Source organism: Kitasatospora sp. NPDC058162, from assembly GCF_042884005.1.
Classification (GTDB): domain Bacteria; phylum Actinomycetota; class Actinomycetes; order Streptomycetales; family Streptomycetaceae; genus Kitasatospora.
The window spans coordinates 468430-521162 of record NZ_JBHVUS010000003.1; the positions used below are offsets into that span (position 1 = coordinate 468430).

Below are 52733 nucleotides of genomic sequence, written 5' to 3' on the forward strand. Positions count from 1 at the left end.
GGCGCTCGACACGCCCTGCGCAACACGCGGTGGCGGACCCCCGCGTAGCGTGATCGCCCGGGCCCGGTAGATTCTGACCCATGAGCCTCAATTCCCGTGTCATCGCCGCCCTCGGCGCCGTCGTCGTGGTCGGCGCCGCCACGGTGGGCACCTCCGTCGCGATCGCCGCCGGACAGACCGAGCACATCAGCCACCAGGCCACCCTGACGGTCGGCAGGACCTCGATCGCAGCGGACCCGTTCTGCTGGAACAACGGCAGCCCGCTGACCGACGACCAGCAGGACCAGTGCAAGACCAATGCCACCAAGGCCCTGAAGGAGGGCAAGCTGCCCTCCTCCGACGTGGTGCCGAGCGACCGGATCGGCGTCGGCGTCAGCCCGAACGTGGCCAAGACCGGCTGGTGGGCCTCCTCCAACGGCGGCTCGACCACCCAGGGCGGGCAGACCAGCCTGTTCTCGTACGCCCAGGGCCCGACCTTCTCCGGCCTCAAGGCGGCCAGCACGGTGCTGAACTCCAGCGGCCACACCCTGATCACGGTCGTCGAGATCGACAAGAAGGCCGAGGCCCCGGTCGCGGTCTGGTACTTCCAGCTGAACGGCAAGAACGCCCAGAACGCCCAGGACTCCCAGGACGCCGGCAGCAACGGCTGACGCTCCCGCGATGACCGCGCACGTCGCCGACGCGCACCCCGGACAGCCGGGCCCCGAACGGGCCCGGCTGCTCGTGGTCGTCGCGGTGCCGGCCGAGGCCGAGGCGGTGCTGCGCGGGCTGCCCGGCGGGGCCGGTGAGGTACCGCTGCCCGGCGGCACCCTGCACCGCTGCGCGGGCGCACCCGTGGACGTACTGGCCGCCGGAGTCGGACCGGCCGCCGCCGCGGCCGGCGCCTCCGCCGCGCTGGCCGCGGGCAGCTACTCGCGCGCTCGCCTCCGGGGCGCTCCTGGCCCGGCACCGACGGTCGGCGGGCACAGCGCCACCTCCTTCGTCGGCGGCTCGGCCCTTCTCCCTTTCGGTACCGGCGCGCCCCTTCGGCTCGGCGCGAATGCGTACGGCCTGGTCGCCTCGGCCGGGATCGCCGGCGGCTTCGCCCCGCACGCGCCGGTCGGCGCCACCGTGCTGGCCGCGGCGATCGTGGCCGCCGACCTCGGCGCCGAGACCCCCGAGGGCTTCGCCGACGTCACCGAGCTGGGCTTCGGCACCGCCCGGCACACCCCTCCCCCGGCCGTCGTCGCCCTGGCCGAGCGGGCCCTGGCGGCCCGGACCGTCCACGCCGTGACCGGCCCGGTGCTGACCGTCTCCACCGTCACCGGCAGCGCCGAGCGGGCCGCCGCGCTGGCGGCGCGCCACCCGGGCGCCGCGGCCGAGGCGATGGAGGGCTTCGGCGTGGCCGAGGCCGCCGCGCGCTTCGGCGTGCCGGCCTTCGAGCTGCGCACCGTGTCCAACCCGGTGGGCCCGCGCGACCGGGCCGCCTGGCGGATCGGCGAGGCGCTGGCCGCCCTGGAGCGAGCCTTCGCCGCCCTGCCCGTCCGAGAACTGATCGAGGAGGCCGGCCGTGGCTGAACGGCTGAGCATCGCGTACTCGCCCTGCCCCAACGACACCTTCGTGTTCCACGCCTGGGCGCACGGCGAGGTCCCCGGGGCGGACGCCCCCGAGGTGACCTTCGCCGACATCGACATCACCAACGGCCTGGCCGAGCGCGGCGAGCTGGACGTGCTGAAGATCAGCTACGGCGCGCTGCCCTGGGTCCTGGAGGAGTACGCCCTGCTGCCCTGCGGCGGGGCGCTGGGGCGCGGCTGCGGCCCGCTGGTGCTCACCCTGCCGGGTGTCGCCTCGCCCGCGGACCTGGCCGGGAAGACCGTCGCGGTGCCGTCCGAGCGCTCCACCGCGTACCTGCTGTTCCGGCTCTGGGCGGCGCGGGCGGTGCCGGGCGGCTTCGGCGAGATCGTCGTCCTGCCGTTCCACGAGATCATGCCCGCCGTCCGGGACGGCCGGGTGGACGCCGGCCTGGTGATCCACGAGGCCCGCTTCACGTACCAGCAGTACGGCCTGCACAGCCTGGCCGACATGGGCGAGGCCTGGGAGGCGGAGACCGGCCTGCCGATCCCGCTGGGCGCGATCGTGGCCCGGCGCTCGCTGGGCGCCGAGCGGCTGCGCGAGCTCGCCGCGACGATCCGCGCCTCCGTCCGGCAGGCCTGGGCGGATCCGGCGGCCAGCCGGGAGTACGTGCTGGCGCACGCCCAGGAGATGGATCCGGCCGTGGCCGACCAGCACATCGGGCTGTACGTCAACGAGTTCACCGCCGACCTCGGCGAGGAGGGCTACCAAGCCGTCCGCGCGCTGCTCACCCGGGCCGCCGCGGAGGGGCTGGTGCCCCCGCTCGACCCGGGTGCGCTCGCGTTCTGACGCTCACGTGCTCTGACGCTCACGTGCTCCGACGCTCACGTGCTCCGACGCTCGCGTGCTGAGCCCGGTGCGGGCCTACACGTCGAACTGATCCGCCACCGCGCGCAGCAGGCCGGCCAGCTTCTGGCCGGTCGGCTTGGCCGGGTAGCGCCCGCGCTGGAGGCCGGGCAGCACCGCGTCCAGCGTGGTGATCAGGTCCTGGACGATCGGCGCCATGTCGTCGGCGCTCCGGCGCTGGGCGGCGGCCACCGACGGCAGCGCGTCCAGCAGCTGCACGGCCATCGCCTGGTCCCCGCGGTGGCCGGCGACCACGCCGAACTCGACCCGCTGGCCTGGCTTCAGCACGGTGACACCGGCGGGCAGCGCCTTGGTGTGGACGAAGACGTCGTCACCGTCGTCGCGCGACAGGAAGCCGAAGCCCTTCGTCTCGTTGAACCACTTGACCTGGCCGGTGGGCATCTCGAACAGTCCTCGAATGGGTGTGAGGGATCCCGGCCCTGGCCGGGGATCACTGGGTGGGGTGGGAAGAACGCGGCCGACCTCGGCTCGACGCCCGTGGGCGCTCACGGCCGGCGCGTTGTCAGGAGCAGACTAACGGTCCGTCACTGCCTCATCAGCGGTCCGCGATGGATCCGCGTTCCGAGGGCCGGTCGGGCCGGCGGGAGCGCGGCGATCTCGCGGTCACGGACGACCCGGTACTGGCGCGGCCGGGGCGCGGTTCGGCGCAGTCCATCGGCTCTCACCCCCGGGTCTGAGGACACGGGACGCACCTGTAGCGCCCCTCGGCACCCCGTGCATACCCTCGCCCAGCAGGGATCAAAACGCATCGCGGCCGGGAAACTGCGCAACGTGACCGACCCGCTCCGGTGGGCCGCCGCGCGGGCGGCTCTGCCAGACTGGGGCGCGGACCGGGCCCCGGACGGGCGGCCCGGCACAGCGCGGAGGAGTGAGCGGACGTGAGCAGCCAGAGCGCCGACCCCGGCGACGGGTACGTCAAGGCCGGGACGGTCGTCTTCGGCATCGGCGCGCTCGCCACCCTGATCACCTTCGTGCCGCTGTTCCTGCACCTGACGCCGCTGCCGACGGCCATGTACTGGCTGAGCATGCTGATGCCGGCCGGCTTCCTGTCCGCGCTGACCGGGCTGTTCCTGAACGCCCGGGCCCAGCGCGCCCGGGTGGAGCCCCGGCAGTCCTAGTTCGCGCCGAGGTGCCGGTCGAGCCACTCCGGGAAGCCGGTGAGGTCGGCCAGCACCACGTCGGCCCCGGCCTCGCGCAGCTCGTCCGCGCCGTACGGGCCGGTGGCCACGGCGACCGCGAGGGCGTCCGCGTGCCGGGCGCCCACGATGTCGCCGAGGTGGTCGCCGACGTAGATGCTCGCGCCGTGCGCGCGCAGCGCCTCGCCCTTGGTCTCCGCCCAGAGGTCGCCGATCACGATGTCGGCCGTCAGCCCGGCGTGCTCCAGGTGGAGGTGCGCGTTCGGCTCGTACTTGCCGGTGATCACGGCGACCCGGCCGCCGTGGGCCCGGACCGCCTCGACGGCGGCGTGCGCGCCGGGCAGCGGCACGGTCGGGGCGAAGGCGTGGTCGCGGTAGAGCTCGCGGTAGCGGGTCACGGCCCGCTCCGTCTCGTCCTCCGGGAACCAGTTGCGGATCTCGTCCAGCAGCGGCGGGCCGAGCCGGGTGACCACCAGGTCGGCGTCGATCGGCGTGCCGGTCTCGGCGGAGAGCGCCCGGTAGGTGGCGTGGATGCCGGGCCTGGTGTCCAGCAGCGTCATGTCGAGGTCGAAGCCGACGGTGAGCGGGGCGGGTGCGGTCGCTGGGGTCGCTGGCATGGGGCCAGGCTACCCAACGGGTCCAGGCCCGGACGAGGCGATTTGCCCCGGCTCCGAGGCGGAACTTAGGTTTACCTGAGTTTTCTGCGGAGAGGGCTCATGACCGACACCACCGCACCACCGGGCAAGCGGCGGACACCCCGTCACCGAATACTGTGGCTCGCCGCCGCGCTGGCCGTGCTGGCCGTCGCGGTGCTGCTGAGCCTGGCGGTCGGCAGCCGTACCGTGCCGCTGTCGGGGACCGTCGACGCGCTGCTGCACGGCGGCGACTCCGCCGACGCCGTGGTGATCCGCGAGCTGCGGGTGCCCCGGACGGTGGTCGGGCTGGCGGTGGGCGCCGCGCTCGGGCTGGCCGGGGCCGTGATGCAGGGGCTGACCCGCAATCCGATCGCCGACCCGGGGATCCTCGGGGTCTCGCAGGGTGCGGCGGCGGGCGTCGTGGTCGCCATCTCCGGCTTCGGGGTCTCCACCCTCACCGGGTACGTCTGGTTCGGCTTCGCGGGCGCCGTGGTCGCCACCGTGCTGGTGTACGGCCTGGCCGGGCGCGGCCGGGGCGGGGCCACGCCGATCAAGCTGGCGCTGGCCGGCTCGGCGATGTCCGCCTTCATCGCCTCGCTGAACACCCTGGTGCTGACCACCGACGCGGCCACCATGGACCAGTTCCGGTTCTGGCACGTCGGCTCGCTCTCCGGCCGGACGGCGGACGTGGCCTGGCAGCTGCTGCCGTTCCTGGCCGTCGGCACCCTGCTGGTGGTGGCGGTGGCGCGCGGCCTGGACGCGCTGGCGCTCGGCGAGGACACCGCGAAGGGGCTGGGCGCGAGGACCGGCGCCGTCCGGGCGGTCGGCGCGCTCGGCGCCACCGTGCTGACCGGCTCGGCGGTCGCGGCGGCCGGCCCGATCGCCTTCATCGGCCTCGCCGTACCGCACGCCGCCCGCGCGGTGGCCGGCGCCGACCACCGCTGGATCCTGGCCTTCTCGGCCGTCCTCGGCCCGGCCCTGCTGCTGCTCGCGGACACCCTGGGGCGGGTGCTGTTCCCGCCGTCGGAAGTCCCGGCGGGTGTGATGACCGCGTTGGTGGGGGTGCCGGTGCTGGTGGCGCTGGTGCGGCGGCGGAAGGTGGTGGCGACGTGAGCGAGCGGAGCGAGAGAACCATTGAGAGGCGCGCGTTGGGGCATGCCCCTGCCGAGCGCAGCGAGGTGGGCGCATGACCACGGTCTCGCTGCGCGGGTACTCGGTGGTGCGGGCCGGGCGGGCCTCGTTCCTGCTGCACCGGCGTTCGGCGCTGGCCGCCGCCGGGCTGGCGGTCGCGCTGGCGGCGACGGTGGTGGCCTCGCTCTGCCTGGGCGAGTCGACGGTCTCGCCGGCCGAGGTCGTCAAGGTGGTGCTGGGGCAGCCGAGTCCGGACGAGCTGGTGGTCGGGGAGTTCCGGCTGCCGCGGGTGGTGGTGGGGCTGCTGGTCGGGGCGGCGCTCGGGCTGGCCGGGGCGCTGGTCCAGACGGTGGCCCGCAACCCGCTGGCCAGCCCGGACGTGGTGGGCGTGACCTGGGGCGCGACCGTCACCGTGGTCGGGCTGATGGCGTACGGGGTGGTCGGCTCCACCGGGCAGGCGCCGTACGCGGCGGTCGGCGGCGGGTTGGCGGCCGGGCTGCTGGTGTACGCGCTGGCCTGGCGACGGGGGCTGCACGCCCAGCGGTTCGTGCTGATCGGGATCGGGATCAGCGTGGCGCTGTCCTCGCTGACCTCCGTCTTCCTGACCAAGGGCGACGGCTTCCAGGCGCAGGCCGCGAAGGTGTGGATGACGGGCAGCCTGAACGGCACCGGCTTCGACCAGGCCGACCGGCTGGCCTGGGTGCTGCTGGCGGCCCTGCCGGTGGCACTGTGGGCGGCCCGGGCGCAGCGGTCGATCTCCTTCGACGACGCGACGGCCGTGGGCCTCGGCCTGCGGCTGGACCGGATCCGGCTGGGCATGGCGCTGCTGGGCATCGTGCTGGCCTCCTGTGCGGCGGGCGCCGCCGGGCCGGTGGACTTCGTGGCGTTGATGGCCCCGCAGATCGCGCTGCGGCTGGCCCGGTCGGCGCAGGTGCCGTTGCTGTGCTCGGCGCTGACCGGGGCGGTGGTGGTGGTCCTGGCGGACCTGGTCGCCCGGCGCCTGCTCGCCCCGACCGAGCTGCCGGTGGGCGTGGTGACCGGCATGGTCGGCGCGCCGTACCTGATGTGGCTGTTGATCCGATCCCGCCGTGGAGGTTCCCGATGACCGCGAGCACGCAGCGTACGACGGCGGGCCCGCACCGCTTGGAGGCCCGCGGCCTCACCCTGGCCTACGAGGCGCGCACGGTCGTCGAGGGCCTGGACGTCGGCATCCCGGACGGGCGGGTGACGGTGATCGTCGGCCCGAACGCCTGCGGCAAGTCGACGCTGCTGCGGGCACTGGGCCGGCTGCTGAAGCCGGTGCGCGGCGCGGTGCTGCTCGACGGGCTGGAGCTGGCGCGGATGCCGACCAAGCGGGTCGCCCAGCGGCTCGGCCTGCTGCCGCAGTCGCCGACCGCGCCCGAGGGCATCTCGGTGGCGGACCTGGTCTCGCGCGGCCGCCAGCCGCACCAGAGCTGGTGGCAGCAGTGGTCGGCGGAGGACGAGGCGGCGGTCGCCGAGGCGCTGGAGCGCACCTCGACGGCGGAGCTGGCCGAGCGCAGCATGGACGAGCTGTCGGGCGGGCAGCGCCAGCGGGCCTGGATCGCGATGGCGCTCGCCCAGGGCACCGACGTCCTGCTGCTGGACGAGCCGACCACCTACCTGGACATCGCGCACCAGGTGGAGGTGCTGGACCTGGTGCGCCGGCTGAACGTCGAACGCGGGCGGACGGTCGTCGCCGTGCTGCACGACCTCAACCAGGCCGCCCGGTACGCGGACCACCTGGTGGCGATGCGGGACGGCCGGGTGGTCGCCGAGGGCCCGCCGGGCGAGGTGGTGACGGCGGAGCTGGTGCGGGAGGTGTTCGGGCTGGACTCGGTGGTGGTTCCCGATCCGGTGACGGGCACTCCGCTGGTCGTCCCGGGGGCTCCCTGGGCGGCGACGGTCGAAACGGCCGGGACCGAAACGACCGGGGCCGTGGACGTTTAACGGCCTTTTAGGCCCTAACTCGGACATAATCGACGGGCCCACCGCAGCCTCCCCCGCCCGAGGACCAGCCGATGCCCCGGATCTCCCGCCGTACGTTCCTCGCCGGGCTCGGCGGACTCGGCGGGGCCGCCGCGCTCGCGGCGTGCAGCGGCTCGGGGGGCCCGCAGCCGCCCGCCGCGGACTTCGAGGCGAGCGGCTCGCCCTCCCCCACCCCGCTGCCGCCGGTGACGGTGAACGCCGCGAACGGGCCGGTGCAGGTGCCGGGCGAGCCGCTGCGGGTGGTCGTCCTGGACACCGACGTGCTCGACTCCGCGCTGACCCTGGGCATCGACCCGGTCGGCGCCGCGCTCCCGGCCGCCGACACCCGCTTCCCCGACTACTGGCCGGTCTCCCGCACGGCGGGCGTCCGGCTGGTCGGCCCGGCCGGCGCGCCCGACCTCGCGGCCGTCCGGGCTCTGCAGCCGGACCTGATCCTCTCCAACCAGGCCCGCGACGGCGACCGGTACGAGCAGCTGCGGGCGATCGCCCCGACCGTGCTCACCCAGACCACCGGGGCGCCGTGGAAGGCGAACTTCCAGCTGCACGCCCAGGCGTTGAGCCGGGTGGCGGCCGCGGCGGCCTTCGTCGCCTCGTACCAGAAGCACGCCGGACAGGTGGGCGAGGCGCTGGCGGCGGCGAAGCTGACGGGGCGCAAGGTGAGCCTGGTGCGGTTCACCGAGGGCGGCGGGATCCGGCTGTTCGGGCGGCCGAGCTTCCCCGGGACGGTGCTCGCCGACGCCGGGGTGGGGCGGCCGGACGCGCAGAACGTCGACCAGTCGGACTTCGAGATCCCGCTGGACCAGATCGGCAAGGCCGACGGCGACCTGCTGCTCTACGCGACCTACGGCGACCCGGAGAAGTCGGGCGCCGAGGCGGCGATGGCGAGCCAGGGCTGGCAGGGCCTCGGGGCGGTCAAGGCGCACCGGGCGTTCCCGGTGGACGACCAGCTGTGGTTCCAGGGGATCGGGTACACCGGCGCCAACGCCATGCTGGACGAACTCCAGCGCCTCCTGGGGGCGTAGGCGAACGGCTGTGGGCAGGAGACCCGCCGGTCCGCCACAATGGGCCGCCACTTTCGCACTCACTCCGGGGGATACACCATGTCAACTGCCGTAGCTCCGACCGCTCCAGCCCGCAAGGGCAAGGCCGCCGCGCTCGGCTGGCTGATCAGCATCGCCTTCAACGTGGTCGCGCCGATCATGATCTACAACCAGCTGCACGACCACGGCTACAGCGAGTCCACCGCCATCCTGCTCTCCGGCCTCGGACCGGTGCTCGACACCGTGATCTACCTCGCCTGGCACCGCCGGATCGACGAATTCGCCGTCGTCTCACTGGTCTTCGTCGCGCTGACCCTGATCGTCTCGCTGGTCGGCCCGACCGACCCGAAGATGCTGCTGGCCAAGGACTCCTTCGTCTCGGGCCTGCTCGGCGTGCTCTACCTCGGCTCTCTGGCCGCGCCGAAGCCGATCATGTTCTACTTCGGCCGCAAGTTCGCCACCGACGGCACCCCCGAGATGGTCTCCTGGTGGAACTCGATGTGGGAGTACCCCGGCTTCCGGCTGGTGCAGCGCAACCTGACCATCGTGTGGGGCATCGCGTTCATCCTGGAGGCCGCGCTGCGGATCGTGTTCGTCTACACGCTCTCGCACGGCACGGTGGTCACGATCAACAGCATCCTCCCGTACGCGGTGCTCGGCGGCCTGGTGTTCTGGACGATGACCTACGCCAAGCGGGCCAGCGCCCGCGGCCGGGCCGCCGCCGAGGCGGCTGCGGCTGCCGCCGCCTGATCTAGCGTGAACTCGCGTAGCGGGCCGGGGAGATGCCGACCGCTGCGGTGAAGTCCCTGGTGAGGTGGGCCTGGTCGGCGTAGCCGAGTTCGACGGCGAGCGCGGCCAGGTCCAACTCCCCGTCCGTCGCCGCGCGTTCGGCGGCCTCGTGGAGCCGGGCGCGGCGCAGCACCCACTTCGGGGAGGCGCCGACGTACTCGGCGAACAGCCGCTGGAGGCGGCGGACGGTCAGGCCCAGTTCGCGGGCCAGGTCGTCCACCCGGCACAGGTCCGGGGAGCCGGTGATCCGGGCCACCATCGCGGCGACCTCCTCGGCGACCGGGTCGGGCGCGGGCAGGCGGGGCAGCAGGAAGGCGTCGGCCCGCTCGGCGCTCGGCCCGTCCAGCACCTGGGCGTTGGCCTCGTCCACCGCGGGCCCGAAGTAGTCGGCGGCGGGGACGGACCGGTCGGCCAGTCCGCCCACCGGGTGCCCCGCGAAGGGCCGGAAGGCGCCGGGCCGGAACTTCACGCCCAGCACGTGGCCGGTGTTTTCGAGACGGCGGACGAAGAGCGAGCGGTCCACCCCGTAGACGCGGGCCTGCGGGGCCTCGAAGACCAGGTGGACGTTCGGGTGGGCGAGCACCTTCTGCTCGTACGGCGGGTGGCCGGCCAGGTCCCAGCGGACCGTCCAGTAGTACTCGACGAAGCGCGCCACGGCGGGCGCGGGCGCCAGCCGTTCGACGCTGATCAGCTCGGCGGCCCGGGCCGGGTGGAGCACGCCGCGGCCGAGGTCGGGAGGGTCCGGAGCGTCCATGACGGCCAGGCTAGGGCCTGGCCGTCGGTGGCGCCGCCCACGGGACTGCCTGGGAAGGGTCTCAGCAGAGGATCGCCACGGAGAACGGGCGGTCGTTGTCCACCCCCGGCGGCGTCGCCGCGCGGACGAACAGGGTGCCGGAGTTCACCAGGCCCAGCAGGATGGACGAGTTCCCGGGGCCCGGGTCGTTGCCGCCCTGGGTGTTGAGGGTGCCGGTCAGGGCACAGTTGGTGGCGTCGAAGTTGGTGAAGAGGTTGTACCGCCCGCCACCGAAGTGGTTGACGCTAGTGATGCTGCCGTCACCGGCCAGCTGCCTCCCGTTGGCGTCGAACTTGCCCCAGTGCGTGGTGGCCGCCGAGAGCCGGGGCTCCGGCTTGGGTTCGGCCGAGGCCGAGGAGGCGGCGAAGGCGCCACCGGCCACGAGCGGGAGAAGAGCGGCGCTCACGATCAGCTTCTTGGACCTGGTCATGTCTCTCCGATCGGGTTCGACGGCCGGGGCCGACTTGCCGTCCGCTCCCGGTTCGTGCCCGTCCTTCCTAGCCGAACGGCCGACCCGCCGGGGGACTTGTCGGGGACAGTTCACCCGTGTGTGTGACGGCGCGCTGTCGCATTTCTTCAAGACCGGGCGGCGCCCCCCGGCGCACGATCGGGACATGAACGCTCACCCCCTGCACCCCCTCCTGGCCCGCGCCGCCACTGCCGCTGCCGCCGTCGCCGCCGGCGTCCCGGCCGAGGTGTCGCCGGACGCGCCGACCCCCTGCGGGGAGTTCGACACCCGGGCGCTGATCAACCACTGGGTGCTGTACACCTCGCACGGCCTGGAGCACCGGGCCCGGCGCCTCGAACTGCCCGCGGAGCTGGTCGAGCGGGACTTCGCGGCGGACGCGGACTGGCGGGCGGAGTACGCGGCCCAGCTGGAGCGGGCGGTCGCGGCCTGGGGCGAGCCGGCGGCCTGGGAGGGGGACGTCGACCTCGGCGGGTCGCCGTTCCCGGCGGTGGGGATCGCGCGGATGCTGATCCTGGAACTGCTGTTGCACGGCTGGGACGTGGCGCGTGCGGTCGGCGGGAGCATCGAGGTGGACGAGGAACTCGCGCTGCTGGTGGGCGAGATCGTGGCGGAGAACGCCGAACTGTTCCGGCAGTACGGCGGGTTCGCGGAGCCAGTGGCGCTGCCGGAGGGCGCCTCGGCGTGGGAGCGTGCCTTGGCGGCCTCCGGGCGTGACCCGCGCTGGAAGGCCTGACCGCTCAGTCCATCAGGTCGGGCGAGAAGTAGTCCCGCAGGCGGGCGATCCTGCCGTCGCGGACGCGGACGATCTGCACGAGGGACACCGCCCGGTCCTCCTCGCCGTCGTCCCCGTCGAAGACCGTGTCGATCTCGGCGATGAACACGTCGGGGTCGGCGGTGGTGTGCAGCACGTAGGCGGACCTCTCGACGTTCGGCGCGCGGCCGTCGCCCGTCGCCTGGCGCTCGTAGTACGCCGCCATCGCGGCCCGGATCTCCGCACGGCCCTCCAGCCGCCGGGGGAAGGCGGCGCCGGCGGGCATCAGCGGCGCCTCGAAGACACCGTCCTCGGTGAAGCACTCGGCGAGGGCGTCGGCGTTTCGGGTCATGGCCCCGGCGTGGACGTAGCTCTGGAAGATCTCCTGCGGCGTGCGGGACACGGCGGCCTCCTCGGGCTGGGGTTCGAGGGCCACTCCATCACATCGCCGCTTCCGGACAGCCCCTAATCCGTGAGGGGAGTCAGGAAGATCCAGACGTGGCCGAACGGGTCCCGCAGCATGGACTGCCGGGCGCCGTACGGCATGTCGGCCGGGGGTACGAGGAGTTCGGCGCCGGCGGCCACGGCCTCGGCGGTCAGGCCGTCCACGTCCGGCACGTAGACGTGCAGGGCCACGGACGGGCCGGCCCCGACGGGCGGCGCAAAGGGGGCGCCGGCGTCACCGAGCATGAGCGTCGCGCCGTGGACGCTGATCTCGGCGTGCGCGATCCGCCCGTCACCGTCGGCGAGCCGCATGAGCTCCGTCGCCCCGAACGCGGCGCCGTAGAACGCGATCGCCTCGGCGGCTCCGTCGACCATGATGTGCAGAATGACCGCGTGCTTGTGGTGCTCCGGGATCTCCATGCCCGCCACGGTAGGGACGGAGCCGGTCGGCGGGCATCGTACGGAGGCCCGGGACGGGACCCGGCCAGGGGCGTAGGTCCCGCGACGGTCCGCGCCTACGCCGATCGACCGGCGCGCGCCCTAACCGCCCATTGCCGTACGGAGCTTGTCGCGGAGGAGGCGGACGGCCGGGGAGTGCTGGTCGGGGCGGGCGACCAGGCCGAGGCGGGCGTTCGTACCGGCGTCGGTCAGCGGGACGGCCCGCAGGCCGGCGCCCTCGACGGAGGAGGGGCTGAGCACGGCCACCCCGGCGCCGCGCTCGGCCAGGCGGAGCACGGCCGTCGGGGAACTGGCCTCGATGTCCACGCGCGGCTCCAGGCCCAGTTGGGCGCAGGAGCGGTCGTAGGCGGCGCGCAGGCCGGTGCCCGGGGAGAGGCAGAGGATCTTCTCCCCGCGCAGGTCGGCGAGTTGCAGCCCGGCCCGGTCGAGCGGGTGCCCGGCCGGGACGACGGCGGCGATCGGGTCGTCCACCACCACGCCGACCTCCAGCCCGGGGGCCACCTCGCCCGCGTAGCCGATCAGGGCCAGGTCGAGGGCGCCCGCCAGGACCTGGGACTGGAGTAGGTCGGAGTGCCCTTCGTGCAGGCTCAGTTCGATGCCGGGGTGAGTGCGGCCGAGGTCGGCGATGGTGTCCAGGAAGGGCGGGATCGAGCAGCCCATGATCATGCCGAGCCGGACCCGGCCGCGTACGGCGTCGGCGAACTCGGCTGCCGTGTGCTGGATGGCGTCGAGGGTGGCGAGGGCGTTCTTGGCGAGCGGGAGGATGGCCTCGCCGGCCGGGGTGAGGTGGACGCGGCGGCCGGCGCGGTCCAGTAGTTGCTGGCCCAATTCCTTTTCCAGCTTGGCCACTTGGGTGCTGACGCCGGACTGGCTGACGTGCAGGCGGGCGGCGGCAGCCGTGAAGGAGCCCTCGTCGACGACGGCGGCGAAGTAGCGCAGCTGGTGCATCTCCATAACTGATGATGATAGCGGGTATCTGATCTATCTGTTGGACGGATGGATGAGGCGGCGGAAGGATGGAGCCATGACGACGACGAAGAGTGCACGCGAGCTGGCCGAGACCTACTTCACTGCCTGGGAGGCGGGCGACTTCGACACCCTCCGGGGCCTGCTGGCCGAGGACGTCGACTTCGTCGGGCCGCTCGGCACCGCCTCGGGGATCGACCAGGCACTGGGCGGGCTGCGGGGGCTCGGGCAGGTGCTGGAGAAGATCGACGTGAAGGTGCGGGTGGCGGAGGGTGATGAGGTCATCACCTGGTTCGAGCTGCGAACGGCCATTGCGCCGCCGGCGCCGACGGCGAACTGGATGCACGTGGAGAACGGGAGGATCGCGCGGATCCGGGTGACCTTCGACCCGCGCGAACTGCTGGCGGGATTCGAAAAGAAGGCCTGAGCAGGGCGGGCAGAACAGCAGGGGGCCGTGATCGCCGGGGGGCGGTGGCGGCCCTCTTCGGCTGTTCGCGCTCAGGCGTCCTCGTCGGGCGGGGTCGCACGGAGGGCGGTGACGACCCCCAGGGCGACCGTGGCGATCGCCAGGGCGAGGAGCGTCGCGAAGGCGACGGCGATCAGGAATCGCACGGGCGCTCGCGGTCTCGGTCGCGGTCGGCGTCGAGGAGGAGGGTGAGGAGGTTCAACAAGGTCGAGGCCGGGGCCGTGTTGAAGCGGACCAGGACCCGGCCGTCGAGGGTCTTGTCGGTGGAGGCCGAGGGGAAGATCAGGCCGAACTTCCGGCCGCGCTCATGGAGTTCGGCGAGCAGGGTAAGGATGTGGTCCTCGGTGTAGGCCCGGATCCGGGGGTCGGTGGGCAGCATGGGGCGGCGGCGGGTCGACATCAGGCGGCGTCCCGGTCGCACTCGAACCAGACGGCCTTGCCGCGCTTCTGCGGCTCGACGCCCCAGCGGCTGGTGAGGCCCTCCACCAACTGGAGGCCCCGGCCGGATTCGGCGAGGAGGGAGGGGGTGCAGGGATGGGGGATCACCGGGCTCTCGTCGAAGACGGAGACCCGGAGGGTGATGGGGGAGATCGCGAGGATCTGGAGCACGGGGGCGGGGGTGTTGCCGTGCCGCCAGGCGTTCACGAGCAGCTCGCCGAGGGCGAGTTCGGCGTCGAAGATGGGCGAGGGCGCCCAGCCGAGTCGGAGCATGGCGTCCTGGAGGGACTGCCGGCCGAGGGCGAGCGAGGGCGTGTTGAGGTGACGCATGGGAGTTCTCCCGGGCGTGGTTGAGATGGGGGAATCCGGCGGACACACGTCGCCGTGAGCCAGGCCAGGCAGATGGGCATGGCTGCTCTGCGGCGCTTGCTGGCAAGCGTTACTGACGATCCGTCGGATCGAGGTGAGAACGACGATAGCCCACCCTGCCTGCGTTTTGAGGTCTGCGCCTCAAAATTCCCTCTATCGTGGAGACCGGCCCAGATGGACCTTCGCGCTCCCAGCGCGGCACACTGGGCCCAGCACCGGTAGAGAGGACACCATGCCCCTTCGCTCGAATCCGACTCTCCGCCAACGCCGAATCGGCACTGAGCTGCGGAGAATGCGGGAGCAGGCCGGTCTCGGTGGCAGCCAACTCGCTCGCACTCTCGGCATCAGCCCCGGGCAGATGACGCAGATGGAGAAGGCGAAGATCGGTGTCAGCCCCGAGCGCCTGCGGACCGTCGCCTCGGCCTGCAAGTGCGCCAACCAGCTACTGATCAACGCCCTTGTCGACATGGCTTCGGAGCGAGAGAAGGGCTGGTGGGAGAAGTATCGCGGCACGCTCACCATCGACTTCCTTGAGGTCGCCGAGCTTGAAAGCCGAGCCGCCCGACTGACCATCTGTACGACGACCTTCGTGCCTGGTCTGCTACAGACCGACGACTACGCCTCGGCTGTGTTCGCTCGGATCTTTCCTCCGCTGCCGTCACAAGAGATCGACACCAGGACAGCCTTTCGACTCAAGCGGCAAGAAGTCGTGAGCTCCAGTGCGATTCCCGTCCAAGTCTTCGTCCATGAGGCAGCACTGAGGATGCAGTTCGGCGGTCCCAAAGTCCTCGCAGACCAGCTCGAATCGCTCATCAACGTATCGGAGCAACCAGGCATCTCAGTCCGCGTTGTGCCATTCGCCGTCGACACCTTCCCAGGCTTCGGCGAGAACCTCACCTTCGCCGAAGGGCCCGTTCCCGAGCTGGACACCATCCAGATGGACGTGGCTCAAGGTGCACTCTTCTTCGATTCCCCAGCGGACCTGGCCAAGCACCGGGCGATCTTCTCCGCCCTGGACTCCACGGCACTCTCCGAAGAAGGATCACGTGATTTCGTTCGATCCGTCATGAAGGATGTAATGCCGTATGGGTAAGTCAGAGTGGCAGAAGTCCAGCTACAGCGCCGCGAACAACGAGTGCGTGGAGGTGCGTGCGACCAACACGGCCGTCGAACTCCGCGAGTCCGACGAGGGCCACCTCATCCTCCGCACCACCCCCGCCGCTCTCTCCTCCCTCCTCCACGGCGTCAAGGCCGGCGAGTTCGACCACCACGCCTAACCGTCCCAATCCCTCGGCCCAGGAAGTCGACCCCGTCGACTTCCTGGGCCGTTCGAAAGCGCTTCGACGGTGCTTCGAAAGAGGTTCGACAGTCCGCAGGTGAAAGACCTGTGTCCCCCTGCGCGGAGCCTTGCTGCGGCCAGGTCCCACCATTACTACTGTCGTCAGCCGCAAGCGCTTCGACGCTTCGCACTTGCGTGAGCCCGGACCCGCGAGATCCCCCACCGAACCGGGGTCCGGAACCACCCCCACAGCCGTCCTTGGAGGGACGCATGAGATGGCACAGTCACACCCGTAACTCCAGCACCAGCAACCCTGCCCGGCTCGGCCGCCTGGCCGTGACCGGCGCCGTGATCGCCGGGTTCCTGAGCCTCGCGTCCCCCGCCCACGCCCAGGTGTCCTCCACCTGCGACAAGGGGGGCCAGTACACCCAGGGCAGCTGGACGGTCTACAACAACATCTGGGGCCAGAACGCCGGTTGGCAGTGCCAGACCGTCAACAGCATCAAGTCCTGGTACGTCGACGCCGACCACTCCGGCGGCGGGGTCAAGTCCTACCCGAACACCTCGGTCCGCCCCCAGACTCCGCTGTCGCAGTTGAACTCGGCGGGCTTCTGGTACAACACGTCGTCGGCGTCCGTCGTCGGCGGTGACTGGTGGGACTGGACGAGCGACTTCTGGTCGACCGGCAGCCAGGACGAGATCATGGTCTTCACCAGTTGGTCCGGGACGGCAGCCGGCGGCTGGGGACGGCAGATCGCGTCCAACGTGACCATCGGCGGCATCCTGTACTCGCAGGTCTGGCAGGCGAATCCCGGCTGGAACGTCCTGCAGCTCATCCCCGCCCAGCAGACCAGCACCGGCACCATCGACGCCGCGGCGGTCTGGCGCTGGGCCGCGTCGTGGAACCTCCTGCGCAACACCACCTTCGACACGATGCAGTTCGGCATCGAGATCACCTCGACCAGCGGCGTGCAGAAGCGGTACTCGCTGAACGCCTACAGCGCCTGGTGGAGCAACACCTCCGGCGGCGGATCCAGCATCTAGCCGCAAGCCGCGCGACACGGGGCAAGCCCCAGGCCGGCGGCCTGGGGCTTGCCTTTCACACTCCCGCTTCCCGCTGCGGGTGGCTACTTGAGCGGCGTGCCGCCCGAGTTGCGGTACGCGGTCGTCTTGTTGATCAGGTTTCCGCCGTCGGTCTCGGCCGTGGTCTGTTCCTGCTGCCCCGGGCCGAACATCAGACCCGCGATGTGCGCGTTGGCCACCTGGTCCATGTGCGCGAAGAACCAGTCGACCTTGTCGTCCTTGTAGTGGTTGAGGGTGTTGTTCTGCGCCATGTTGCCCACGGGGATCTGCCACAGGACCACCGGCTTGCCCACGGACTCGGCCATCGTCTTGTAGAACGCCATTTGGGCGGCGGCCGTCTGGTCGGTCCAGAACTTGTCGAGGCCGCCATGGGCGGGCTGCGCGTACCAGCCCGCGTCGCGGTCCGACACGTCGGTGGCCAGGAAGTCGGCGTTCTGTGCGCCGAGGTGGGCGTAGTCCTTGACGCACTGCGGGGTGTTCTGCTGCCAGTCGAAGCAGGACAGGTGCATTCCCACGGCGGTGTTCGGCGCGTACTTGTGCGCCATCGAGATCAGGCACTGGGCCAGGCCGGCGGCGCTGTTCTCCTGCGATCCGCAGTCCGTCGGGTTCGCGGCCTTGACCTGCGCAGCGACCTGGTGCGGGTCGCCGAGCGACCGGACGTAGCCCCAGAAGTCGGGTTCGAGGTCGATCATGTCGTGCGAGGTGCCGATCTTCTGGAGGAAGAAGCGGTAGTCGTTCAGGTACCGGGTGAGCAGGTCGGCCCTGTTGATGGCCTGGACCTCGCCCGGACCGTCGCCCTGGCCCGCCGCGTCACCGAGGTCGCGCAGCGAGTACCAGGTCCAGAGGAACTTCTGCGGGCGCGGCTTGCCCTGGTAGGTCTCCTGGGCCGCCTTGGCGTCCCGGTAGGTCACGTACGTGCCGGGCGCCGTGGTGCTGCCAGTCCAGCAGCCCCACCAGCCCGACCAGCCGTCCTGGCAGCGGGCCGCCGTGTAGTAGTCCGACGAGGGCGCGGGCTGGCTGTGCACGTAGGCGTACTGCGCGTCGAACGGCGCGGCGCTCGCCGAGGCGTCGGACATCGAGCCGCCGACGAGCACCGTGCTGCTGCCCATGAAGCTCTTCGCCGCGTTGCCGCCACCGCCGCCGGAGGCCGGGGACGCAGGCGGCGCCGACGCCGGGCGGGTAGCGCTGGGAGCCTGGCTCGTCGCCGGCACACCGCCGCCCGGCTTGGCGGGCGCGCTGGTCGCGGCGGGCACGGTGGTCGCGGCGGGCGTCGTGGACGGCGCGGTGCCGGCGCCGGAGCTCCCCGCGCTCCCGGTGCCGCCGACGCTACCGGCCGGGACGAGCTGCCACTGCTGCTGGGGGCCGTTCCAGTCGTGGTACTGGGCGACGTGGATCCCGTCGGCCTTGGCGCCGCCCGGGACCTCGACGGCCTTGCCGCTGAAACGGTTGATCAGACGCACGTAGCCGTCCGAGGAGTTCTCCATGTGGAACTGCTGGTTGGCGCCGTTCAGGTCGCTCCACTGCACCAGCTCGGAGCCCTCGGTCCTCGACCAGTTGTAGTCGTCCAGCACCTTGCCGGAGTTCCGGTTCTGCAGCCGGTAGTTGCCGTCACCCGCGTCGATGAACTTCCACTGCTGGTTGGTCCCGCCGTTGCGGGTCCACTGCGCCAGCGGAGCACCGTCGTTCGCGGCGTAGGCGGGGGCGTCCAGCGCCTCTCCGGTGCTGCGGTTGACCAGCAGGTACCAGGAGTTCGTGTCCACGGTTCCCGCCGAGGCCGTGTTGACCACGACCACGGAGCCGCCGACGACCGCCAGGCTCACGGCGGCCCAGAGGCTCCGACGCCGGTACCACCGCCGGCTGCGGTGCTTCTGCCGCCGACCGCCGGGAGACGCCTGCGACGACGTGGATGGGCGAGGGAACATGTCGATGCTCTCTTTCAGCCGCTGCCTCTGACCAGACCGCCTGTCCGGACACCACCCAGTTGCCGCCGCCCCCGGGAAGGTTGCCGCGGACCGCGAAGATTTTTTCCGGCAGGCCGCCGGAGCAGGAAGTCGACCCCGCCGACTTCCTGCTCCACACCCCTCCCCCATGCTGGACGCCATGAAGATCGCTGCCGCCCAGCTCTCCTGCGTCCCCGCCGACCTGCCCGCCAACGTCCGGCAACTCGTCGCCCTCGCCGAGCAGGCCCGCGCCCAGGGCGCCGAGCTGATCGTCTTCCCCGAATTCGCGCTGACCGGCTACGAACTCGAAGCCCTGGCCGCCGACCCAGCCCTCCAGGTCACCCCGGACGACCCCCGGCTGGCACCCCTCCGGGCCACCGGCATCGCCGTCGTCCTCAACTGCGCCGTCCCCACCGACGGGCCCCGACCCGCCATCGGCACCTACGTCTACGGGCCCGACGGCGAGCTGATCACCACCTACCTCAAGCAGCACCTCTACGAGAACGAGCAGGGCCTCTTCACCGCGGGCGACCGGGACGGCCGCTTCGAACTCGGCGGCCTCCGCTTCGCCCTCGCCACCTGCTTCGACAACCACTTCCCCGACCTCACCGCCCGCGGCGCCGCCGACGGCTGCCACGTCCACCTCGCCAGCTCCCTCTACGGCACCGGCAACGGCATCCACGAGCGCGCCACCGTCTACCCGGGCATCGCCGAGCAGACCGGCATGCACGTCGTCCTGGCCAACCACGTCGGCCCCTCCGGCCCCTGGACCGGCTGCGGCGGCGCCGCCTTCTGGGCCCCCGACGGCACCCCCCTCACCGAGGCCGACGACCACACCACCACGATCGCCGTCGCCGACATCCCTTAACGACGCCCTAACGCCGCTCTCCTCACCCGGAGTTCTCCTGCACCGCTCGGAGGTCTAGGCTCCCGAACGCGGAGTTGATCCGTACGGAAACCGTGGGGTCACGTCCTGCGCGACCCCACGGTCGTCAGGGGGGAACCATGTTCGAGCTCAACCTCAACACGACGTCCTGGTGGCTGATCGCGGCCCTGTGCGCGGGCGTCAACCTCGCGATACTCGTGCCGGCGATGCCGACGCGCGCGACCAAGATCCGTGTCTCGTCCATGCCGGTGATCATCGCGGCGCTCGGCTACATCACCTCGATCGCCAAGCCCGACTACTCGCCCCGGCTGATCCTCGAGATGTGCGCGATCGGCCTCCTGGCGATCGCCGTGTGCCTGCTCGGGTTCCGCAAGAAGATGACGCGGATGGTCCTGGACTACCCCGAGGGCGGCGACGTGCGGCCGGAGCACTACGGCCTCGCCCAGGAAGCCATGATCCGCTTCACCGTCGCGGCGGTCGCGATGGGCGGCCTGCTGTACCTGTTCAAGCCGTAACCCCACCGCCCGGGAGTGCCTGACCTCACTCGAACAGGCGGTGGTGAATCGTTGCCTCTTGCTGTCTCCGGGTGAACGGGGCGGTGAGAGGTCTCCCGAGCGGTGATAGAGCCTCGCGACGCATCAACCGCTCGGGAGGTCTTCGTGAAACGCAGTCGTGTCATCGGCGTGACGGTTCTGGCGGCGCTCGCCGTCGGATCGGGGATCGCCTTCGCGGACCAAGCGGGCCCCACCAGGAAGGCCTCCGAGCCGCTGCTCCTCCATGCGGTGGGGAACTACATCACCCTCCAGCCGGGAGAGGAGGCCACGGTGCCGAGCAGGCGGTGTCCGGCCGGTGAGATGGCCATCAGCGGCGGCGTCCAGGGGGGTGGCGGCCACCCCGGTGACTTCACCATGACCATCAGCACGCCTTGGTGGGACCACGGCCCCAGGGGGTGGCTCGCGGGAGGACGGAACAACGGCTCTCAGCCGTTCGACATGTACGTGTACGGCTTCTGCACCGCGGCCACCATGCCGGACACCCTCACTGCGGGCAAGAACGGCCTGCCGCCCCAGCTTCCGCCCGGCCCCGACGCCCTATCCGGCCTGAGCGGCCAGGAGTAGACCGCGCCACAGCGCAGGAAGTCGGCCGGGCCGACTTCCTGCGCTGCACGCCGTACCGGCCCCGAGGACGCCTCAGTCGCCGGAGCGGATCGGCTCGCCCGTCCGGTGGAGGTGGGTGAGGATCTCCCGGTACGAGCGGAGCAGTCCGGTCTCGTAGTACGGGATGCCCTTCTCGGCGCAGAACTCCCGGGTGATCCGGGCGGCCCGGGGGAGCGCGGGGGTCGGCATGCTGGGGAACAGGTGGTGCTCCACCTGGTAGTTGAGGCCGCCCATCAGCACGTCGAGCAGCGGGCCGCCGCGGACGTTGCGCGAGGTGAGCACCTGGCGGCGCAGGAAGTCGAGCCGCATCCCGGGCGTCACCATCAGCATGCCCTTGTGGTTCGGCGCGAAGACGCAGCCCAGGTAGACGCCCAGCAGCGCCTGGTGCACGGCGAGGAAGGCCACCGCCTTGCCGACCGGCAGCGCGGCGAAGACCAGGCCGAAGTAGGCCGCGAAGTGGACCCCCAGCAGGACGCCCTCCAGCACCGGGCGCTTCACCGCGGGGCCGCGCAGCGCGCGGAAGCTGTTGAAGCTGAGGTTGAGGCCCTCCAGCAGGAGCAGCGGGAAGAACAGGTACGCCTGCCGGCGGCCGATGAACCGGGCGAGGCCACTCGCCTGCCGGGCCTGCCGCCGGGACCACACGACGAGGTCGGGCGAGACGTCCGGGTCGCGCTCCTCGTGGTTGGGGTTGGCGTGGTGGCGGGTGTGCTTGTTCATCCACCAGCCGTAGCTCATGCCCATCAGCAGGTTGGCGGCGATTCGCCCGCCGACCTCGCTGGGCCCCCGTCGGCTGAACACCTGGCGGTGCGCCAGATCGTGCGACAGCAGCGCGACCTGGGCGAAGACGACGGACATCACGGCCGCCAGGGCGAGCTGCCACCAGGTGTCGCCCATCGCGAACAGCGCGCACCAGCCGTCGACGAACGCGAAGAGCACCAGCCCGATGCGGGCCGCGTAGTAGCCGGGGCGGCGGTCGAGCAGGCCCTCGGCGGCGATCCGGCGGCTCAGCTGGGCGAAGTCGCTGCCGCCGTCTTTCGGCTGCGCGGCTGCGGCCTTGGTCATCGTCACGGACTGTGTGGGCATGCCCCGAGTCTGGTGCGCGGGACGCGGCCGCAGAACGGGGAAAGCACCCCTCCCGTACGGGTGTTAACCCCCGCAGCGGAACGGGTGTCAGCAGGCCCTGGGGCCGGGGCGCCCCCGCGGCCGGTTGATCCACCCGGAGCCCTGCCCGTACTGTCGGCTCGCGGCGGCATCGGGGACGTCGGGGGCGATCGAGAGCGGAGCGAGGCCGTGACCGAAGAGGCGATACCAGGGCGGCTGATCGGCCGGCGCTACCGGATCGTCCGGCAGCTGGGGGCGGGCGGCTTCGGGCGGGTCTGGCAGGCCCACGACGAGACGCTGGGCATCGACGTGGCCGTCAAGCAGCTCTGGCTGCCGCCCGCGACCTCGGACGGCGAGCGGGCCGAGCGGCTGGCCCGGGCCGAGCGCGAGGCGCGCAACGCCGCCCGGCTGCGCGACCGGCCGCACATCGTGTCCGTCCACGACGTGCTGGTCGAGGACGGCATGCCGTGGATGGTGATGCAGCTGGTGTCGGGCGGCTCGCTGAGCGACCGGCTGGCCGCGCACGGGCCGCTGCCGGTCGAACGGGCGGCCGCGGTCGCCCGCGCCCTGCTGACCGCCCTCGGGGCCGCCCACGCGGCCGGGGTGGTGCACCGGGACGTCAAGCCCGCCAACGTGATGCTCGCCGACGACGGCGAGGTGCTGCTCGCGGACTTCGGGATCGCCGTCCACCAGGCCGACACGACGCTCACCGCGACCGGGGCGTTCGTCGGCTCGATCGAGTACATCGCGCCCGAGCGGGCGCGCGGCGTGGACGGGCAGGCCGCCTCCGACCTGTTCTCGCTCGGCGTCACGCTGTACCAGGCAGTCGAGGGCATCTCCCCGTTCCGCCGGGACTCGGCGACGGCCTCGCTCACCGCCGTGCTGTTCGACCCGCCCGCGCCGCCCCGCAACGCCGGCCGGCTGGCGCCGCTGATCCTGGCACTGCTGGCGAAGGAGCCGGAGCAACGGCCCGGCACAGCAGAGGCGTTGGCGATGCTCGACGAGTCCGTCCCGGCGGTGCCCACCGTGCTCGACCACCCGCTCGCGGCGGCGACCACCGCGCCCGTGGTGACGAACCCGCTGACGACGGCGCCGACGGACGCCCCGGCCGCGCGCTCCTCCCGTACGGCCACGGCCGTGTTCGTCGGGCTCGTGCTGGCCGCGGTGGTCGGGGTCCTGATCTCCTGGCTCCCCGCGGACGACACGTCCCAGGAACCCGAGGCCGGGGCCACCACCGGGGCCGCGGCGCTGCCGGTGAGCAGCCGGCCCCCCGCCCTCCCGGACCTCCCGACCCCCTGCAACATGCCCTCCGACGTCACCGCCAAGCTCCAGCTCACCCAGCACGGCCAGGAGGACGTCAAGCCCGAGCGGCGCCGCTGCGACTGGTGGACCGACGGCTCCGGCAAGACCCCGTACAACTTCGCCAGCGCGCAGACCTACCGGGGCCCGTACTCCGTCCAGCCGAGCTCGCACCCGGTGCGGATCGCGGACGCCGTGGACGGGCAGGAGTACCTCGACGACAAGCCCAGCAACAACGGCATCGCCTACTGCCGCGTCGAGTGGCCCACGAGCAACGGCGGCTTCGCCTCGGCCGTGATGCAGTCCCCCAAGGGCTCCGACCCCAGCCACCTCTGCGACTTCACCGAGGAGTGGGCGGACGGGCTGTACGAGAGCCTGAATCACTGACCGCCGCTCGGCGCCCGGAACAGCTCGTCCAGGTGGTGGGTGAGGACCGCCAGCGCCTCTTCGCCGGTGCGCTGGCCGCCGAGCACGCTCGACCCCAGCCCGTTGACCATCGCCAGCAGCCCGGCGGCCGCCATCTCGACGTCGCGCTCCGGCGCGATCCCGCCGGCCTGCTGGGCCGCGCGCAACTGCTTGACCAGGAAGCCCTCCAGGACGACGGGCGGCTGCGCGGCGCGGTGTTCCAGCACCTCGGGGTCGCCCAGCACCAGCGTGTAGTACGCGGCGTAGGTCCGGGTGATCCGACGGCTCTCGGCGTCGGTCGGCAGGATGCAGGAGAGGATCGCGGTCACCACATCGCGGGGGGCGCGGGCCTCGCCGATCCAGCGTTCCATCCGGGCCTGGAGCTGGGTACCGAGCCGGGCGAGGGCGTCCAGCAGCAGGCCCTGCTTGGTCGTGAAGTAGTACTGCACGAGCCGTAGGGAGACGCCGGCCTCGGTCGCGACCGCCCGCATGCTGGCCGACTGCAGGCCCTCGGTGTCGGCGATGCGCAGCAGGGCCTCGGCGATCTGCCGCCGGCGCTCCTCGTGATCGACCTTCTCGGCCACGGTCCACCCTCCTTCTCCTGGTACACCCGTATCATGCATGTGATACACATGTACCATGCGAATCAGCGAGTTCACGAACGCCAAGGCCGAGGCCCGCTTCCGCACCGCGTACGAGCACGCCCTGACCCGCCTCTGGCCCGGGCAGCGCACCGCGACGACCGTCCCCACCCGCTTCGGCACCACCCGCGTCCAGCGCACCGGCCCCGCCCACGGGCAGCCGATCGTGCTACTCCCCGGCTCCGGCGGCAACGCCCTGATGTGGCACGCGTACGTCGAGCGCCTCGCCGAGCACCACCCCGTCATCGCCGTGGACACCGTCGGCGAACCGGGCGCCAGCGTGCAGACCACACCGATCAGGGACGGCCACGACGCCGCCGACTGGCTGGAGGAGCTGCTCGCCGCCCTCGACGTCCCCGCCGCCCACGTGGTCGGCTGCTCCTACGGCGGCTGGATCGCCCTCCACCACCGGCTCCGCCACCCCGGCCGGACCACCACCCTCACCCTGGTCGACCCGGCCGGCCTCGCCGACGTCGGCCGGCGCTTCTACACCTGGCTCATCCTCGGCGGCCTCGCCGCCCTGGCCCCCCGCGCGCTCCGCCCCCGACTGGCCCGGGCGGTCGGCAACAGCGCCGTCCTGGAGACCGAGCTGATGACCCTGATGCGCGCCTCGACGGGCTTCCGCCGCCGCCTGCCCCTGGCCACCACCCTCGACGACGCGGAACTGGCCCGCCTCGACGCCCCCGCGCTCTTCCTGCTCGGCGAGCGCAGCGCCCTGCACGACGCCCCGGCCGTCGCCGAGCGGCTGCACCGGCTGGCCCCGGCCGCGCTGGTCCGGATCGTCCCCGGCGCCGGGCACTCGCTGACCACCGACGACCCGGCGGCCGTCCTCGACGGGATCCGCACCATGGCGGCGCCCCAGGTCAGTTGAGCGGCCAGGGCCTAGAAAGGCCCTAGTCCTCGGCCGGCCCGTCCGCGAGGACCATCGGCCAGTCCTCCCCGGCGGCCAGCAGGGCGTCCAGCGGGGTGCCGGGTGCCCCGGTGAACACGGCGGTGGCCTCGGAGAACCGGACCGGCGGCGCCGGGACGGCCGCCTCGGCGGTGAGCACGACGGCGGCGTCCGGGTCGACGGCCGACCGGACCGGGAAGTCGGCCGGATCGACCCTGACCTGCTCCAGCGCGTACGGGTAGACCGCGATCGACACCGTCAACCGGCCGCCGTCCAGGGTGCGTTCGGCCCAGCCGTCGGTCGGCAGCAGGAAGAACGCGCCGTCGCCCTCGTAGCAGTACGAGCCGAGCCGGTCCAGCGCCCGTTCACCGGGGGTGCCGTCGGGGTCGACGACGAGGACGGCGACGTGCGCGTCCCGGTCGCTCGGGTCGAGGTCGGAGCGGACGTACAGACGGGCCACCGGGGCACCTCCGGGTCGCGGAACGGGACCGGGCCCGTCGCCGCACCCCGCAAGGGAGTTGGACGACGGACCCGGGGCCCGACACATTACCTTCACACCGTCACGCGGCCTGTCCCCGCACCCCCTGGCGGCGCACCACCTGCCGCCGGACCGCCCAGACCGCCCCGCCGAGCACGAAGCCGTAGGCGGACACCAGCCCGTGACCGTTCTCCTGGGCGAACCACATCGCCAGGCCGAGCGCCGGGACGCCGGCGGCCAGGGCGATCTCCTTGGGGAGCCGGGTGCGGGTGAGGAAGGCGAGGGCGAGGGTGGCGCCGAGGAAGTAGGTGGCTCCGGAGCTGCCGGCGAAGTTGCGCGGGTCGGTGCTGGGGCCGCCGCCGATGCCGAGCAGGGTGTCGATCCGGCCGGGCAGCAGGATGCCGGCCAGGAAAAAGCCGAGGGTCAGCGGGCCGCCCCAGTACCACTGGGCGAGCGCGGCGACGGCGGCGAGGGTGATGAGGTTCCACAGGCCGCCGAAGAGGCCGCCGTTCTGCATGAACACCGAGGTGAGCTCGCGCCACCAGCCGGACTTGGCCGGGTCCGCGTCCAGCGCGTCCATGGCGCCGGACCACACCAGCTGGAGCAGCACCCCGCCGACGGCGACGGCGGTCAGGGCGATCGCCGCCCACGGGAGCGGCCGGCCGCGCAGGGTGTCGCGGCCGACCACGCCGAGCCCGCAGTTGACCATCATGACCATCAGCGCAGCCGTGGTCACATTGAAGACGATCGCCTCCATGACTGGCCCCTCCCCCTGCCTCCGGCGTTTTCCAACACCGTTCGAAACCTGATGGGGCAAAGCTAGCACAGTTTTCGAACAGCGTTGGAAAAAGTTGTACGGTGGACCCCATGAAGCTCACCAAGGAGCGCATCGTCGACGCGGGCATGGCCGTCTTCGCCGAGGTCGGCTACCAGAACCTGTCCATGCGCCAGGTCGCCGACCGCCTCAACGCCCACGCCGGCAGCCTCTACTACCACGTACGCGGCAAGGACGAACTGCTCGCCCTGATGGCCGACCGGATCAGCCGCCGCGCCTACGACGCGGGCACCGCCGCCCTGGCCGCCCTCCCGCCCGACGCCACCTGGCAGGACCGCGTCGAGGCCCAGGCCGCCACCCTGCGCCACGAGATCAAGCAGCACCCCGGCGGCGCCCAACTCCTCGCCGAGAGCCCCGGCGTGCTCAGCACCGGCGGCCTCTCCCTGATGGAACGCCTACTGCGCACCCTCCTCGACGCGGGCCTGCCCGCCGAGCACTGCGGCATCGCCGCCGACACCCTGCTCAGCCACATCACCGGCTTCGTGCTCCAGGAGCAGAACCAGCCCGCAGCCCCGCCCGCCGTCACCGCCGAGCTCTACGCCGAACTCCGCGAGAACTTCCCGCTGATCATGGGCGACCTGATCCCGCGGCTGAGCCAGGACGAGAAGTACACCCGGAGCGTGCGCCTGCTCTGCACGGGCTTCACGGCGCTCTCCTGAACCTGCACGCAGGGCCGTCCCCGGGGCGCGGTGGCGGCCCCCGCGCTCAGCCCTGCTGCGGCGGACGGCGGCGCATGCTCAACAGCAGCAGCACCACCGCCGTCAGCACCGCCGCGGTGCGCAGCACCCCCGGGGCCATCGACCAGCTGAACTGGCCCAGCGGGGAACCGGTCTGCACCCCGGCGCCGCCACCGCCCGTCGTCTGCTTGGCACTTCGCATCGCGAACAGCGCGGTCGCGCTCATCGTCGCCAGCGGAATCCCCAGGATCACGAACTTGCGCGTCAGATCGGAGAGTTGACGGGACAGGTAGCCGAGCCCCCAACCCGCCAGCATGGCCGGGAAGAACCCGGACACCGCACCGCCGACCAGCAGCCCGCAGGACAGCAGGATCAGCGGGGACGGCTTGCGGGCGCCCTTGCCCGCAGCGGCGGCGGCCGGCCCGGCGCCGGCCTTGGCCTTGGCGCCGGCCTTGGTCCTCGCCTTCCGCTCCCGCCTCGACGGGCGCGACGCCTTCCCGCCGACCGGCCCCACCGGCGGCTGCTGGGCCGCCTCCTCCGCCCGCTGCTCGGGGATCGGCTTGGGCGCGGGCTGCGGCGTGTCCGAGAAGTCGAGCATCGTCATCGTCCACGGGCTCGAACTCTGCACCGTCGGCGGCGGGATGGCCTCCGAGCCGCTCCCGGGCGAGGCGACGCCCGGCAGGTCCAGCGACACGTTCGGGATGCCGCCCGTCCCGGTGTACCCGGAGGCGACCGAGGAGCCGTACACGCTGTCCTCAGCCGGCGACCCCTCGGGCGCGGCGGCCGGAGCAGCCGGGGCGGGCGGCGTCGACGGCATGGCCGGCGTCGACGGGACGGCCGAACCCGGCGCCCCCGCCCGCTCGCTCCACGGCCCGCTCTTGCGCCACCACTCGCCGTCCGTCATCACCGACACCCCGCCTCGCCCGCGCCGCCTGCTGATGCTGAGGGTACGGCGACCACCCGACCGCCCTCGGCCGTGACGCTACCCACCGCGCCCCGCCCGCGCGAGTCCCGCCGCACCCTCGGCCACCCGCCGCCCCGACCTGCCCCGGCCCGCCCCACGCGCGCCCCCACCGTCCGCGCGCCCGACTAACCTAGGTCGAATGACCACACAGCAGGGCCCTCAACGCCAGAGCAGGACGCCCGCCGGCCCCCGCACCCTCGCCGAGGAGCTGCGCGCCCGCCCCGACGACGCGCTCGCCGCCCTGCTCCGGTCCCGCCCCGACCTGCTGAACCCCGTCCCCGGCGACCTCACCCAGCTCTCCGCCCGACTGTCCTCCCGCGCCTCCGCGCTGCGCGCCCTGGAGCGGCTCGACCGGTTCACCCTCCAGGTCGCCGAGGCCCTGGCGACCACCCCGGACGGCACCGGCCTGACCACCGTCCGCACCCTGCTGACCGGCCCGGCCAAGGTCAAGCCGCACCCCGGCGCCACCCCGCTCACCCCGGCCGACCGCGCCGCTGTCACCGCCGCCCTCCCCCGCGCCGTCGCCGTGCTGCGCGACCGGGCCCTGCTCTGGGGCCCCGACAACGGCCTGCGGCTGGTGCTCGCCGTCCGCGAGGCGCTCGCCCCGACCGCCGCCAACCCGGGCCGCACCGGCCTCGGCCCGACCCTCGCCGACGCCACCACCGGCATGTCCCCGGCCCGGCTGCAGCAGCTGCTCGCCTCGGCCGGGCAGCCCGCCACCCCGGACCCGGTCACCGCGGTCGCCGCCCTGACCGCCCTGCTCACCGACCGCACCCGCTGCGCCGCCCTGCTCGACACCGCCCCCGAGGCCGCGCTGCGGCTGCTGGAGCGGCTGGTCTGGGGCCCGCCCACCGGCACCGTCCCGGACGCCACCCGCCCGGTCACCGCCGAGGACGCCCAGAGCCCGGTCGAATGGCTGCTGGCCCGCGGCCTGCTGCTGCCCACCAGCCCGGGCAGTGTGGTGCTGCCCCGCGAGCTGGCCCTGCACCTGCGCGGCGGCCGCACCCACCGCACCGTCGAACCGCTCCAGCCCGAGCCCGCGCCCGCCGCGCCCCCGCGCGATCCACAGGCCGTGGACAGCGCCGCGGCCGGCCAGGCGCACACCGCCGTCAAGACCGTCGAGGAACTCCTCGACACCTGGGGCCTCACCCCGCCGCCCACCCTGCGGGCCGGCGGCCTCGGCGTACGGGACCTCAAGCGCGCCGCCCAGACCCTGGAGACCACCGAGCAGCAGGCCGCCTTCTGGCTCGAACTCGCCTACACAGCAGGCCTGTTGGCCCCCGACGGCGAAGCCGACGAATGCTGGGCGCCGACCCCCGGGTACGACGGCTGGCTGCAGCTGGACACCGCCGAGCGCTGGTCCGTCCTGGCCGCCGCCTGGCTCGCCGCCACCCGCGTCCCCGCCCTCACCGGCACCCAGGACGGCAAGGGCAAGCCGCGCGCCGCCCTCGGCCCCGAACTCGACCGCACCCTCGCCCCGTCCGTGCGCCGCGCCGCCCTCGCACTGCTCGCCGAACTCCCGCCCGGCACCCCCGCCACCGCCGCGGAACTGCTGCCCACCCTGCGCTGGCAGCGCCCGCTGCGCGGCGGCCCGAGCGGCCCGGACGGCCACGAGCTGCGCGACGACCTCACCACCTGGACCCTCGCCGAGGCCGAACTGCTCGGCATCACCGGCCGCGGCGCCCTCGCCGCCCCCGCCCGGGCCCTGCTCACCGCCGAGTCCGACCCGGCCGAGGTGCTCGCCCCGCTGCTGCCGCAGCCGCTGGACCACGTGATCCTCCAGCCGGACCTCACCGCGATCGCCCCCGGCCCGCTGCTCACCCCGCTCGCCCAGGCGCTCGCCCTGTGCGCCGACATCGAGTCCAAGGGCGGCGCCACCGTCTACCGCTTCACCCCGACGTCCGTGCGCCGCGCCCTGGACGCCGGCCGCACCGCCGCCGACCTGCAGACCTTCCTGGCCCAGCACAGCCGCACGCCCGTCCCCCAGCCGCTCGCCTACCTGATCGACGACGTCGCCCGCCGGCACGGCATCCTGCGGGTCGGCGCCGCCTCCTCCTACCTGCGCTGCGACGACCCGGCGCTGCTGGGCGAGGTGCTCGCCGACCGCCGCGCCGCCGACCTGCGGCTGCGCCTGCTCGCCCCCACCGTCCTCGCCTCCCAGGCCGCCCCGGACGTCCTGCTCGCCGCCCTGCGCACCATGGGCTACGCCCCGGCCGCCGAATCCGCCGAGGGCGACGTCCTGATCACCCGGCCGGACAGCCACCGCACCCCGCCCCGCAGCGCCCCCACGCCCGTCCCCGACGGCCCGCCCGCCCCCGACGACACCCTGCTCGCCGCCGCCATCAAGGCCATCCGGGCCGGCGACCGCGCCGCCACCGCCTCCCGCCGCGAGCCGACCCCCGACCCGCGCCAACTGCCCCGCACCGCCGCCGCCGAGACCCTCGCCGCGCTCCAGACCGCCGTCCTGCTCGGCGAGCGGATGTGGATCGGCTACCTCAACGCCGAGGGCATCGCCAGCCAGCGGATCATCGACCCGGTGAAGGTCGAAGGCGGCTTCGTCACCGCCTTCGACCACCACGCCGACGAACTGCGCACCTTCGCCCTCCACCGGATCACCGGCGTCGCGGAGCTGGACGAGTAACCGGCTCCCCGGACTGACGGCGCGTCAGTGCCCCTGCGACTCCTTCATCTTCTGCTTGACGGCCTGGTCCGCCAGGCTGCCGATCTGCCCCTGCCCGACCGGCAGCGAGCCGCCGCCGACCTGGTCGGCGATCAGGAATCCGGGAGCGGCCAGCAGACCGCCGGGCCCCTCCCCGATGCCCGCGAGGGCATGGGCGGAACCGGCCGAGGAGGCGGTGGCGGCGAAGGCGGTGCCCATCAGGGCGAGGGCGGTGAGAACACGCTTGGAGCTCTTCATGACCGGCTCAACGAGCGAGTACGCACCGTGGTCACTCGGAGCAGTTGACGGGCGGACGCACCCGGCGTACTCCGGGAACAGGGGGGTTCCCGACAAGGAGGCCACCATGCTCGGCGAACTGATCGGCGAATTCCAGGGCGAGGACAGCGGCCGACGCGTCATCGGCGGCGCCGACGGACACCCGATCGTCGAAGTGTCCTTCCGCGGCACCGGCAGCTACTACGGCATCACCGTCAACACCCTCGGCACCTACGAGTCCGAAGTGCGCTCCGACGGCTCCCTCTACGGCGAGGGCCAGGGCGTCGACATGACCGCCGACGGCCAGGGCGTCACCTGGCACGGCAGCGGCGTCGGCCACTTCACCGCCGACGGCGGCACCAGCTTCCGCGGCGCGCTCTTCTTCTCCACCGTCTCCCCCGACCTGGAACGCCTCAACGGCGTCGTGGGCCTCTTCGAGTACGAGACCGACGCCGCCGGCAAGTCCACCGGCAGGTTCTACGAGTGGAAGTAGCCCGACACATTCCGCGCGGAATGAGCGACACTGGAGGGTCTGCTTCCGTCCGGTCTGGCGATCCCAGCCGGTCAATCCAGCCTGTCAGCCAGTGGAGGGCTCCCCCGCGTGAACGACGGACCACTCATCGTCCAGAGCGACAAGACTCTCCTCCTGGAGATCGACCACCCCGGGGCCGCCGACTGCCGTCGCGCCATCGCCCCGTTCGCCGAGTTGGAGCGGGCGCCCGAGCACGTGCACACGTACCGGGTGACCCCGCTCGGGCTGTGGAACGCCCGGGCGGCCGGGCACGACGCCGAGCAGGTCGTCGACGCCCTGGTGAAGTACTCCCGCTACCCGGTGCCGCACGCCCTGCTGGTCGACGTGGCGGACACCATGGGCCGCTACGGCCGGCTCCAGCTGTCCAAGCACCCCACCCACGGCCTGGTGCTGACCACCACCGACCGCCCGGTGCTGGAGGAGGTGCTGCGTTCCAAGAAGATCGTCCCGCTGGTCGGCGCCCGGATCGACCCCGACACCGTGGTGGTGCACCCCTCCGAGCGCGGGCAGATCAAGCAGGTGCTGCTCAAACTCGGCTGGCCCGCCGAGGACTTCGCCGGGTACGTGGACGGCGAGGCGCACCCGATCGACCTGGACGAGGACGGCTGGCAGCTGCGCCCGTACCAGGCGCAGGCCGTCGAGGGCTTCTGGCACGGCGGCTCCGGCGTGGTGGTGCTGCCGTGCGGCGCCGGCAAGACGCTGGTCGGCGCCGCCGCCATGGCGCACGCCAAGTCGACCACGCTGATCCTGGTCACCAACACCGTCTCGGCCCGCCAGTGGAAGCACGAGCTGGTCAAGCGCACCTCGCTGACCGAGGACGAGATCGGCGAGTACAGCGGCACCAGGAAGGAGATCCGCCCGGTCACCATCGCCACCTACCAGGTGATGACGACCAAGCGGAAGGGCGTGTACGCGCACCTGGAGCTGTTCGACGCCCGCAACTGGGGCCTGGTGGTGTACGACGAGGTGCACCTGCTGCCCGCGCCGGTGTTCAAGTTCACCGCCGACCTCCAGGCCCGCCGCCGGCTCGGCCTGACCGCCACCCTGGTGCGCGAGGACGGCCGCGAGGGCGACGTGTTCAGCCTGATCGGCCCGAAGCGCTTCGACGCCCCGTGGAAGGAGATCGAGGCCCAGGGCTACATCGCGCCCGCCGACTGCTGCGAGGTGCGGGTCACCCTGACCGACTCGGAGCGGCTCACCTACGCGACCGCCGAGCCGGAGGAGCGCTACCGCTACTGCGCGACCACCGCGACCAAGCGGCGGGTGGTGGAGGCCCTGGTCAAGAAGCACGAGAAGGACCAGACGCTGATCATCGGCCAGTACATCGACCAGCTGGACGAGCTCGGGGAGGTCCTGGACGCGCCCGTGATCAAGGGCGAGACCAGCAACGCCCAGCGCGAGAAGCTCTTCGAGGCCTTCCGCACCAAGGAGATCGGCGTCCTGGTCGTCTCCAAGGTCGCGAACTTCTCCATCGACCTGCCCGAGGCCACGGTGGCCATCCAGGTCTCCGGGACCTTCGGCTCCCGCCAGGAGGAGGCCCAGCGCCTCGGCCGCGTCCTGCGCCCGAAGGCGGACGGGCACTCGGCGCACTTCTACTCGGTGGTCGCCCGGGACACGGTGGACCAGGACTTCGCCGCCCACCGGCAGCGCTTCCTGGCCGAGCAGGGCTACGCGTACCGGATCATCGACGCGGACGACGTGCTGTAGCCACGGGCACGCTCAGCCGCAGGAACGACTAGTAACGGACACCGTCGCGCCCGAGGAAGATCACGCGTGCGGCGGTGTCCAACGCGATCCCGACGTTGCGGACGGCGGTGCTCAGCGGGTTGCGGTGGCGGCCCTGGACGGCGGTCGCGCCGGCCGGGCCCGTACGGGGGGTGCGGTTCTCGGTGCTCATGTCTTCAACGGTAGGCACCCGGCCGGCCCACGGCATCACTCCGAAGGCCGTATCCACCAGGACGGACGTCGTCCTCCGGGTGTACGGCACCCCCGGCACCCCCTGAGACCTGCGGGGCTGGAACCCCGAGACCGACAGGTCTAAGATCGTCCGTCTGCCCCCTCCCGAACCGTGGTACCTGGCGTGTTCCGCCGGCAGCCGGGGGAGGTGCCGACCGCACGGCAACCGGTCGGCTGTACCCCACCGTGAGCTCCATCGATCCGCTGCGCCCGCCACCGGGGCAGCCGGGAAGGTTCGCTGTGCCCGCCACCCCCACCACCGACCCGCTCCAGCGCGAACGCGACCACCTGGCCTCGTCCCGGTCCGCGCTGCGGGCGATGCGCGAGGACGTCCAGTCCCTCGACCTGCGCGACGTGACCGGCACCTGGGTGTCCGCCGTCATCCTCCAGAACCAGATCGAGGCCAGGATCGCCGCCCTGGCCGACCTCTCCGACACCCCGCTGTTCTTCGGCCGCCTCGACTACCTCCACGCGGTCAGCGAGGAGCTCAGCGAGGGCGGCGGCGGGGAGAACTTCTACATCGGCCGCCGCCACGTCCACGACGCCGACGGCGACCCGATGGTGATCGACTGGCGCGCGCCGGTCTCCCAGCCGTTCTACCGGGCCAGCCGGGTCGAGCCGATGGACGTCGAGCGCCGCCGCCGCTTCGGCTACACCGGCGGCGAGCTCACCGCCTACGAGGACGAGCACCTCACCGACCCGGCGGAGCAGGAGACCTCCTCCGCCCTGCTCGCCGCCGAGATCGAGAAGCCCCGCGTCGGCCCGATGCGCGACATCGTCGCCACCATCCAGCCCGAGCAGGACGAGATCGTCCGCTCCGACCTCACCGGCACCATCTGCGTCCAGGGGGCGCCCGGCACCGGGAAGACCGCGGTCGGCCTGCACCGCGTCGCCTACCTGCTGTACGCCCACCGCGAGCGGCTGGCCCGCACCGGCACGCTGGTGATCGGGCCGAACAACGCCTTCCTGTCCTACATCGAGCAGGTCCTCCCGGCCCTCGGCGAGCTGGAGGTCGCCCAGGCCACCGTCCAGCAGCTGGTCGCCCACGTCGAGGTGCGGGGCGAGGACGACCCGGAGGCGGCCCGGCTCAAGGGCGACGCCCGGATGGCCGAGGTGCTGCGCCGGGCGGTGCGGGCGGGCATCACGCTGCCCACCGAGCCCTGCGTGGTGGTCCGCGGCTCCCGCCGCTGGCGCGTCCCGGCCTACGAACTGGTCGAGATCATCGAGGAGTTGAAGGGCCGCGAGGTCCGCTACGACGCCGCCCGGGACGCCCTGCCGCAGCGCATCGCGCACGCCGTGCTGCTCAAGATGGAGCAGGGCGGCGAGGCCCCGGACGACCGGGTGCAGGACGCGGTGGCCCGCAACACCGCGGTCAAGGCCGTGGTCAAGGAGTGCTGGCCGGCCGTCGACCCGGCCAAGCTGGTGCTGCGGCTGCTCTCCGACCCGGAGTTCCTGGCCGAGTGCGCCGAGGGCGTGCTGACCGCCGAGGAGCAGCGGGAGGTGCTGTGGCCCAAGCCCGGCCGCTCGGTGAAGACCGCCCGCTGGACCCATGCCGACGCCGTCCTGGTGGACGAGGCGACGGACCTGGTGCAGCGCACCCCCTCGCTCGGGCACGTGGTGCTGGACGAGGCCCAGGACCTCTCCCCGATGCAGTACCGCGCGGTGGGCCGCCGCTGCACCACCGGCTCGGCGACCGTCCTCGGCGACCTCGCCCAGGGCACCACCCCCTGGGCGACGGCGAGTTGGCCGGACGCCCTGCTCCACCTGGGCAAGCCGGAGGCGCACGTGGAGGAACTGACCAAGGGCTTCCGGGTGCCCGAGGAGGTCATCGCCTACGCCTCCCGGCTGCTGCCCTCGATCGCCCCCGGCCTGGCTCCGGCGACCTCCGTCCGCGACACCCCCGGCGCGCTGGAGATCCGCCCGGTCGACGACTGGGAGGAGGCCGTCCTGGCGGCCTGCCGGGAGGCGCTGGAGCACGAGGGCTCGACCGGCCTGATCGCCGCCGACGCCCGGATCCCCCGGCTCGCCGAGCTGCTCACCGCAGCCGGGCTGGCGCACCTCTCCCCCGGCACCGAGACCAGCACCGAGTCCCGGCTGACCCTCGTCCCGGCCTCGCTGGCCAAGGGTCTGGAGTACGACTACGTGGTGCTGGACGAGCCGGCCGCGGTGGTCGCCGGCGAGCCGGACGAGCGGACCGGCCTGCGCCGCCTGTACGTGGCGCTCACCCGCGCCGTCTCCGGCCTCACCGTGCTGCACCGCGAGCCGCTGCCCGAGCAGCTCGGCTGACGCGGAAGCTGACGCGGAAGGGGCCGGTGGCGTCACCGGCCCCTTCCTGGTCACTCATGCGTCTCACTCACGCGTCGATCAGCGCCCGCCACTCGGCGACCCTGGCCGCGTCGACCGGCGTCCGCCAGCCGTCGGCCCGCACCGCGCCGCCGACGTGGAAGGCGTCGAAGCCCTCGGCCCGCAGCTCCTTGAGGTGCTCGGCCCGCAGGCCGCCGCCGATCAGGATCCGCTGGGTGTAGCCGGGCTCGCCGCTGCGGGCCAGTTCGGCGGCCAGCACCTCGCGGCCGGCGTCCACCCCGGCGGGCGAACCTGAGGTGAGGAAGGTGTCCAGCCCGGGCAGCGCGCCGACGGCGGCGCGCAGGGCGGCCCGGTCGGTGCTGTGGTCGATCGCCCGGTGGAAGGTCCAGCGGCAGCCGGCGATCGCCTCGGCGACGGCCGTGGTGGCGGCCAGGTCGACGGCGCCCCCGGCGTCGAGGAAGCCGAGCACGAACTCCTCGGCACCCTCGGCCCGCAGCGCGACGGCGCGGGCGCACAGCTCGTCCAGGTCGCCGGGGGCGAAGCCGTCCCGGATCCGGAGCATGACGCGCAGCGGGATGCCGACGGCGGCCCTGATCCGGGCGAAGTCCTCGACGGAGGGGGTGAGTCCGTCGGCGGCCATGTCGGTGACCAGTTCGAGCCGGTCGGCGCCGCCGGACTCGGCAGCCTGGGCGTCCTGGGGCGTCAGCGCGATGACTTCGAAAATTGGTCTAGACATATCAGACAGCCTGCCACATCCGCCCGCCCCCGGCGAGACCCGCACCCCCGTTCCGGTCACGCCGGGGGGCGGCGATGCGGCAGGCCTGGGGTGGAGCCGGTCACAGCCGTCCCGGCACCATCCCGAAGGACTCCTGCCGACCGAACCGCCGCTCCGCCAGCGCCACCAGGACCAGCACGGCCAGCACCGGCACCGCCACCGGCAGCAGGTGCGAGATCCCGCGGGACTCCCGCCAGATGTTGAAGACGCTGCCGGGCCCGGTCAGCACCAGCATCGCCAGCCCGACCGCCGCCGGCCCCATCCGCCCGCGCAAGCCGGCGAGGGTCAGCAGCATCGGGGCGATCAGCAGCACCACGAACCACTGGAGGTCCAGCGAGAAGGTCGTGTCGTCCCAGTTCTGGACCGCCTGGAGCAGCCCGCCGACGACCGCCGAGACCAGCACCAGCCCGGCGGTCCGCAGGTTCGGCCGGGGCAGCAGGTCGGTCGGCGCGGCGACCAGCAGCAGCGCGGCCGCCACGAACGGCAGCGTGGCCATCCCGATGTAGCCGACCCACCAGACGTCGAAGGACTCCGGCCGCCAGACGGCCAGGCCCAGGTCGTACAGCCCGACGGCGCCCAGGAGCAGCGCGGTGACCCGGACGGCCGTCCACCGCCCCAGCAGGGCCGCCACCCCGAGCAGCAGCGCGGCCGCCGGCGGGGCGAAGGCCCGGACGTGGTTCCCGAACGAGTCGTCCCAGGCGAGCCACCTGGTGGTCCGCTCCAGGGTGGCCACCCAGGGCACCATGGTGGCCCCGACCACCGCACCGGCGATCATCGGCGCCACCAGCGCGAGCAGCCGTCCGACCGCCGACCCGCCGGTCAGCCCGAGCCGCACCCGCAGCCCGTACGCCGCCAGGCCGAGCACCTCCCGGGCGACCGCGGCGCGGCTGCCCGCGGCCGTCGTGTCGGCGAACACCTCGGCCAGTTCCTCGCCGCGCTCGCGGCGGTACCGCGCCGGGTAGAGCTGCAGCGCTGCCCGCAGCAGCCCCGAGGACGTCGGACCGATCACCGGCATGGTCATGAGAGTCCTCCCCCCGCGGCGGGCCGCCCCTGGGACCCGGTCTTCCCCGGCAGCATCGACCGGATCTTCGTCAGCCGGCGCTCGGCCTCGGTGGCGACCGCCCGCAGGCGCCCGGCCTCGGCGGCCAGGGCGGCCCGGCCGTCGTCGGTCAGCGCGTAGCTGCGCCGGGCCCGGCCGTCCACGACCTCCTCGGCGGCCACCTCGATCAGGCCCTGGGTCAGCAGCCGGTCGAGCGCGCCGTAGAGCGTGCCGGTGCGCATCTTGACCCGGCCGTCCGAGATCGCGGCGATCTCCTGGATGAGCGCGTAGCCGTGCCTCGGGGCGTCCGCCAGCGCGGTGAGCAGAAGCAGCGTCGGCTCCTGCATGGAGCGTTCTGTCATACACCTACATATATCGTTGAACGGCACATCCCGTCCACCGGGACGACCCGCCACAATGTGCCCCATGCCGACCGAGGACCTGCTCACCGCCTGGACCGCCCTGCTGCACCGCTGTGGCGCCACCGACGACCCCGAACCGTACGGCCGGGAGCTGCTGCGCCGCTGGTCGGCGCCGGACCGCCGCTACCACACCACCGAGCACCTGCGCGCGGTCCTGCGCCACGTCGACGAGCTCGCCGGGCACGCCGCCGACCCCGACACCGTCCGGCTCGCCGCCTGGTTCCACGACGCCGTGTACCGCCCCGACCGCACCGAGAACGAGGAGCGCAGCGCCGCCCTCGCCGTCCGCGCGCTGACCGCCATCGGCCTGCCCGCCGGTCGGGTCGCCGAGGTGGAACGCCTGGTCCTGCTCACCGTCGCCCACGACCCGGCCCCCGGCGACCGCGACGGCGGGGTGCTCTGCGACGCCGACCTCGCCGTCCTCGGCGGCGCCCCCGAGGCCTACGCGGCGTACGCGGCCGCCGTCCGGGAGGAGTACGCCTTCGTCCCCGAGCCGGACTTCCGCACCGGCCGGGCCGCCGTCCTGCGCCACCTCCTGGCACTCCCGGCCCTCTACCGCACCCCCGCCGCCCACGGCCGCCTCGCCGCGGCCGCCCGCACCAACCTCACCACCGAACTCCAAACACTGGAGGACTAGCCCAGCTCCCCCACCGACGCCACCACGGCCCCCTGCTTGCCGCACACCCAGTGCGGCTCCGGCCCCAACTCGGGCTCCACGCCGAGCGCGTGCGGGTCCCCGTCGGCCGCGCAGGCACCGCACAGCGGCCACCGCCCGTACGCCTCCAGCAGCGCGTCCTGGACGTCCTGGGCGACCAGCCCGAGCACGTAGTCGGTGCCGTCCGGCCACTGCTCCAGCCACCACCGGCGGTGGGTGACGGCCTGCTCCACCAGCGAGACGACGGCGGCGTCCGCCACGTCCCGCGCGGTGAGGTCGGCCAGGATCAGGGCCCGGGCGTTGTGCAGGGCGGTCTCGATGTCGTCGGAAGCCATCCGTCCATTCTCCGCGGCCCGCCCACGGGTTCAAAACGGCCCGACGCCGAAACGCCGCGTGGGCGGCCCCCCGAAGGGAACCGCCCACGCGGACGAGGATCAGCCGATCCGATCGGAGTCCGATCAGGATCAGAAGTCCATGTCACCGCCCGGCATGCCGCCGCCGGCGGCCGCGGCGGCCTTCTCCGGCTTGTCGGCGATGACGGCCTCGGTGGTGAGGAACAGCGCCGCGATGGAGGCGGCGTTCTGCAGCGCGGAGCGGGTGACCTTGGCCGGGTCGATGATGCCCTCGGCGATCAGGTCGACGTAGGTGTTGGTGGCGGCGTTCAGGCCCCAACCGGCCTGCAGGTTGCGCACCTTCTCCACCACGACGCCGCCCTCGAGGCCGGCGTTGGTCGCGATCTGCTTGATCGGGGCCTCCAGCGCCACGCGGACGATGTTGGCACCGGTGGCCTCGTCGCCCTCCAGCTCCAGCTTGTCGAAGGCGACACCGGCCTGCAGCAGCGCGACGCCACCACCGGCGACGATGCCCTCCTCGACGGCGGCCTTGGCGTTGCGGACGGCGTCCTCGATGCGGTGCTTGCGCTCCTTGAGCTCCACCTCGGTGGCCGCGCCGGCCTTGATGACGGCCACGCCGCCGGCCAGCTTGGCGAGGCGCTCCTGGAGCTTCTCGCGGTCGTAGTCCGAGTCGCTGTTCTCGATCTCGGCACGGATCTGGTTCACGCGACCGGCGACCTGGTCGCTGTCGCCGCCACCGTCGACGATGGTGGTCTCGTCCTTGGTGATGACCACCTTGCGGGCGGTGCCCAGCAGGTCGATGCCGGCGTTCTCCAGCTTGAGGCCGACCTCCTCGGAGATCACGGTGCCACCGGTGAGGATGGCGATGTCGCCGAGCATGGCCTTGCGGCGGTCGCCGAAGCCCGGGGCCTTGACGGCGACGGACTTGAAGGTGCCGCGGATCTTGTTCACGACCAGGGTCGACAGGGCCTCGCCCTCGACGTCCTCGGCGATGATGACGAGCGGCTTGCCGCTCTGCATGACCTTCTCCAGCAGCGGGAGCAGGTCCTTGACCGAGCCGATCTTGGAGTTGGCGATGAGGATGTACGGGTCCTCGAACGTCGCCTCCATGCGCTCCAGGTCGGTGGCGAAGTAGGCGGAGATGTAGCCCTTGTCGAAGCGCATGCCCTCGGTGAGCTCGAGCTCCAGACCGAAGGTGTTGCTCTCCTCGACGGTGATGACGCCTTCCTTGCCGACCTTGTCCATGGCCTCGGCGATGAGCTCGCCGATCTGGGTGTCAGCGGCGGAGATGGAGGCGGTGGAGGCGATCTGCTCCTTGGTCTCCACGTCCTTGGCCTGGGCCAGCAGCTGGTCCGAGACGGCGGCGACGGCCTTCTCGATGCCGCGCTTCAGGGCCATCGGGTTGGCGCCGGCGGCGACGTTGCGCAGACCCTCGCGAACCAGGGCCTGGGCGAGCACGGTGGCGGTGGTGGTGCCGTCACCCGCGACGTCGTCCGTCTTCTTGGCGACCTCCTTGACGAGCTCCGCACCGATCTTCTCGTACGGGTCCTCGAGCTCGATCTCCTTGGCGATGGAGACACCGTCGTTGGTGATCGTGGGGGCGCCCCACTTCTTCTCCAGCACGACGTTGCGGCCCTTGGGGCCGAGCGTGACCTTCACTGCGTCGGCGAGCTGGTTCATGCCACGCTCAAGGCCGCGGCGAGCTTCCTCATCAAAGGCGATGATCTTGGCCATCAGAAGTGGTCCTCCGGGACACGGTCGACTGCTCGGACCAAGGGGTGCCCGCGACGGACGGCCCTGGTGTGCGGAGGTCCATTCCCCTGCCGCTCCCGGGGGCCTCACCGACCCGGTCCGCTGTCACTCTCACACTGTGAGTGCTAACGCCAATGATTAGCACTCCGGGTGGTCGAGTGCAAGCCCAATAGCCAACCCGCGAGCCGCCGTCCGCCCCCGCCCGGCCCGCCCCGGGAACGCCGACGGGCCCGTACGACGCGTGTCGTACGGGCCCGTCGAGAAGCGAGTGGTCACCAGCCGTGGGCCGCGCCGAGCTCCTGGGTTCGGAAGGGGTCAGACCGCCGCGCGGACCATGTCCGCCTGCGGGCCCTTCTGTCCCTGGGAGATCTCGAACTCGACCCGCTGGCCCTCCTCGAGGGTGCGGTAGCCGTCCATCTGGATCGCGCTGTAGTGGACGAAGACGTCCGCACCACCGTCGACCGCGATGAAGCCGTAGCCCTTCTCCGCGTTGAACCACTTGACGGTGCCCTGAGCCATTCCGAACTCCCCTAGTGCTGTGCTGGCCCTTCACGGTCCCGCAGGTCGCGGGCCCGGGTCTGGTTTTGAAGGCCGGCCCGGGGAACCCCCCCTGAGCGCAGCCGTGCACGCCGCAATCCGCCGCAACGGGGGCGCCGGACGGCTTCCGTGAGCGGTTGATTACGTCGACCGCCGCTGAATGTATCCGGACCGACGCCCTCTGCAACAGGGTCAACCGCCGGGAATTCCATAGGCCCGTCAAGAGACAAGAGCGAACAAACCGGAAGAAACTCGGCATTCCGCGCGGGGCATAGCGGACGAATTACCCAAATGCCCGCAGGAATTCTGACATCTGCCTGACATGTTTCACGGCCCCGGCCCGCAACCGGTCCCAGCAGCCGGACGACCTCCGGTGAAGCACCCCGTGCGCCGGAAGGGGAACCCTGTTCCCAGCAGAGCCACACTCTACTCCGACTTGACCGGGAAATATTCCCGCCGAAATGCAAGCGGCCGCCCGCACGTACGGAATTCCAGTCTCCGTACGTGCGGGCGGCCGGGAAGCGGACCGGACGGTTCAGCAGCCGCCGGCCACCGCCGGAATGATCGAAACGCCGGCGCCGTCCTTGATCTCGGTCTCCAGGCCCTCGGCGAACCGCACGTCGTCGTCGTTCACGTACACGTTGACGAAGCGGCGCAGCTTGCCGGTGTCGTCCAGGATGCGGGCCGCGATGCCGGCGTGGTTCTGCTCCAGGTCGGCGATCACCTCGGCCAGGGTGGCCCCCTCGGCGGTCACCTCGGCCGCGCCGCCGGTGTAGGTGCGCAGGATGGTGGGGATGCGGACGTTGGCGCTCATGGCTCTCCTAGCGGGGGTGGGTGGTTCAGGCGGACGCGAGGCCGGCGGCGTGGAAGGAGTCCAGCGTCGGGCGGATGACGGCGGTCATGCCCGCCTCGGAGACGGCGTCCAGCGTCTTGAGGCCGTCCCCGGTGTTGATCGCGACGGTCTCCTTGGACGGGTCCAGCTGACCGGTCTCGACCAGCTTCTTCAGCACGCCGACGGTCACCCCGCCCGCGGTCTCCGCGAAGATCCCCTCGGTCCGGGCCAGCAGCCGGATCGCCGCCACGACCTCCGCGTCCGTCACGTCCTCCACCGCGCCGCCCGTCCGGCGGGCGATGTCCAGCACGTACGGGCCGTCCGCCGGGTTGCCGATCGCCAGCGACTTGGCGATGGTGTCCGGCTTGACCGGCTTGATCACGTCACGGCCGGCCTTGAACGCCGCCGACACCGGCGAGCAGCCCTCCGCCTGGGCGCCGAAGATCCGGTACGGCCGGTCCTCCACCAGACCCAGCTTGATCAGCTCCTGCAGCCCCTTGTCGATCTTCGTCAGCTGCGAGCCCGAGGCGATCGGAATGACGATCTGCTCCGGCAGCCGCCAGCCGAGCTGCTCGCAGATCTCGTACGCCAGCGTCTTGGAGCCCTCGCCGTAGTACGGCCGCAGGTTGACGTTGACGAAGCCCCAGCCCTCGCCGGCCGGGTCCCCGATCAGCTCCGAGCAGAACCGGTTCACGTCGTCGTAGTTGCCCTCGATGCCGACCAGCTCGCCGCCGTACACCCCGGCCATCACGACCTTGCCCTGCTCCAGGTCGTGCGGGATGAACACGCAGGAGCGGAACCCGGCCCGGGCCGCCGCCGCACCCACCGCACCGGCCAGGTTGCCGGTCGAGGAGCAGGACAACGTGGTGTACCCGAACGCCCGGGCCGCCTCGATCGCGCAGGCCACCACCCGGTCCTTGAACGAGTGCGTCGGGTTGCCCGAGTCGTCCTTGACGTGCAGCTGCGCGGTGAACCCGAGCTCACGGCCCAGGTTGTCCGCCTTCACCAGCGGGGTCCACCCGGGGTTGAGGTTCGGCTTGGACGCGACGTCGGTCGGCACCGGCAGCAGCGGCGCGTACCGCCAGATGGACGCCGGACCGGACTCGATCCGCTTGCGCAGCTCCTCGGCGCGCTCGCTGCCGAACTCGTAGGCGATCTCCAGCGGCCCGAAGCACTCCAGGCAGGCGAAGCTGGGGCCGAGCGGGAAGCGGGTTCCGCACTCCCGACAGGACAGGGCGGCGGCGGGGCCGAGGTCGACCGTTGGGGGTACCCCCGGCCGAAGGCTGGGGGAGGGTGCGGCGGTGTCGATAGCCATGATGGCGAGGCCTCTCTCCTCATCTTCCCCGCGGCGCGGTCGCGCCACAGGCCGGAATTGGCACCTGTCCCGCCGGGGCCTGTCGACGACAGCCGCGCGAGAAGGTTGCCGGGACGTCAACGGGCCGTTCCCTCAGTCCCTCTGGATGAGCATGTGAAGTTATGGTTCAGCGGCGACCCCGGCGTGCAAAGGTCCGACCGCTGTACGAAGACTGTATCCGAAGGCGTCCACCCCGAAAGGGACCGTCCGCCAAGCGAGATGGCCCGTTCCACCGATCCCGCCGAGGAGAGTCACCGTGCCCGCCGAACCGACCCCCGCACTTCTCCCGCAGGCGGCGTCCTGGCTCCGCCGCCGCTCGTGGAGCGCGGCCGAACGGCCGGTCGACGCCCTCCTCGCCGCCAAGCGGCGCACCCACCAGACGGTCAGCGTGGTCCTCCCCGCCCTCGACGAGGAGGCCACCGTCGGCGACATCGTCCGCACCGTCCGGCGCGAGCTCATGGACCGGATCCCGCTCGTCGACGAACTCGTCGTGGTCGACTCCGGCTCCACCGACGCCACCGCCGCCGTCGCCGCCGAGGCCGGCGCCCGGGTGGAACACCGCGACCGGATCCTCCCCCGGCTGCCCGCCGTCCCCGGCAAGGGCGAGGTGCTCTGGCGCTCCCTGCTGGTCACCCACGGCGACATCGTCTGCTTCGTCGACGCCGACCTGCGCGAGTTCGACCCGGCCTTCGTCTCCGGCATCGTCGGCCCGCTGCTCACCGAACCCGACATCCACCTGGTCAAGGCCATGTACGACCGCCCCCTGGAGACGGAGAGCGGCGCGATCGTCCCGGCCGGCGGCGGCCGGGTCACCGAACTCGTCGCCCGCCCCCTGCTCAACCTCCACTGGCCGGAACTCGCCGGCTTCGTCCAGCCCCTCGGCGGCGAGTACGCGGCCCGCCGCTCACTGCTCGAACGGCTGCCCTTCCCCACCGGCTACGGCGTCGAACTCGGCCTGCTCGTCGACGCCCTCGAACAGGTCGGCCTGGACGCCCTGGCCCAGGTCGACGTCGGCGTCCGGCACCACCGCCACCAGGACGGCCAAGCCCTCGGCCGGATGGCCGCCACCATCTACCGCACCGCCCTCGAACGCCTCGACCGCACCCACCGCCTCAAGGCCTCCGCCGACCTCGTCCACCCCCACCTCACCCAGTTCACCCGCACCCCGGCCGGCGGAACCCCCATCTTCACCGCCCACACCCACCCCGTGACGGCCCTGGAACGCCCCCCGATGCACACCGTCCCCGAATACTCCACCCGTCATTGACGGGTTTGCCGCCCCGACCCCCCGGCAACATCCCAACCATGGGCGATCTCACGACCGAACGTTCGAGTGCGACCGGAACCGCCCCCGTCCTGGTGGCCTCCAACCGGGGACCGGTGTCCTTCAGCACCGCCGACGACGGCACGCTGACCCTGCGCCGCGGCGGCGGAGGCCTGGTCTCCGGCCTGTCCGCGATCGACGACCCCACCGCCGTCTGGGTCTGCGCCGCACTGGGCGACGCCGACCGCAGAGCCGCCCGGGAAGCCCCCGACGGCCGCCTCGACCTCGCCGGGCACGAGGTCGGCGGCCAGGCCGTACGGATGCTCGACATCGACCCGGAGACCTTCGCCCGCGCCTACAACGGCGTCGCCAACTCCACCCTCTGGTTCATCCACCACCTGCTCTACGCGACCCCCACCGCGCCCTCCTTCGACGCCGACTTCCGCACCGAATGGGCCGCCTACCAGGCCTACAACGCCGCCTTCTCGGCCGCCCTGGCCGCCGAAGCCGCCCCGGAAGCCGCCGTCCTGGTCCAGGACTACCACCTGTCCCTCACCCCGGCCCTGCTCCGCGCGGCCCGCCCCGACCTACGGATCGGCCACTTCTCCCACACCCCGTGGGCCCCGCCCGAGTACTACCGGCTGCTCCCCGACGACGTCGCCCGGGCCGTCCTGACCGGCATCCTCGGCGCCGACCGGGCCGGCTTCCTCACCGAACGCTGGGCCCGCGCCTTCGCCGCCTGCTGCGAAGACCTCCTCGGCGCCACCTTCGACCCCGAGAACCTCACCGTCACCCTCAACGGCCGCACCACCCACCTCGGCGTCCACGCCCTCGGGGCCGACGCCGACTTCCTGCGCGAACGCGCCCACCGCCCCGACGTCGACGAACGCCTCGCCGCCCTCAGGACCGCCGTCGGCGACCGCCGCACCATCGTCCGGGTCGACCGCACCGAGCTGAGCAAGAACATCGTCCGCGGCCTCCAGGCCTACCGGCACCTGCTCCGCACCCGCCCCGAGTGGCACGACCGGGTGGTCCACATCGCCTTCGCCTACCCGTCCCGCACCGACCTCGCCGAATACCGCGCCTACACCGCCGCCGTACAGGACCTCGCAGCCGCCATCAACGCCGAATTCGCCACCCCCACCTGGCAGCCCCTGATCCTGCACGTCAACGACGACTTCCCGCGCAGCCTCGCCGCCTACCGCCTCGCCGACGTGGCCCTCGTCAACCCGATCCGGGACGGCATGAACCTGGTCGCCAAGGAGGTCCCGGTGGTCTCCGACCACGGCTGCGCCCTCGTCCTCTCCCGCGAGGCCGGCGCCCACACCGAACTCGGCGACGACGCCCTCACCGTCAACCCGTACGACGTCATCGCCACCGCCGAAGCCCTGCACACCGGCCTCACCATGAGCCCCGGGGAACGCGCCGACCGCACCAAGCGCCTCGCCGCCGCGGCCACCGCCCTCCCCCCGCAGCAGTGGTTCCTCGACCAGCTCAACGCCCTGTAAGGACCTCCCCCAGATCCCCCAACAGCTCCACCACACCCTCGGGCCCGTCGACCACCAGATCCGCCCGCTCGGCCAGCTCCCGCACCGGCGCGTCCCCCACCGCGCCGCTGCACACGAGCACGCCCGCGAGCCCCTCGCCCCGCAGCTTCTCGACCGCCGCGAAGGCCGCGACGTCCCCCAGGTCGTCCCCCGCGTACAGCACGGCCCGCGCCCCGCGCTCCCGCAGGAACCCCGTCAGCGCCGCCCCCTTGTCCACCCCCGGCGGCCGCAGCTCCAGCACCAGCCTCCCGGGCTCCACCACCAGCCCGTGCTCCGCCGCCAACTCCCCCACCGGCCCGCGCAACAGCTCCAACACCCGATCCGGCTCCGCCGTCCGCCGGGTGTGCACGGCCACCGAGCGCCCCTTGTCCTCCACCCACGTCCCCCCGGGCGCCCCCACCCGCTCCAACACCCCCGGCAACGCCCCCCGCACCGCGGCCACCCCCGGATGCACCTCGGGCGCCGAGACCTCACCCCCCTCCCACCGCTCAGCCCCGTAATGCCCGAGCACCACCACCCCGGGAAGCCCCGCCAACCCCCCGTACTCGACCGCCAAAGCCGCCGGCCGCCCAGTGATCACCACCACGGCCCCCACCCTCCCCGTCAGCACCCCCAAGGCACCCCGCACCCCCGGATGCGCCCGGGCCTGCGAAGGATCCGCAACGATCGGCGCCAACGTCCCGTCGAAGTCCAGAGCGACCACAGCATCCCCAGGCGCCGCAAGGATCCCCCGAAGCCCATCCCGCCCAGCCCCGGTCACCGGCACCCACTTCTCGTCAAATCCCATGCCGTGCCCATACCCCCAAACCCCGCACCAACCCACCCACAGCAACCACCCCCCACCCCCACCCCCCACCAAGGCGAGAGGGACGCGCCCCCGGCCTCACCCACCCTCCCGAGAGCCCACCCCCACACCCAAGCCCCGCGCAGCGGCTCTCACCGAGCCCCCCGCCGCCCCTCCCGCACCCGCCGCAACCGATTCACCAACACCGGCGCGAACGCCAGCGCCTCCTCCCGGTCCAACAACCCGTTCAGCACCTGGTAGTACCGCGTAGAGGAGAGCCCCAACTCCTCCCGGATCGCCCGCTCCTTGGCCCCCGCTGTCCGCCACTGCCGCCCCTCCAGCGCCAGCACCGCCCGGTCCCGCTCACTCAGCTCGCCCAGCTCGCCCACCGCACACCACCTCCGCACATCCCCCCACGGACCTACGAAGTGTCATTCTCGGACGTACCCCCGACACACTCTGCCCCCCACCCCGGTGCCCCCGCCCGACTAGCGTCACCCCCATGACCACGCCGAGCTTCGCCGTCCACATCCCCACCACCGACCTCGACCCCGAGCCCCTCGACCCGTCCCAGATCGTCTCCGGCACCCCCGAGGTCACCGGCAAGGTCCTCGCCGAGTCCCCCGACGGCCGCCAGCTGCGCGGCATCTGGCAGATCACCCCGGGCGTGGTCACCGACGTCGAGGCCGACGAGATGTTCGTGGTGCTGAGCGGCCGGGCCACCATCGAGATCGAAGGCGGCCCGACCCTGTCCGTCGGCCCCGGCGACTGCGCCGTCCTGCGCGAGGGCGACCGCACCACCTGGACGGTCCACGAGACCCTCCGCAAGGCCTACGCGATCACGCTCCCCTAAAAAGACCCCCCGCCCCGGGGGCCCTACTGCTTCCGGACCCGCGCCGCTTCCTTCATCGCCGCATCCTGCAACCCCTGCAGCACCTGCTTCGGCTCCCCGGTCACCGCCTGCCCGATCCCGGTCTTGATCCGGTTGCTGACCTCACCCCAGGCCGGGTCCCCGAACGGGTAGAAGCTCGCATTGGTCAGCCCGACCGCGAACTGCTTGAGGTCCTCGTGCTTGGGGTCCGAGGACATCTGGCTGAACGCGTCCTGGGTCACCGGCAGCAGGTTGTACTGCTCGTCGAACTTGAGCTGGTAGTCCTTCGTGTAGACGAAGGACAGGAACTTCTTGATCTCGTTCTTGTGCCCGTTCGCCTTGAACGCCATCATCCAGTCCGCGACGCCGAGGCTCCCGGTCCTCCCCACGCCGTCCTTCTTCGGGATGGCCGCCGTACCGAAGTCGACCTTCCCGGCGGACGCCATCCGCAGCAGGGTCGGGTGCCCGTTGAGCATCGCGACCTTCCCCGAGGCGAAGTCCTGGAACACCGGCGTGCGGTTCATCTTGCCCGGGTCCGAGTACGTCAGCCCGGTGCTGACCAGGTTGTTCTTCAGCCAGCTGAAGGTCGCCTGGTTCTGGTCGCTGTCGATGGTGTAGTTGCCGACGTCGTCCGAGAGCGAGCCGCCCCCGCTCAGCGTCCACAGCATGGACTCGGCCGGCGCCTCCTCGGGCCCCAGCGGGAGCCCGTACGGGGTCACCCCCGGCACCTTGGCCTTGATCTTCTCCGCCGCGGCCCGCAGTTCGTTCCAGGTGGTGGGCGGCTGCGTGATCCCCGCCTGCCGGAAGATCGCCTTGTTGTAGAAGAGCACCCGCGAGGACGACACGAACGGGATCCCGTACTGGGTGCCCAGCACCTGCCCGGCGTGCGAGAAGTTGTCCATGAACTTGGCCTGGGTGTCCATCGAGAGGACGTCCGCCGCCGGGTACAGCCGGTCGGCCGCGACCTGTTCGGCGAAGCCGCCGGTCTGCAGCAGGTCGGGCGACTTCCCGGCCGCGATCATGTCGTCGACCTTCTTGCCGATGTCGGTCCAGCTGTCCACCTCGACCTGGACCTTGATACCGGGGTTGGCCGCCTCGAAGGCCTTGGAGACCTCGTCCCAGTAGTGCTTGGAGCTGGTCTCGACGTTCTCCCCGTAGTCCGCGGCGACCAGTTTGAGGGTGACCTGCCCGTCGCCCTGCCCGCTGCACGCGCTGACCGTGGTGAGCACCAGTGCTCCGGCCAACGCCGTACCGAGCACACGGAGGGAAACGTGGGCGCGCCTGTCCAACGCGGGTACCGCCTTCAAAAAGAACTACAGCCGGACGAGGGAATCCGGCAGGGGGGAGCGCCACACTCCCAAACCGCTCGCCCATTGGTCCACACCACTCGCCCCCGTCCGTCGAGTAGTTACCGAAGTGCCCTGGTTCATTGCACGATGCGCAACAACCGGCGCACGAAGCCCCTCACCCCGACTCCCCCGCCCAAGCCCGCCCGAAGCCCCACCCAACGCCCCACCCAAAGCCCCGCACACCCCCGCACCCGAGACAAAGCTCACCCAGTATGGACCAGACCAATCCGACAACTGGACTAGACCTCTTCGACCCGACCAAGGGAAACTGTCCCCCGTGAAGCACGTCATCGCACTCGATGTAGGCGGCACCGGCATGAAGGCCGCGCTGCTCGCCCAGGACGGCTCCGTGCTGTTCGAAGCACGCCGACCGACCGGGCGGGAACACGGCACCGACGCCGTCGTCGCCGCCATCCTCGACTTCGCCGCCGACCTGGCCGACGAGGGCCGCGCCCGCTTCGGCCTCGCCCCGTCGGCGGCCGGCGTGGCCGTCCCCGGCACGATCGACGAGAAGAACGGGATCGCGGTCTTCTCCGCCAACCTCGGCTGGCGCGACCTCCCGCTGCGCAAGCTGCTCGGCGAGCGCCTGGCCGACACCGCCGGAGGCACCCGCGGCCCCGCGATGCCGGTCGCCCTCGGCCACGACGTGCGGTCGGGCGGCCTCGCCGAGGGCCGGCTCGGCGCCGGCCACGGCGTCGACCGCTTCCTGTTCATCGCCCTCGGCACCGGCATCGCCGGCGCCATCGGCATCGACGGCCGGATCGAGGCCGGCGCCCACGGCTACGGCGGCGAGATCGGCCACGTCGTGGTCCGCCCCGGCGGCCCCCAGTGCGGCTGCGGCGCCCGCGGCTGCCTGGAGACGCTGGCCTCCGCCTCCGCCGTCTCCCGCGCCTGGGCCGAGGCCAGCGGCGACCCCGACGCCGACGCGGCATCCTGCGCCGCCGCGGTGGACGCCGGGGACGACCGCGCCAGTGCGGTCTGGAAGGCCGCGGTCGACGCCCTGGCCGACGGCATCGTGCTGGCCCAGAGCCTGCTCGACCCGTCCACGGTGATCGTCGGCGGCGGGCTGGCCGAGGCCGGCGACACGCTCTTCACACCGCTGCGCGCGGCGGTCACCGAGCGCCTGACCTTCCAGATGCCCCCGAAGGTCGTACCCGCCATGCTCAAAGACACCGCCGCGTCCCTGGGCGCCGGCCTGCTCGCCTGGGACCTGCTCTCGATGGAGGTGACCGCGTGACCACCGCGGACCGTGACCGTACTGCCCTGTCCGGCGCCCGGCTCGTCCTGCCCGGCGGCGTCGTCGACGGCGACCGCCTGACCGTCGAGGGCACCCGGATCGCAGCCATCACGAGCGGAGCGAACCGCGGGACGAACGGCGGGCAGCCCGAACCCGGCGACCTCGACCTGACCGGCCACACCGTCGTCCCCGGCTTCGTCGACCTGCACGTCCACGGCGGCGGCGGCGCCTCCTACGCCTCCGGCATCGCCGAGGAAGCCCTGCTCGCCGCCCGCACCCACCTCGAACACGGCACCACCACCACCGTCGCCTCCACCGTCACCGGCGAGATCGACGACCTCACCCGCCAGGCCGCCGTCCTCTCCGAACTCGTCGAGGACGCCACCCTCGCCGGCATCCACTTCGAGGGCCCCTTCATCTCCCACAACCGCTGCGGCGCCCACCGCCCCGACCTGCTGCGCGACCCCGACCCCGCCCTGGTCCGCAAACTCGTCGACGCCGCCCGCGGCCACGCCAAGATGCTCACCCTCGCCCCCGAACTCCCCGGCGGCCTCGACTCCGTACGCATGCTCGCCGACCTCGGCATCATCGCCGCCGTCGGCCACACCGACTCCGACTACGCCACCACCCTCGAAGCCATCGAAGCCGGCGCCACCGTCGCCACCCACCTCTTCAACGCCATGCCCGGCATCGCCCACCGCGCCCCCGGCCCCATCGTCGCCCTCCTCGAGGACGAACGCGTCACCGTCGAACTCATCAACGACGGCGTCCACCTCCACCCCTCCGTCCTCGACCTCGCCTACGGCACCGCCGGCCCCAGCCGCGTCGCCCTGATCACCGACGCCATGGGCGCCGCCGGCATGGGCGACGGCCTCTACCCCCTCGGCCCCCTCCAGGTCCGCGTCGAGAACGGCGTCGCCCGGCTGGTCGAGGGCGGCGCGATCGCCGGCTCCACCCTCACCCTGGACGTGGCCTTCAAGCGCTCGGTGACCGTGAACGGCCTGACCCTCGCCCAGACCGTCGAGTCGCTCTGCGCCACCCCGGCCCGGCTGCTCGGCCTCGCCGACTCGATCGGCTCGCTGGAGGCCGGCAAGCTCGCCGACCTGGTCGTGGTCGACTCCGAGAGCTACGACCTGGTCGCCGTGATGCGCCGCGGCCGCTGGGTCCTCGGCGGCGACAGGTTCCCCACCGTCAAGTCCGTCTGAGCAACGGCAACGGCCGCCCCTCCCCGACGGGGACGGGCGGCCGTTTCACACCACGGACCAGCCTCAGCTGCTCGGCTCGACGGTGATCTGGTCGATCAGGATCGGCCCGGAGGGCACCGTGAAGGTGACCGAGTTCGCCCCGGCCTGGAACTGCGGCAGTATCCAGGTCGTGTACCAGGACGACGCCGGGTCCTTGCCGGGCGAGTAGTTCTTGTACGTCAGCCCGTTCGGCCAGTCCTTGCCGTTGACCGAGGCCGCGCCCTTCACGTCCCCGCCGGCGTTGTTGAAGTGCACCGTGAGCTTGTACGTCCCGGCCGCGGCGACCTGACCGTTCCAGGTCACCGAGCCGCCCTGCTGGAGCGTCAGGTAGCTGCCGTCGGCCGACTTGGCGCCCTTGACGCTGTTGCCGGACGGCGCGTTCTGCCCCTGGAGCTGGCCGGCGTCCACGGTCGCCGGGCCGGCCGAGACGGTGGCGCTCGCCGAGGGCGAGGCCGTCCCAGTGGTGGCGGAGGTCGCCGGGGTGCTCGGGGCGGGCGGGGCGGCGGTCGTGGTGCCGCCCTTGGCGCCCTTGTCGCCCTCCGGGTCACCGGTGGAGAGCGCGATCCCGGCACCGATCGCGATCGCCGCGACCACGGCGACCGCGCCGATCACCGCACCCTTGCTCCGGCCGCTGCTCGGCCGCTCGTCCCCCGGCTGCGGCCGGGAGTGCTCGGCGTAGCGGGTCTGCTGGGCGGGCGTGCCGTACTCGGCCTGTTGCGGGAGGCCGGGCTGGCCGTACTGGCCCTGCGGGGGCATCCCCTGCTGGCCGTACGGCGGCTGCGCCGGGCCGGGCTGGCCGTAGGGCGGCTGCTGGGCGCGCGGCGGCTGGCCGTACTGCGCCCGGCCGACCTCCATCGGCCGGTTGTACGACGTGCGGGGAACTCCCTGCTGCGGCTCGGCCGGCTGTCCGGCGGAGCCGTCGGCCGGGCGGTAGAGGTAGCCGAACGGGTCGTCGTCCTGCGGGGCACCGCCCCCCTGGCCCTCG

General features: G+C 72.6%; 59 protein-coding genes and 1 riboswitch (1 of these 60 running past the window's edge). Of the genes, 30 read left to right on the top strand and 29 right to left on the bottom strand.

Going from position 1 to position 52733, the window contains the following annotated elements; genetic code table 11:
* Nucleotides 1-80 precede the first annotated feature (80 nt).
* From ACFVXG_RS08555 to ACFVXG_RS08565, 3 genes are read left to right on the top strand one after another with little or no spacing between them, the layout of a single operon-like run.
* The gene (locus ACFVXG_RS08555) at nucleotides 81-650 is read left to right on the top strand and encodes a hypothetical protein (protein ID WP_387925559.1); all 570 of its coding nucleotides are present in this window, start codon (nucleotides 81-83) and stop codon (nucleotides 648-650) included.
* A gap of 10 nt (nucleotides 651-660) precedes the next feature.
* On the top strand, nucleotides 661-1557 hold the full coding sequence (locus ACFVXG_RS08560; protein WP_387925561.1) for a futalosine hydrolase: 897 nt from the start codon (nucleotides 661-663) through the stop codon (nucleotides 1555-1557).
* Nucleotides 1550-2401 (top strand): menaquinone biosynthesis family protein, encoded by an 852-nt coding sequence (locus tag ACFVXG_RS08565; protein WP_387925563.1) that lies wholly within the window; start codon nucleotides 1550-1552, stop codon nucleotides 2399-2401. The genes ACFVXG_RS08560 and ACFVXG_RS08565 overlap by 8 nt, the downstream gene beginning before the upstream one ends.
* Before the next feature lie 75 nt (nucleotides 2402-2476).
* Here ACFVXG_RS08565 and ACFVXG_RS08570 read toward each other — a convergent pair whose 3' ends face one another.
* Entirely contained in the window at nucleotides 2477-2860 is a 384-nt protein-coding gene (locus ACFVXG_RS08570) for a cold-shock protein (RefSeq protein ID WP_350504961.1), read from the bottom strand.
* Nucleotides 2861-3357: 497 nt separating this feature from the next.
* On the opposite strand from ACFVXG_RS08570, the gene ACFVXG_RS08575 reads away from it, so the two are divergent.
* On the top strand, nucleotides 3358-3597 hold the full coding sequence (locus ACFVXG_RS08575; protein WP_387925565.1) for a hypothetical protein: 240 nt from the start codon (nucleotides 3358-3360) through the stop codon (nucleotides 3595-3597).
* On the opposite strand, the gene ACFVXG_RS08580 is transcribed toward ACFVXG_RS08575, so the two are convergent.
* On the bottom strand, nucleotides 3594-4232 hold the full coding sequence (locus tag ACFVXG_RS08580; protein ID WP_387925567.1) for an HAD family hydrolase: 639 nt from the start codon (nucleotides 4230-4232) through the stop codon (nucleotides 3594-3596). The two genes, ACFVXG_RS08575 and ACFVXG_RS08580, sit on opposite strands and share 4 nt — an antisense overlap.
* Before the next feature lie 99 nt (nucleotides 4233-4331).
* Here ACFVXG_RS08580 and ACFVXG_RS08585 point away from each other — a divergent pair, with 99 nt between their 5' ends.
* The 5 genes from ACFVXG_RS08585 to ACFVXG_RS08605 all read left to right on the top strand — a co-directional run bounded on the left by ACFVXG_RS08585 (nucleotide 4332) and on the right by ACFVXG_RS08605 (nucleotide 9178).
* A complete protein-coding gene (locus ACFVXG_RS08585; protein WP_387925569.1) occupies nucleotides 4332-5363 on the top strand; it encodes a FecCD family ABC transporter permease in 1032 nt (343 codons plus the stop codon).
* 73 nt (nucleotides 5364-5436) lie between these two features.
* Nucleotides 5437-6486, top strand: a complete 1050-nt coding sequence (locus tag ACFVXG_RS08590) for a FecCD family ABC transporter permease (protein WP_387925570.1) — start codon at nucleotides 5437-5439, stop codon at nucleotides 6484-6486.
* Complete coding sequence (locus ACFVXG_RS08595) at nucleotides 6483-7349, top strand: ABC transporter ATP-binding protein (protein WP_387925572.1); 867 nt, start codon at nucleotides 6483-6485, stop codon at nucleotides 7347-7349. Before ACFVXG_RS08590 ends, ACFVXG_RS08595 begins: the two co-directional genes overlap by 4 nt.
* A 71-nt stretch (nucleotides 7350-7420) precedes the next feature.
* A complete protein-coding gene (locus tag ACFVXG_RS08600) occupies nucleotides 7421-8410 on the top strand; it encodes an ABC transporter substrate-binding protein (protein ID WP_387925574.1) in 990 nt (329 codons plus the stop codon).
* Nucleotides 8411-8488: 78 nt separating this feature from the next.
* The gene (locus ACFVXG_RS08605) at nucleotides 8489-9178 is read left to right on the top strand and encodes a VC0807 family protein (protein WP_387925575.1); all 690 of its coding nucleotides are present in this window, start codon (nucleotides 8489-8491) and stop codon (nucleotides 9176-9178) included.
* A gap of 1 nt (nucleotide 9179) precedes the next feature.
* On the opposite strand, the gene ACFVXG_RS08610 is transcribed toward ACFVXG_RS08605, so the two are convergent.
* Together ACFVXG_RS08610 and ACFVXG_RS08615 are read right to left on the bottom strand one after the other, a co-directional pair.
* A complete protein-coding gene (locus tag ACFVXG_RS08610; protein ID WP_387925576.1) occupies nucleotides 9180-9971 on the bottom strand; it encodes a DUF6597 domain-containing transcriptional factor in 792 nt (263 codons plus the stop codon).
* 61 nt (nucleotides 9972-10032) lie between these two features.
* The gene (locus ACFVXG_RS08615) at nucleotides 10033-10440 is read right to left on the bottom strand and encodes a hypothetical protein (RefSeq protein WP_387925577.1); all 408 of its coding nucleotides are present in this window, start codon (nucleotides 10438-10440) and stop codon (nucleotides 10033-10035) included.
* A 184-nt stretch (nucleotides 10441-10624) separates the two neighbouring features.
* Between ACFVXG_RS08615 and ACFVXG_RS08620 the strand changes: the two genes are divergently transcribed.
* On the top strand, nucleotides 10625-11212 hold the full coding sequence (locus tag ACFVXG_RS08620; RefSeq protein ID WP_387925579.1) for a TIGR03086 family metal-binding protein: 588 nt from the start codon (nucleotides 10625-10627) through the stop codon (nucleotides 11210-11212).
* A 4-nt stretch (nucleotides 11213-11216) separates the two neighbouring features.
* Here ACFVXG_RS08620 and ACFVXG_RS08625 read toward each other — a convergent pair whose 3' ends face one another.
* The 3 genes from ACFVXG_RS08625 to ACFVXG_RS08635 form a co-directional block, all read right to left on the bottom strand.
* Nucleotides 11217-11633 carry a nuclear transport factor 2 family protein gene (locus tag ACFVXG_RS08625; protein ID WP_387925581.1) on the bottom strand — a complete coding sequence of 139 codons (417 nt, stop codon included), beginning with the start codon at nucleotides 11631-11633 and terminating at the stop codon, nucleotides 11217-11219.
* 62 nt (nucleotides 11634-11695) lie between these two features.
* Nucleotides 11696-12094: a VOC family protein gene (locus ACFVXG_RS08630; RefSeq protein ID WP_387925582.1), complete on the bottom strand. Its 399-nt coding sequence runs from the start codon at nucleotides 12092-12094 to the stop codon at nucleotides 11696-11698.
* Between the two features lie 120 nt (nucleotides 12095-12214).
* On the bottom strand, nucleotides 12215-13087 hold the full coding sequence (locus ACFVXG_RS08635) for a LysR family transcriptional regulator (protein WP_387925584.1): 873 nt from the start codon (nucleotides 13085-13087) through the stop codon (nucleotides 12215-12217).
* 70 nt (nucleotides 13088-13157) lie between these two features.
* Here ACFVXG_RS08635 and ACFVXG_RS08640 point away from each other — a divergent pair, with 70 nt between their 5' ends.
* Nucleotides 13158-13526 carry a nuclear transport factor 2 family protein gene (locus tag ACFVXG_RS08640; RefSeq protein WP_387925586.1) on the top strand — a complete coding sequence of 123 codons (369 nt, stop codon included), beginning with the start codon at nucleotides 13158-13160 and terminating at the stop codon, nucleotides 13524-13526.
* A gap of 172 nt (nucleotides 13527-13698) precedes the next feature.
* On the opposite strand, the gene ACFVXG_RS08645 is transcribed toward ACFVXG_RS08640, so the two are convergent.
* Nucleotides 13699-13965: a hypothetical protein gene (locus tag ACFVXG_RS08645; protein ID WP_387925587.1), complete on the bottom strand. Its 267-nt coding sequence runs from the start codon at nucleotides 13963-13965 to the stop codon at nucleotides 13699-13701.
* Nucleotides 13965-14333: an ATP-binding protein gene (locus ACFVXG_RS08650; protein WP_387925588.1), complete on the bottom strand. Its 369-nt coding sequence runs from the start codon at nucleotides 14331-14333 to the stop codon at nucleotides 13965-13967. The genes ACFVXG_RS08645 and ACFVXG_RS08650 overlap by 1 nt, the downstream gene beginning before the upstream one ends.
* Before the next feature lie 271 nt (nucleotides 14334-14604).
* Here ACFVXG_RS08650 and ACFVXG_RS08655 point away from each other — a divergent pair, with 271 nt between their 5' ends.
* The 3 genes from ACFVXG_RS08655 to ACFVXG_RS08665 all read left to right on the top strand — a co-directional run bounded on the left by ACFVXG_RS08655 (nucleotide 14605) and on the right by ACFVXG_RS08665 (nucleotide 16695).
* On the top strand, nucleotides 14605-15465 hold the full coding sequence (locus ACFVXG_RS08655; protein WP_387925590.1) for a helix-turn-helix domain-containing protein: 861 nt from the start codon (nucleotides 14605-14607) through the stop codon (nucleotides 15463-15465).
* Complete coding sequence (locus ACFVXG_RS08660; RefSeq protein WP_387925592.1) at nucleotides 15458-15649, top strand: DUF397 domain-containing protein; 192 nt, start codon at nucleotides 15458-15460, stop codon at nucleotides 15647-15649. Before ACFVXG_RS08655 ends, ACFVXG_RS08660 begins: the two co-directional genes overlap by 8 nt.
* A 272-nt stretch (nucleotides 15650-15921) precedes the next feature.
* On the top strand, nucleotides 15922-16695 hold the full coding sequence (locus ACFVXG_RS08665) for a hypothetical protein (protein ID WP_387925593.1): 774 nt from the start codon (nucleotides 15922-15924) through the stop codon (nucleotides 16693-16695).
* Nucleotides 16696-16778: 83 nt separating this feature from the next.
* Here the strand turns inward: ACFVXG_RS08665 and ACFVXG_RS08670 are convergent, their stop codons facing one another.
* Nucleotides 16779-18554, bottom strand: a complete 1776-nt coding sequence (locus ACFVXG_RS08670; RefSeq protein ID WP_387925595.1) for an RICIN domain-containing protein — start codon at nucleotides 18552-18554, stop codon at nucleotides 16779-16781.
* A gap of 280 nt (nucleotides 18555-18834) precedes the next feature.
* Here ACFVXG_RS08670 and ACFVXG_RS08675 point away from each other — a divergent pair, with 280 nt between their 5' ends.
* The 3 genes from ACFVXG_RS08675 (at nucleotide 18835) to ACFVXG_RS08685 (ending at nucleotide 20678) form a co-directional block, all read left to right on the top strand.
* Nucleotides 18835-19542, top strand: a complete 708-nt coding sequence (locus ACFVXG_RS08675) for a carbon-nitrogen hydrolase family protein (RefSeq protein ID WP_387925597.1) — start codon at nucleotides 18835-18837, stop codon at nucleotides 19540-19542.
* Between the two features lie 137 nt (nucleotides 19543-19679).
* Nucleotides 19680-20075 (top strand): hypothetical protein, encoded by a 396-nt coding sequence (locus ACFVXG_RS08680; protein ID WP_387925599.1) that lies wholly within the window; start codon nucleotides 19680-19682, stop codon nucleotides 20073-20075.
* Between the two features lie 144 nt (nucleotides 20076-20219).
* Nucleotides 20220-20678 carry a hypothetical protein gene (locus tag ACFVXG_RS08685; RefSeq protein ID WP_387925601.1) on the top strand — a complete coding sequence of 153 codons (459 nt, stop codon included), beginning with the start codon at nucleotides 20220-20222 and terminating at the stop codon, nucleotides 20676-20678.
* A gap of 72 nt (nucleotides 20679-20750) precedes the next feature.
* Here the strand turns inward: ACFVXG_RS08685 and ACFVXG_RS08690 are convergent, their stop codons facing one another.
* A complete protein-coding gene (locus ACFVXG_RS08690) occupies nucleotides 20751-21800 on the bottom strand; it encodes a fatty acid desaturase family protein (RefSeq protein ID WP_387925603.1) in 1050 nt (349 codons plus the stop codon).
* Nucleotides 21801-22007: 207 nt separating this feature from the next.
* On the opposite strand from ACFVXG_RS08690, the gene ACFVXG_RS08695 reads away from it, so the two are divergent.
* Entirely contained in the window at nucleotides 22008-23504 is a 1497-nt protein-coding gene (locus tag ACFVXG_RS08695) for a protein kinase (protein WP_387925605.1), read from the top strand.
* Here the strand turns inward: ACFVXG_RS08695 and ACFVXG_RS08700 are convergent.
* The gene (locus ACFVXG_RS08700; protein ID WP_387925606.1) at nucleotides 23498-24106 is read right to left on the bottom strand and encodes a TetR/AcrR family transcriptional regulator; all 609 of its coding nucleotides are present in this window, start codon (nucleotides 24104-24106) and stop codon (nucleotides 23498-23500) included. The two genes, ACFVXG_RS08695 and ACFVXG_RS08700, sit on opposite strands and share 7 nt — an antisense overlap.
* Before the next feature lie 55 nt (nucleotides 24107-24161).
* Between ACFVXG_RS08700 and ACFVXG_RS08705 the strand changes: the two genes are divergently transcribed.
* Nucleotides 24162-25034 (top strand): alpha/beta fold hydrolase, encoded by an 873-nt coding sequence (locus tag ACFVXG_RS08705; RefSeq protein WP_387925608.1) that lies wholly within the window; start codon nucleotides 24162-24164, stop codon nucleotides 25032-25034.
* 22 nt (nucleotides 25035-25056) lie between these two features.
* On the opposite strand, the gene ACFVXG_RS08710 is transcribed toward ACFVXG_RS08705, so the two are convergent.
* Both ACFVXG_RS08710 and ACFVXG_RS08715 read right to left on the bottom strand, forming a co-directional pair.
* Nucleotides 25057-25512 (bottom strand): hypothetical protein, encoded by a 456-nt coding sequence (locus ACFVXG_RS08710; protein ID WP_387925610.1) that lies wholly within the window; start codon nucleotides 25510-25512, stop codon nucleotides 25057-25059.
* A gap of 100 nt (nucleotides 25513-25612) precedes the next feature.
* Entirely contained in the window at nucleotides 25613-26287 is a 675-nt protein-coding gene (locus tag ACFVXG_RS08715; protein WP_387925612.1) for a hypothetical protein, read from the bottom strand.
* A gap of 110 nt (nucleotides 26288-26397) precedes the next feature.
* Here ACFVXG_RS08715 and ACFVXG_RS08720 point away from each other — a divergent pair, with 110 nt between their 5' ends.
* Complete coding sequence (locus tag ACFVXG_RS08720) at nucleotides 26398-27024, top strand: TetR/AcrR family transcriptional regulator (RefSeq protein WP_387925613.1); 627 nt, start codon at nucleotides 26398-26400, stop codon at nucleotides 27022-27024.
* A 46-nt stretch (nucleotides 27025-27070) separates the two neighbouring features.
* Here the strand turns inward: ACFVXG_RS08720 and ACFVXG_RS08725 are convergent, their stop codons facing one another.
* Nucleotides 27071-27946, bottom strand: coding sequence for a hypothetical protein (locus ACFVXG_RS08725; RefSeq protein WP_387925614.1), 876 nt, complete (start codon nucleotides 27944-27946; stop codon nucleotides 27071-27073).
* A gap of 199 nt (nucleotides 27947-28145) precedes the next feature.
* On the opposite strand from ACFVXG_RS08725, the gene ACFVXG_RS08730 reads away from it, so the two are divergent.
* A complete protein-coding gene (locus tag ACFVXG_RS08730) occupies nucleotides 28146-30647 on the top strand; it encodes a helicase-associated domain-containing protein (RefSeq protein ID WP_387925616.1) in 2502 nt (833 codons plus the stop codon).
* 24 nt (nucleotides 30648-30671) lie between these two features.
* Here the strand turns inward: ACFVXG_RS08730 and ACFVXG_RS08735 are convergent, their stop codons facing one another.
* The gene (locus tag ACFVXG_RS08735; RefSeq protein WP_387925618.1) at nucleotides 30672-30923 is read right to left on the bottom strand and encodes a hypothetical protein; all 252 of its coding nucleotides are present in this window, start codon (nucleotides 30921-30923) and stop codon (nucleotides 30672-30674) included.
* A gap of 106 nt (nucleotides 30924-31029) precedes the next feature.
* Here ACFVXG_RS08735 and ACFVXG_RS08740 point away from each other — a divergent pair, with 106 nt between their 5' ends.
* On the top strand, nucleotides 31030-31434 hold the full coding sequence (locus tag ACFVXG_RS08740; protein WP_387925619.1) for a hypothetical protein: 405 nt from the start codon (nucleotides 31030-31032) through the stop codon (nucleotides 31432-31434).
* Between the two features lie 108 nt (nucleotides 31435-31542).
* Nucleotides 31543-33180 (top strand): DNA repair helicase XPB, encoded by a 1638-nt coding sequence (locus ACFVXG_RS08745; protein ID WP_387925621.1) that lies wholly within the window; start codon nucleotides 31543-31545, stop codon nucleotides 33178-33180.
* 28 nt (nucleotides 33181-33208) lie between these two features.
* Here ACFVXG_RS08745 and ACFVXG_RS08750 read toward each other — a convergent pair whose 3' ends face one another.
* Nucleotides 33209-33370 (bottom strand): hypothetical protein, encoded by a 162-nt coding sequence (locus ACFVXG_RS08750; RefSeq protein WP_387925623.1) that lies wholly within the window; start codon nucleotides 33368-33370, stop codon nucleotides 33209-33211.
* Between the two features lie 299 nt (nucleotides 33371-33669).
* Here ACFVXG_RS08750 and ACFVXG_RS08755 point away from each other — a divergent pair, with 299 nt between their 5' ends.
* The gene (locus ACFVXG_RS08755) at nucleotides 33670-35715 is read left to right on the top strand and encodes a HelD family protein (RefSeq protein ID WP_387925624.1); all 2046 of its coding nucleotides are present in this window, start codon (nucleotides 33670-33672) and stop codon (nucleotides 35713-35715) included.
* A gap of 67 nt (nucleotides 35716-35782) precedes the next feature.
* On the opposite strand, the gene ACFVXG_RS08760 is transcribed toward ACFVXG_RS08755, so the two are convergent.
* The 3 genes from ACFVXG_RS08760 to ACFVXG_RS08770 form a co-directional block, all read right to left on the bottom strand.
* On the bottom strand, nucleotides 35783-36469 hold the full coding sequence (locus tag ACFVXG_RS08760; protein ID WP_387925625.1) for a copper homeostasis protein CutC: 687 nt from the start codon (nucleotides 36467-36469) through the stop codon (nucleotides 35783-35785).
* A gap of 100 nt (nucleotides 36470-36569) precedes the next feature.
* Nucleotides 36570-37529, bottom strand: coding sequence for a hypothetical protein (locus tag ACFVXG_RS08765; protein WP_387925626.1), 960 nt, complete (start codon nucleotides 37527-37529; stop codon nucleotides 36570-36572).
* Nucleotides 37526-37909 (bottom strand): PadR family transcriptional regulator, encoded by a 384-nt coding sequence (locus tag ACFVXG_RS08770; RefSeq protein ID WP_387925627.1) that lies wholly within the window; start codon nucleotides 37907-37909, stop codon nucleotides 37526-37528. The genes ACFVXG_RS08765 and ACFVXG_RS08770 overlap by 4 nt, the downstream gene beginning before the upstream one ends.
* Before the next feature lie 64 nt (nucleotides 37910-37973).
* On the opposite strand from ACFVXG_RS08770, the gene ACFVXG_RS08775 reads away from it, so the two are divergent.
* Nucleotides 37974-38606, top strand: coding sequence for a hypothetical protein (locus ACFVXG_RS08775; RefSeq protein WP_387925629.1), 633 nt, complete (start codon nucleotides 37974-37976; stop codon nucleotides 38604-38606).
* Here the strand turns inward: ACFVXG_RS08775 and ACFVXG_RS08780 are convergent.
* From ACFVXG_RS08780 to thrC, 5 genes are all read right to left on the bottom strand, one after another.
* Nucleotides 38603-38959 (bottom strand): hypothetical protein, encoded by a 357-nt coding sequence (locus tag ACFVXG_RS08780; protein WP_387925630.1) that lies wholly within the window; start codon nucleotides 38957-38959, stop codon nucleotides 38603-38605. The genes ACFVXG_RS08775 and ACFVXG_RS08780 overlap by 4 nt on opposite strands.
* Nucleotides 38960-39088: 129 nt before the next feature.
* Nucleotides 39089-40711 (bottom strand): chaperonin GroEL, encoded by a 1623-nt coding sequence (gene groL / locus ACFVXG_RS08785; protein ID WP_387925632.1) that lies wholly within the window; start codon nucleotides 40709-40711, stop codon nucleotides 39089-39091.
* Nucleotides 40712-41044: 333 nt separating this feature from the next.
* On the bottom strand, nucleotides 41045-41248 hold the full coding sequence (locus ACFVXG_RS08790; protein ID WP_030289665.1) for a cold-shock protein: 204 nt from the start codon (nucleotides 41246-41248) through the stop codon (nucleotides 41045-41047).
* Nucleotides 41249-41801: 553 nt separating this feature from the next.
* Nucleotides 41802-42080: a ubiquitin-like small modifier protein 1 gene (locus tag ACFVXG_RS08795; RefSeq protein ID WP_387925633.1), complete on the bottom strand. Its 279-nt coding sequence runs from the start codon at nucleotides 42078-42080 to the stop codon at nucleotides 41802-41804.
* Between the two features lie 25 nt (nucleotides 42081-42105).
* Nucleotides 42106-43413, bottom strand: coding sequence for a threonine synthase (gene thrC, locus ACFVXG_RS08800; protein WP_387925635.1), 1308 nt, complete (start codon nucleotides 43411-43413; stop codon nucleotides 42106-42108).
* 16 nt (nucleotides 43414-43429) lie between these two features.
* Nucleotides 43430-43565, bottom strand: a riboswitch (SAM riboswitch).
* A gap of 143 nt (nucleotides 43566-43708) precedes the next feature.
* Here thrC and ACFVXG_RS08805 point away from each other — a divergent pair.
* Together ACFVXG_RS08805 and ACFVXG_RS08810 are read left to right on the top strand one after the other, a co-directional pair.
* The gene (locus ACFVXG_RS08805; protein ID WP_387925637.1) at nucleotides 43709-44719 is read left to right on the top strand and encodes a glucosyl-3-phosphoglycerate synthase; all 1011 of its coding nucleotides are present in this window, start codon (nucleotides 43709-43711) and stop codon (nucleotides 44717-44719) included.
* A 38-nt stretch (nucleotides 44720-44757) separates the two neighbouring features.
* Nucleotides 44758-46224 carry a trehalose-6-phosphate synthase gene (locus ACFVXG_RS08810; protein WP_387925639.1) on the top strand — a complete coding sequence of 489 codons (1467 nt, stop codon included), beginning with the start codon at nucleotides 44758-44760 and terminating at the stop codon, nucleotides 46222-46224.
* Here ACFVXG_RS08810 and otsB read toward each other — a convergent pair.
* Nucleotides 46211-47050 (bottom strand): trehalose-phosphatase, encoded by an 840-nt coding sequence (gene otsB, locus ACFVXG_RS08815; protein WP_387925641.1) that lies wholly within the window; start codon nucleotides 47048-47050, stop codon nucleotides 46211-46213. The two genes, ACFVXG_RS08810 and otsB, sit on opposite strands and share 14 nt — an antisense overlap.
* A 149-nt stretch (nucleotides 47051-47199) precedes the next feature.
* Entirely contained in the window at nucleotides 47200-47427 is a 228-nt protein-coding gene (locus ACFVXG_RS08820) for a DUF3263 domain-containing protein (RefSeq protein ID WP_350510489.1), read from the bottom strand.
* Between the two features lie 122 nt (nucleotides 47428-47549).
* Here ACFVXG_RS08820 and ACFVXG_RS08825 point away from each other — a divergent pair, with 122 nt between their 5' ends.
* Entirely contained in the window at nucleotides 47550-47900 is a 351-nt protein-coding gene (locus ACFVXG_RS08825; RefSeq protein WP_387925643.1) for a cupin domain-containing protein, read from the top strand.
* A 23-nt stretch (nucleotides 47901-47923) separates the two neighbouring features.
* Here the strand turns inward: ACFVXG_RS08825 and ACFVXG_RS08830 are convergent, their stop codons facing one another.
* On the bottom strand, nucleotides 47924-49162 hold the full coding sequence (locus ACFVXG_RS08830) for an extracellular solute-binding protein (protein WP_387925645.1): 1239 nt from the start codon (nucleotides 49160-49162) through the stop codon (nucleotides 47924-47926).
* A gap of 382 nt (nucleotides 49163-49544) precedes the next feature.
* Between ACFVXG_RS08830 and ACFVXG_RS08835 the strand changes: the two genes are divergently transcribed.
* On the top strand, nucleotides 49545-50504 hold the full coding sequence (locus ACFVXG_RS08835; protein WP_387925646.1) for an ROK family protein: 960 nt from the start codon (nucleotides 49545-49547) through the stop codon (nucleotides 50502-50504).
* The gene (nagA, locus tag ACFVXG_RS08840; RefSeq protein ID WP_387925648.1) at nucleotides 50501-51709 is read left to right on the top strand and encodes an N-acetylglucosamine-6-phosphate deacetylase; all 1209 of its coding nucleotides are present in this window, start codon (nucleotides 50501-50503) and stop codon (nucleotides 51707-51709) included. Before ACFVXG_RS08835 ends, nagA begins: the two co-directional genes overlap by 4 nt.
* Before the next feature lie 63 nt (nucleotides 51710-51772).
* Here nagA and ACFVXG_RS08845 read toward each other — a convergent pair whose 3' ends face one another.
* Nucleotides 51773-52733, bottom strand: partial view of a carbohydrate-binding protein gene (locus ACFVXG_RS08845; RefSeq protein ID WP_387925650.1) — the 3' portion only. 29 nt of this gene lie beyond the right edge of the window; 961 of the gene's 990 nt are visible here — the last part of the coding sequence; its start codon lies beyond the right edge, outside the window — the gene reads right to left on this strand; its stop codon occupies nucleotides 51773-51775.

What these genes read in the sequence shown, in the direction of transcription:
- ACFVXG_RS08645 (WP_387925587.1), bottom strand. Translation starts at nt 13,965, where the DNA reads ATGTCGACCCGCCGCCGCCCCATGCTGCCCACCGACCCCCGGATCCGG.
- ACFVXG_RS08610 (WP_387925576.1), bottom strand. Translation starts at nt 9,971, where the DNA reads ATGGACGCTCCGGACCCTCCCGACCTCGGCCGCGGCGTGCTCCACCCG.
- ACFVXG_RS08690 (WP_387925603.1), bottom strand. Translation starts at nt 21,800, where the DNA reads ATGCCCACACAGTCCGTGACGATGACCAAGGCCGCAGCCGCGCAGCCG.
- ACFVXG_RS08655 (WP_387925590.1), top strand. Translation starts at nt 14,605, where the DNA reads ATGCCCCTTCGCTCGAATCCGACTCTCCGCCAACGCCGAATCGGCACT.
- ACFVXG_RS08765 (WP_387925626.1), bottom strand. Translation starts at nt 37,529, where the DNA reads ATGACCATGCCGGTGATCGGTCCGACGTCCTCGGGGCTGCTGCGGGCA.
- ACFVXG_RS08810 (WP_387925639.1), top strand. Translation starts at nt 44,758, where the DNA reads ATGGGCGATCTCACGACCGAACGTTCGAGTGCGACCGGAACCGCCCCC.
- ACFVXG_RS08760 (WP_387925625.1), bottom strand. Translation starts at nt 36,469, where the DNA reads ATGTCTAGACCAATTTTCGAAGTCATCGCGCTGACGCCCCAGGACGCC.
- ACFVXG_RS08660 (WP_387925592.1), top strand. Translation starts at nt 15,458, where the DNA reads ATGGGTAAGTCAGAGTGGCAGAAGTCCAGCTACAGCGCCGCGAACAAC.
- ACFVXG_RS08630 (WP_387925582.1), bottom strand. Translation starts at nt 12,094, where the DNA reads ATGGAGATCCCGGAGCACCACAAGCACGCGGTCATTCTGCACATCATG.
- ACFVXG_RS08725 (WP_387925614.1), bottom strand. Translation starts at nt 27,946, where the DNA reads ATGACGGACGGCGAGTGGTGGCGCAAGAGCGGGCCGTGGAGCGAGCGG.
- ACFVXG_RS08730 (WP_387925616.1), top strand. Translation starts at nt 28,146, where the DNA reads ATGACCACACAGCAGGGCCCTCAACGCCAGAGCAGGACGCCCGCCGGC.
- otsB (WP_387925641.1), bottom strand. Translation starts at nt 47,050, where the DNA reads ATGGGATTTGACGAGAAGTGGGTGCCGGTGACCGGGGCTGGGCGGGAT.
- ACFVXG_RS08775 (WP_387925629.1), top strand. Translation starts at nt 37,974, where the DNA reads ATGCCGACCGAGGACCTGCTCACCGCCTGGACCGCCCTGCTGCACCGC.
- ACFVXG_RS08620 (WP_387925579.1), top strand. Translation starts at nt 10,625, where the DNA reads ATGAACGCTCACCCCCTGCACCCCCTCCTGGCCCGCGCCGCCACTGCC.
- ACFVXG_RS08640 (WP_387925586.1), top strand. Translation starts at nt 13,158, where the DNA reads ATGACGACGACGAAGAGTGCACGCGAGCTGGCCGAGACCTACTTCACT.
- ACFVXG_RS08795 (WP_387925633.1), bottom strand. Translation starts at nt 42,080, where the DNA reads ATGAGCGCCAACGTCCGCATCCCCACCATCCTGCGCACCTACACCGGC.
- ACFVXG_RS08740 (WP_387925619.1), top strand. Translation starts at nt 31,030, where the DNA reads ATGCTCGGCGAACTGATCGGCGAATTCCAGGGCGAGGACAGCGGCCGA.
- ACFVXG_RS08790 (WP_030289665.1), bottom strand. Translation starts at nt 41,248, where the DNA reads ATGGCTCAGGGCACCGTCAAGTGGTTCAACGCGGAGAAGGGCTACGGC.
- groL (WP_387925632.1), bottom strand. Translation starts at nt 40,711, where the DNA reads ATGGCCAAGATCATCGCCTTTGATGAGGAAGCTCGCCGCGGCCTTGAG.
- ACFVXG_RS08585 (WP_387925569.1), top strand. Translation starts at nt 4,332, where the DNA reads ATGACCGACACCACCGCACCACCGGGCAAGCGGCGGACACCCCGTCAC.
- ACFVXG_RS08770 (WP_387925627.1), bottom strand. Translation starts at nt 37,909, where the DNA reads ATGACAGAACGCTCCATGCAGGAGCCGACGCTGCTTCTGCTCACCGCG.
- ACFVXG_RS08720 (WP_387925613.1), top strand. Translation starts at nt 26,398, where the DNA reads ATGAAGCTCACCAAGGAGCGCATCGTCGACGCGGGCATGGCCGTCTTC.
- ACFVXG_RS08605 (WP_387925575.1), top strand. Translation starts at nt 8,489, where the DNA reads ATGTCAACTGCCGTAGCTCCGACCGCTCCAGCCCGCAAGGGCAAGGCC.
- ACFVXG_RS08735 (WP_387925618.1), bottom strand. Translation starts at nt 30,923, where the DNA reads ATGAAGAGCTCCAAGCGTGTTCTCACCGCCCTCGCCCTGATGGGCACC.
- ACFVXG_RS08680 (WP_387925599.1), top strand. Translation starts at nt 19,680, where the DNA reads ATGTTCGAGCTCAACCTCAACACGACGTCCTGGTGGCTGATCGCGGCC.
- ACFVXG_RS08560 (WP_387925561.1), top strand. Translation starts at nt 661, where the DNA reads ATGACCGCGCACGTCGCCGACGCGCACCCCGGACAGCCGGGCCCCGAA.
- ACFVXG_RS08825 (WP_387925643.1), top strand. Translation starts at nt 47,550, where the DNA reads ATGACCACGCCGAGCTTCGCCGTCCACATCCCCACCACCGACCTCGAC.
- ACFVXG_RS08570 (WP_350504961.1), bottom strand. Translation starts at nt 2,860, where the DNA reads ATGCCCACCGGCCAGGTCAAGTGGTTCAACGAGACGAAGGGCTTCGGC.
- ACFVXG_RS08665 (WP_387925593.1), top strand. Translation starts at nt 15,922, where the DNA reads ATGAGATGGCACAGTCACACCCGTAACTCCAGCACCAGCAACCCTGCC.
- thrC (WP_387925635.1), bottom strand. Translation starts at nt 43,413, where the DNA reads ATGGCTATCGACACCGCCGCACCCTCCCCCAGCCTTCGGCCGGGGGTA.
- ACFVXG_RS08750 (WP_387925623.1), bottom strand. Translation starts at nt 33,370, where the DNA reads ATGAGCACCGAGAACCGCACCCCCCGTACGGGCCCGGCCGGCGCGACC.
- ACFVXG_RS08705 (WP_387925608.1), top strand. Translation starts at nt 24,162, where the DNA reads ATGCGAATCAGCGAGTTCACGAACGCCAAGGCCGAGGCCCGCTTCCGC.
- ACFVXG_RS08675 (WP_387925597.1), top strand. Translation starts at nt 18,835, where the DNA reads ATGAAGATCGCTGCCGCCCAGCTCTCCTGCGTCCCCGCCGACCTGCCC.
- ACFVXG_RS08555 (WP_387925559.1), top strand. Translation starts at nt 81, where the DNA reads ATGAGCCTCAATTCCCGTGTCATCGCCGCCCTCGGCGCCGTCGTCGTG.
- ACFVXG_RS08780 (WP_387925630.1), bottom strand. Translation starts at nt 38,959, where the DNA reads ATGGCTTCCGACGACATCGAGACCGCCCTGCACAACGCCCGGGCCCTG.
- ACFVXG_RS08715 (WP_387925612.1), bottom strand. Translation starts at nt 26,287, where the DNA reads ATGGAGGCGATCGTCTTCAATGTGACCACGGCTGCGCTGATGGTCATG.
- ACFVXG_RS08580 (WP_387925567.1), bottom strand. Translation starts at nt 4,232, where the DNA reads ATGCCAGCGACCCCAGCGACCGCACCCGCCCCGCTCACCGTCGGCTTC.
- ACFVXG_RS08615 (WP_387925577.1), bottom strand. Translation starts at nt 10,440, where the DNA reads ATGACCAGGTCCAAGAAGCTGATCGTGAGCGCCGCTCTTCTCCCGCTC.
- ACFVXG_RS08650 (WP_387925588.1), bottom strand. Translation starts at nt 14,333, where the DNA reads ATGCGTCACCTCAACACGCCCTCGCTCGCCCTCGGCCGGCAGTCCCTC.
- ACFVXG_RS08590 (WP_387925570.1), top strand. Translation starts at nt 5,437, where the DNA reads ATGACCACGGTCTCGCTGCGCGGGTACTCGGTGGTGCGGGCCGGGCGG.
- ACFVXG_RS08600 (WP_387925574.1), top strand. Translation starts at nt 7,421, where the DNA reads ATGCCCCGGATCTCCCGCCGTACGTTCCTCGCCGGGCTCGGCGGACTC.
- ACFVXG_RS08635 (WP_387925584.1), bottom strand. Translation starts at nt 13,087, where the DNA reads ATGGAGATGCACCAGCTGCGCTACTTCGCCGCCGTCGTCGACGAGGGC.
- ACFVXG_RS08595 (WP_387925572.1), top strand. Translation starts at nt 6,483, where the DNA reads ATGACCGCGAGCACGCAGCGTACGACGGCGGGCCCGCACCGCTTGGAG.